Below are 57,671 nucleotides of genomic sequence, written 5' to 3' on the forward strand. Positions count from 1 at the left end.
GCGATCTTCACCTACCGCGACTACGACGACGCTGCCCGGCGCGAGGCCCTGATCCGGACCGCCATCGACTGCTGGGCCGAAGTGGCGGAGCACGCAAAAAGCGCCGGCCTCGCGTTCGTATTCTGGGAGCCCATGTCGATCGGACGCGAGTTCGGCGAGACGATTGCCGCCTGCATGGCGCTGCAGGAGCGGCTCAGTGCCGCCAGAATGGCGGTGCCCATGTGGATGATGGCCGACATCGATCACGGGGATATCACGAGCGCCAACGCCGACGACTACGATCCCTATGCCTGGGCGCGCGCGGTGCCGCGGGTCTCGCCGATCATCCACATCAAGCAGTCGCTGATGGACAAGGGCGGCCACCGACCCTTTACGGCCGAGTACAACGCCCGCGGCCGAATACAGCCGGAGCCGCTCATGAGCGCGCTTCACGCGGGAGGCGGTAAGGATAACGAAATTTGCCTGGAGCTGTCGTTCAAGGAACGCGAGCCGACCGATCGCCAGGTTGTCGCCCAGCTTGCCGAGTCGGTGGCGTTCTGGGCTCCGCATTTCGACACCGGCGTTGCCGATCTGCACATTTGAAGGGACTTGACTGCGATGCACGGCGCAATGACACAGAAACTGATCAACGACGGCGACGCCGCTGTCGACGAGATGCTGGACGGTGTGATGGCCGCGCACGGCGACCTGCTCCGGCGAGACGAGCGTGCGCCGCGCGCCGTCGTGGCGCGCCATGGACCGCGCCCCGGCAAGGTGGCGGTCGTGATAGGCGGCGGGTCGGGGCACGAGCCGACGTTTCTCGGCTTTGTCGGCAAGGGATTGGCCGACGCGGCGGCGGTGGGCAACGTCTTCGCGTCGCCTCCGCCGCAGCCGGCCGTCGATGCGGCGCTGGCCGCGCACGGCGGCGCCGGCGTGCTGTTCCTGTACGGCAACTATGCCGGCGACGTGATGAATTTCGACATGGCCACCGAACTGCTCGGGCTGGAAGGCGTCGAGGCGCGCACGGTGTTGACGACCGACGACATTGCCTCCGCGCCCCGCGCCCGGCGGCAAGAACGGCGCGGCGTTGCAGGCAACGTGTTCATTTTCAAGGCGGCGGGCGCGGCGGCCGACCTGATGATGCCGCTGGCGGAGGTGGAGCGGGTGGCGCGCCGCGCCAACGACCGGACCTTCACCCTGGGCGTGGCGCTCGCCCCCTGTTCGCTGCCGCAGACACGGCGCGCGAACTTCGAGATCGCGGCGGGCGAGATGGAGGTGGGCATGGGCATCCACGGCGAGCCGGGCATGCGCCGGGAGCCGCTGCGTCCGGCCGACGCCGTGGTCGACGAGATCATGGACGCGCTCCTCGCCGAGATGGGCGCGGCGCGCGGCGATCGCGTGGCGGTGCTGGTGAATTCGCTGGGTGCGACGCCGCTCATGGAGCTGTACATCCTCAATCGCCGCGTGGCGCAACGGCTGGCCGAGGCGGGGCTGAGCGTGCATCGCACGCTGGTGGGGCCGCTGTGCACGTCGCTCGAAATGGCCGGGGCGTCGATCACGTTGACGCATCTCGACGAAGAATTGCAGGGTCTGCTCGACCACCCCTGCGCGTGCGCCATGTTCCAGACGGAGGCCGGGCGATGCACACGCTGACGACCGAAGACGTCGCACGGTTGTTCCGGAAGCTGGCCGGAACCATGGAGGCCGCACGGGACGAGCTATGCCGCCTCGACGGCGCGATCGGCGACGCGGACCACGGCATCGCGATGGCGCAGGGCTTTGCCGCCGCGTCCGCGGCGATCGACGCGTTGCCCGCGCAGGCCACGCTCGCCGGGCAATTCAACGCGGCGGCCAAGGGGTTCCTGAATGCGGTCGGCGCCTCGACGGGGCCGCTTTATGCCACCGCGTTCATGCGGGCCGCGAGCGCCGCGGGCGCGCGCACGGCCATGCCGCTGGTCGAAGCGCCGACGCTGATCGTGGCGATGGCCGAAGGCATCCGCGCGCGCGGCAAGGCCGAACCGGGGGAAAAGACGATGGTGGACGTATGGGCGCCGGCCGCATCCGCGGTGCAGCAGGGCATGGCCGGGAATCTGCCGCTGTCCGGACTCATGCAGCGCATGCGCGACGCGGCGGCGGCGGGGGCGGAGTCGACGAGGTCGATGGTGGCGACCAAAGGGCGGGCGTCGCGTCTCGGCTTGCGCAGCGTCGGGCATGTGGATGCAGGCGCGGCCTCCGCCGCGATGGTGCTCCACGTGATCGCCGAAGACTGGTCGATGCGGGCGGATCCGGTTTCTTCATTGGGCCTGCCAGGCATTCAGGAATAGAGGAGTCTTGACTATGAGCACATTCACCCCGCCGATGAAGCGCCGCGCGAGACGCAGCGCCTGGACAGCGGTCGCGGCCGTGCTGGCGCTGATTCTGATTGCGGCGATGGCGCTGAGCACGAAGGTCGTGAAGATCGGGTCCGACTCGGATACGCAGGTCAAGACCTTCGATCCGGCGGCCTACGGCGCGACGCAGTTTCCGAAGACGCAGGCCGCGATCGAGAAGCGCGCAGTCAGTGCTGCGACGCTGGCCGCGGCCATTGCGAGCGACGCGGACGCGGCCGGCAAGCAGTACGGCGTGGCGGGCGGCGGAATCGGCCCCGAAATGTCGGTCAGCTTCACGGGCGTGGCCGGCAAGGACGACGACGGCGTTTATTACGTCAAGGTGCCGGGTTTGCCCGATGCCGTGACCGTCCGGGTGCAGACCGGTCCGGCGATCAACGGCACCGATCTGCGCGACGCCACGGGCACCATCAGTTTCGAGCAGTTCACGAACCAGATCGACTACCAGAACGCGGGATACGCGATCAACGCGGAGATGAAAAAAGAGGTCCTGTCGAAAGTCGACACCAGCAAGTTGACGGGCAAGACCGTTTCGGTCGTCGGCGTATTCCAGTTGATCAATCCGAACGGCTGGCTCGTCACGCCGGTCAAGCTGGAAGTGAAATGATGAGTGCGCTCCCGCTGCAATCCATTCCGGACGACGTGGTGCTGTCGGCGCGCGACATCGTCAAGTCGTACGGCGGCGTGCACGCCCTGAAGGGGGTGAACTTCGACATCCGGCGCGGCAAGGTGACCACCCTGTTCGGCGAGAACGGCGCGGGCAAATCGACGCTGATGAAGATCCTGGCCGGCGTGGAGACGCCGACGTCGGGGCATATCGAACTCGACGGAGAACGCATCGCTTTTTCCTCGGCGAACGACGCGCGCGACCACGGCATCTCGATCATCCACCAGGAGCTGAGCCTCGCGCCCAATCTGAGCGTGCGCGACAACATCTTCATGGGCCGCGAACTGCGCGCCGCCATGGGCGTCAATTTTGCCGAGGAAGCGCGGCAAACGAGGGATCTCATGGTTTCCCTCGACGAGGAGCAGATCGACCCGCTGACCCTCGTTCAGGACCTGCGGCTGGGCCAGCAGCAGGTGGTCGAAATTGCCCGGGCGCTTTCGATCGACTCGCGCATCCTCATCATGGACGAGCCGACTTCGGCGCTGAGCGCTTCCGAGGTGGAAGTGCTGTTCAAGGTGATCCGCGACCTGACGAGCCGCGGCGTGTCGATCGTCTACATCTCGCATCACCTCGAAGAGGCGCTGCAGATCACCGACTACGCCGTGGTGCTGCGCGACGGCAGGATTACCGCGACGGCCGAAGCGAGCGAGATCGATCTGGGCTGGATCGTGCGCAACATGGTGGGCGAGAACTTCGATCTTGGCTCGCCGCCCACGGGCTATGCGTTCGGCGAGGTCGCGCTCGCGATCGAGGACGTGAGCGTTGCCGACCCGTCCGGAGCCGGCATTTCCGTGGTCGATCACCTGTCGCTGCGGGTGCGCGCGGGCGAGATCGTCTGCATTTACGGACTGATGGGGGCGGGGCGCACGGAACTGCTCGAAGCCGTCGCCGGCCGCCATCCGACGACCGGCGGCAAGATCCTGCTCGAAGGCGAGGACCTTGCCTCGCTGAGCATCGCCGGGCGCATTGCGCGGGGCCTCGTGCTGGTGCCGGAGGATCGTCAGCGCGACGGTCTTGTCCAGACCATGACCGTTGGCACCAACCTTTCGCTCGCGAGCATCCGCAGCTTCGTGCGGGGGCTGTTGCTTTCCTCTTTCCGCGAACACGAGCTCGTTGGCCAGTCGATTCGCAACGTGCGCGTCAAGACCTCGGGACCGGGGGCGGTGATCGGCTCCCTCTCGGGCGGCAATCAGCAAAAGGTCGTGATCGGGAAGATGCTGGCCACGCAGCCCAAAGTCATCTTGCTCGACGAGCCCAGCCGCGGCATCGATATCGGCGCGAAGGCCGAAGTCTTCCGCCTGCTTGCCGAGAGCGCCGCGCAGGGTCTCGCCGTGCTGTTTTCCACATCGGAAGTTGCCGAATGCCTGAGCATCGCGCATCGCATTGTCGTCATGCGGCGGGGCCGGATTTCCGCGGAGTTCGGCACCGATGCCACCAAAGACCAGATCATGGCCGCCTCCGGCGAAGCCGTGGCGATCTGATCGTCGAGATGTATGGAGATTTGAACGTGAACGACGCCGCCAAGCCTTCCCATTCAACGACCCACGCGAGCCGCTTCGGCTCCGGATTCGACATCGGCAAGATGCTGCTGGAGGGACGAGCCTTCTTCGCGCTGATCGCGATCGTCATCCTCTTCTCGTCGCTTTCGCCGAACTATTTCTCGCTCGAGAACTTCCTGACGATGGCCTCGCACGTGGCCATCTACGGCATTCTCGCGATCGGCATGCTGCTCGTGATCATCAACGGCGGCATCGATCTGTCGGTGGGTTCGACGCTCGGCTTGTCCGGCGTGGTGGCCGGATTCCTCATGCAGGGCGTGACGCTGAACCTGTTCGGCGCCGTGCTGTATCCGGCGGTCTGGGTGGTCGTGGTGCTGTGCTGCCTGCTCGGCGCGTTCATCGGCCTCGTCAACGGCGTGCTCATCGCGCGGTTCAAGGTGCCGGCTTTCGTCGCCACGCTCGGGGTGATGTACGTCGTGCGTGGCCTGGCACTCCTGATGACCAACGGCCTGACCTACAACAATCTCGGCGGCCGTGCGGACCTGGGCAACACGGGATTCAACTGGCTCGGCTTCGATCGTCTGTTCGGCATTCCCGTTGGCGTGCTGATTCTGGTGGTCATCGCGCTGCTCGGCGGCATCCTCTTGAGCCGCACGCCGTTCGGCCGCTGGCTCTACGCTTCGGGCGGCAACGAGCGCGCCGCCGAGCTTTCCGGTGTGCCGGTGAAGAAAGTGCAGATCAGCGTCTACATGCTCTCGGGCGTCTGCGCGGCCATCGCCGGCTTGATCCTGTCGTCGCAGCTCACTTCCGCCGGTCCGACGGCCGGCACGACCTACGAACTGACGGCCATCGCCGCCGTGGTCATCGGCGGTGCGCGGCTGACGGGCGGCACCGGCAACATTCGCGGCACCCTGCTCGGGGCCTTCGTGATCGGCTTTCTTTCCGACGGCCTCGTCATCATCGGCATCTCCTCGTATTGGCAGACCGTGTTCACCGGGGCCGTCATCGTGCTCGCGGTGCTGCTCAATGCCATTCAGTATCGCCGCCGCGTCAAGCGTCCCGCGCCGACCGGCAGCCAACCCACTTCCGCGTAAGGCGTCGGCAACGCTCGAACTGCGCCGCCGGCTTGCGGGAAGCATGTCAGACCCAGACGCCATCACTAACCGAACAAAGAGACCGACTACCATGATTACCAAAAGACATACCTTGATGCTCCTTGCGCTCGCCGTCGCCATGCCCCTGTTCGCGGGGCAGGCCCAGGCGCAGAACCACGGGCTCATGACCATCATCGTCAACGATCCCGCGAACCCCTACTGGCTGACCGAAGGCAAGGTCGCCGCGGCCGAGGCGCAAAAGCTCGGCTATACCGCGAACGTCGCGGCGTCGAAAGGCGACACCAACACCGAGAGCCAGTTGATCGACACCGCGATCACCAACAAGTCGGTTGCGATCATTCTCGATCCGGCGAATGCCAGCGGGTCCATTGGCGCGGTCAAGAAGGCCGTCGCCGCCAATATCCCCGTCTTCCTCGTCAATGCCGAGATCAACCAGGAGGGCATCGCCAAGGCGCAGCTCGTTTCGAACAACGCGCAAGGTGCGGCACTGGGCGCCCAGCAGTGGGTGAAGGACGTCGGTTCGAAGGGCAACTATGTGGAGCTGCTGGGCGCGCCGTCCGACAACAACGCGGCCACGCGTTCCAATGGCTACCGCTCGGTGCTCAGCCAGTATCCGGACCTGAAGGAAGTCGGATCGCAGGTCGCCAACTGGGATCGCACCCAGGGCTTTAACGCGACGCAGAGCCTGCTGCAGGCGCACCCCGACGTCATGGGCGTGATCAGCGGCAACGACGAGATGGCGCTGGGCGCCATTGCCGCGCTCAAGCAGGCCGGCAAGCTCTCGCAGGTGAAGGTGGGCGGGTTCGACGGCTCGCCGGCCGCGGTTGCCGCGGTGAAGGCCGGCGAGTTGCAGTACACGGTGCTGCAGCCGGTCGCCACGTTTGCCGCCAAGGCCGTGCAGGAGGCCGACCAGTTCCTGAAGACGGGCAAGACGGGCGTGAGCGCCGAAAAGCAGTTGTTCGACTGCATCCTTATCACCAAGGCCAATGCGGGTAAGTTCATCGCGCCGTTCACCCTGGCGAAGTGATGTGACGGCGGGGAGACGCCGGGGCGACCCGGCTCGCTCTCCCTGTCCGATTTGCAGCGGCACGAGTTTGCGCATCCGATTGACGACCTCATCATGACCCACTTCCCTTTCTGGATTGGCACCAGTTGGAAAATGAACAAGACCCTGGCCGAGGCGCGCGCCTTTGCTCAGGGCTTGCTCGACGATACCCCCGACGCGCGCGTGCAGCGCTTCGTGATTCCGCCGTTTACCGCCATCCGCGAAGTCAAGGCGATCCTCGCGCCGACCAGCGTGAAGGTCGGCGCGCAGAACATGCACTGGGCTGATCGCGGCGCCTGGACCGGCGAGATTTCGGCGCCGATGCTGGTGGATTGCGCCATGGACCTGGTCGAACTCGGCCACTCCGAGCGGCGCGAGCATTTCGGCGAGACCGACGACACGGTTGGGCTCAAGGTGGAAGCCGCGGTGCGGCACGGGCTGACTCCGCTGATCTGCATCGGCGAAACCCTGGCCGATCGCGACAGCGGGGCCGCCACCGAAGTGCTGGCTGCCCAGGTGCGCGGCGCGCTGGCGCGATTGAACGCCGACTCTCGCGCGGCGCCGCTGCTGTTTGCCTACGAGCCGGTCTGGGCCATCGGCGAGCGCGGCGTGCCGGCCAGCGCCGCCTATGCCGACGCTCGCCAGGCCGAGATCATCGCGGCGGCGCACGACATGCTCGGCCGGCGCGTGCCATGCCTTTACGGCGGCTCGGTCAACCCCGACAACTGCGCCGGGCTGGCCGCCTGCGCGCATATCGACGGACTGTTCATCGGGCGCTCGGCCTGGGATGTGGCCGGGTACCGGGATATCGTCGCGCGGGTCAGGGCGGTGCTCTGAGGTCGCCGCGCGGTTGCCATCCAAAACTGAAGGAGATCATCGTGAAGCTTGCAATTGCCGGAGACAGCGCGGGGGCCGGGCTCGCCCATGTGCTGGCGGAATATCTCAAGGACCGGTTCGACGTTTCCGAGGTATCGGAAAACGACCAGGGTAATCAGGAGTTCTATGCGGATCTGTCCGACCGCGTGGCGTCGGACGTGGTGCGCGGCGCCTACGACCGGGCCATCCTGATCTGCGGCACGGGAATAGGCGTTTGTATTTCCGCCAACAAGGTGCGCGGGATTCGCGCGGCGTTGTGCCACGACACCTATTCCGCGGAGCGCGCGGCGCTCTCGAACAACGCGCAGATCATCACCATGGGCTCGCGCGTGATCGGGCCCGAAGTGGCCAAGGCCATTGCCGATGCCTTTCTCGCGCAGACCTTCGACGAGAACGGCCGAAGCGCGGGTAACGTGACGGCAATCAACGCGGTCGATTCGAAATACCGCCGATAGACCGCCGATAGGTGTGGGCGGTCGGGGCTCCTTGTCGTGACGGAGCCGATCGCAGCCGCCGAACGGGCGTACCGGAGACACGATGGAGACGTATCTGCTCGGCCTCGATAGCGGGTCGACCGCCACCAAGGCCGTTATCTTCGACACCGCGGGCCGTACCGTGGCGGTGGGGTCGCGGCGTGTGGAGCAGCGGCAGCCGCGTCCTCGCCACGTCGAGCGGGACATGAACGAAACCTGGGCGGCGGCGGGCGCGGCGATTCGCGATGCGCTCGAATCCGGCAAGGTTCCGGCGGATGCCATTGCGGCTGTCGGGGTGACGGGGCACGGCGACGGGCTTTACCTCGTCGACCGCGAGGGAGCGCCGCTCGGCGCTGGAATCCTGTCGCTCGACAGCCGGGCCTCGGAGGTCCGCGATCAATGGCGCGAAACCGGCGTGCTGCAACAGGCGCTGGAGCTCACCGGGCAGCGTCCCTATCCGTATGCCGCCGTCAGCCTGCTCAAATGGATCGAACTCAACGAGCCGCAGCGGTATGCGCAAATCGGGCACGTGTTCTTTTGCAAGGACTGGCTGCGTTTCTGTCTGACCGGCGTGCCGGCGACCGATCCCACCGAAGCCAGTTCCTCCTTCACCGAGGTCCGCACGCAGCGCTACGGTAATGCGGTCCTCCAGCTTTACGGCATGGCGCCCCTCGGCCGCGCGCTGCCGGAAATCGTGCCGTCCGCCGCGCGGGCGGGACGCGTCACCGCGCAGGCCGCGCGGCAGACCGGGCTGAAAGAGGGCACGCCGGTCGCGTGCGGATTGCACGACGTCACGTCGAGCGCCGTGGGGATGGGCATTACGGAGCCGGGCACCGTGTCGATTACGGCGGGGACGTTCAGTATCAACGAGATCCTTTCCGATCGTCCGCAATGGGATGCGCGCTGGTCGTGCCGCAACGGCACGCGTGACGGCCAGTGGATGAACATGTCGATTTCTCCGGCCTCGTCGAGCAATGTCGACTGGTTCCTGCGGGAGTGCTTCGCACTCGAAGCGCAACAGGCGGCGCAACGGGGATGCTCGCTGTTCGACTTGATAGAGGACGAATTGCGGGCCGCATTTGCCGAACCGAGCTCCGTCATGTTTCATCCGTTCCTGTTCGGATCGCCGTTCGAGCAATCCGCAAGCGCCTCATTCTTCGGAATCCGAAGCTGGCATCGTCGCGCCCATCTGGCGCGGGCCGTGCTCGAAGGCACCGTTTTCAATCATCGCTACCACGTCGAAGCACTGACCAGTGCCTTTGCCGCGCAGCGGGCGGGCCTGACGGGAGGCGGGTCGTCAAGCCCCATGCTCGCGCAACTGTTCGCCGACATTCTGGGGATGCGGATCGATATTCCCGAAAGCCAGGAAGCCAGCGCGCTCGGCGCGGCGCTTTGTGCGGGCGTGAGCACGGGGGTGTACGCGTCCTTGCCGCAGGCATGCGCACAAGCCTGCCGGGTCCGGCGGACGCACGAACCGGATCGGGACCGTCACGAACAGTTCAACGAAGCATACGACCTCTACATGCAGCTCATTTCAGGCACGCGCCCGTCATGGCCGGCGCTCGACCGGGCCGCCGTGGCGCACGGTTCGCGAGACGGCCGATGATGCAGCGAACGCGCGAATCCGCTCTGGAGAGGCTGGCACGGCAACCGCGTGTCAGCGTGCTGATCGTCGGCGGTGGAATCAATGGCGCGGGGGTGTTCCGCGACTTGTCGTTGCAGCAGGTCGATTGTCTGCTGATCGACAAGGCGGACTTCGCATCCGGCGCGAGTTCGGCCCCTTCGCGGCTGATTCACGGCGGCCTGAAGTATCTAGAGACGGGAGAATGGCGGCTCGTCGCCGAATCCACGCGGGAGCGCAACCGGCTGCTAAGGAATGCGCCGCACTTCGTGCGGCCTCTGGAAACCGTGCTGCCCATCCATTCGTTCTTTGGCGGCATCGTCCCTTCCGCGCTGCGTTTCTTCGGTATGCAGACGAAGCTGGCCGACCGCGGAGCGATCATTTCGGAGCTTGGCCTGACCCTCTACGATTTCCTCGGACGTCACGAGCGCAGCATGCCGCGGCACCGGCTCGCGCTGAGAGCGCGTTCCCTGCGGGAACTGCCCTCGCTCGATCCCACCATCAAGGCCACCGCCACCTATTTCGACGCCCAGGTGACCCAGGCCGAACGTCTCAACTACGAACTCGTTGCCGACGGCATGATTGCCGGCGACGGCGCGCTCGCGGCGAATTACGTGACGGTCGACCAGGTGAAGGGAGAGACGGTCTGGTTACGCGATGTCGTGTCTGACCGGCGCTTTCCCGTCATGCCGGACGTCGTCATCAATGCCGGCGGCGCCTGGATCGACAGCGTGAACCGGTCGCTCGGCATTCAACGCCGGTACATAGGCGGGACCAAGGGCTCTCATCTGATCGTGGACCAGCCCGAACTTCATGCGCAGCTGCGCGGCCGCATGGTCTATTTCGGTTCGAAGGACGGCCGGATCTGCCTTGTCTATCCGTTCATGGGAAAGCTTCTCGTGGGTTCGACCGATCTGCGCGTGGAAGATCCCGACCAGGTGCGCTGCGAGGACAGCGAGGCCGAGTACATGCTCGGCGTGCTCAGGACCGTGTTTCCCGGCTGCGCGCTGACCGCTTCGAACATCGTGTTCCGCTACAGCGGCGTGCGGCCGTTGCCCTGGTCCGAAGCGGCGGACCCCGGCGAGGTCAGCCGCGATCATGTGGTGCATGTCGATCACCTGCCCGAAACGCGCATTCCCGTGCTCTCGCTGGTCGGCGGGAAATGGACGACCTTCCGGGGATTTGCCGAATCGGTCGCCGACGACACGCTCCGGCGCCTCGGGCGGTCTCGCCGTGTCAGCACCCGCGCGGAGGCGATTGGAGGGGGACGCGGCTTTCCACGCACGGCAGCGGAGCAGGCCGACTGGATAGCAGCCCTTGCCGCGCGCTGCGGAATTTCGGCCGGGCGCGCCGAAACGCTGCTGTCGCGTTACGGCTCGACCGCATCCGAAATTGCGGTTTTTTGCTCGCGAAAGCACGATGGTTCCGACGACAAGCTGCTCACCGGCGCGCCCGGTTACACCGTGCGAGAGATGCGCTACCTATGCCTATACGAAATGGTCGCGCATCTTGCGGATCTGCTCTTTCGTCGCACGACGATCGCACTCGCCGGCCAATTGACGGGTTCCGTACTGGCTGAAACGGCCACGATCGCTGCGGATGCGCTCGGCTGGGATTCGGCACGCGCGCAGCAGGAAATCGAGACGGTTCGCGACATCGCGCAGCACCGCCACGGTATCGCGCTCGGCGACACCGAACTCGCGCAGGGATTGGGCATTTGACCGCCTGAACGGTTTGCTTTGGAGACCGTAGCGGCCTATCCTGGTGGCTTGAGCGGCGCGCAGGCGCCGGCGACCAGGGAGGCGGCGATGAACCGGTTCGCAACGTCATACGGTTCGCGCGGCGGGCGGTTCGCGCATCGGGCGCGGGCCGCCGCACGCCTCGTCTGCCTCGCCATCGGTCTTGCCGTGCAGGCGCAGGTTCCGGCGCTGGCGCAGACCGCATCGGACGCCCAGGCCGCGCGCAAGAACTGGTACAACGACCCGTTCTTTGCGCTTTCGAATGCGGTGAGCGCCTGCCCGTTGCCGCTCGGCCCGCTGACGACCCGGTCCGAAGCCGAAGACGACGCCCATTACCGCGTCGAACGCGGCACGAGTTGCTGGCTGGCCCACACATGCTCGAAGCCGAACTCCTATCTCTACGATGCCGATATTGCAGCAGCCGTGCGGCAGGCGCTCCAGGGCGATGCCTTGCTGGCCGGCACGAGCCTCTGGATCACGGTGCAACGGCGCTTCGTCTATGCGGAGGGCTGCGTGCCTGCCGCGTTCGACCGGGACGCGCTGCAGCGGCGCCTCGAAGCGATCCCCGACGTCGAGCAGGTATTCGTGCGCGTCACCGCCGACCCGCGCGGCACGCCGCCCTACCGGACGCTCGCGCGGCCCGATTGACCGCGATCCTCACAGGCGTCAACGATCCATCCCGTATCCCGCGCAGCGCTCTCGCGGCATGGCACAATCCCATCGTCGAAAAAACCAGAAGGCCCATCGGGGTTCACCATGAAACATCCAGGTTCGTCGTTGCTATCCGATATGCGCAGGCTGTCTCTCGTGACGACTGCCTGTGCGCTCTTCGCCGCACTGTCCGCGTGCAGCAGCAGCACGCCGCTGTTCCTCTCCGACGGCCGCCCGACCATCCAGGTGCAATGCCCGGCCGCCGGCGACCGCGATTCGTGTGCCCAGCAGGCCCGCGCGCGTTGCGGCGGCGCCTACGACACCGTCAATACGTCCAGCGACGGCACCAACTACAACCTCGTCTTCGCCTGCAACGCGAAGTAACGCGAGGTGGCATGAAGTTGCGCGAAGGCCCTAGCCTCTTTCCGCGGACCGCGCCGGAAGATGCAGCAGCAGGTCCGGCTGACGCCGTGTCGCGGTCTTCTGGAATACCGACTGCAACTGCTTGCGCACGGTGTCGTGCTGCACGCCGACACGCGCCGCGATTTCCTTCTGCGTGAGACCTTCCACGAGCAGATGCGCGATGCGGCATTCGGCGGGCGTGAGGTCGAAGGCGGCGGCGAGCACCTGCTCGTCGACGGGCGGCGCGGAGCGCGGGTGATAGAACGTGAGCGCCGCAATGGCGTCGGGTTCGGCGGCGGAGGCGTCGCCGGCCGTCTGTACGTTGTAGAACACATAAAGCACCTCGGGACCGCTCGCCACCGTTGGCGCGAGCGGGGGTGCGCCACGCTCTTCGCGCTCGTCCGCCTCGTCGGCGACGATCCGCATGGCGCGAAACCGCGCAGCCGCGGTCAGCGCGCCACTCCCGCGAGCGCGCAGCCGCGCCTCGCTGATCGCAATGTCCTCTTGCAGCCGTGCCTGGTGAGGCGCCGCGAGCGCCAGCTGGCGCGAGCGCATGCGCACGAGCGAGGTGGCGCGCAACAGCCGCAAGGCGGGTTCGTTGCTGTGAAGGACTTCGCCGTTCGCGTTCACTAGCATTGCGGGCGGCGTCGCGCGGTGCGCGAGCTCGGACGCGTTCAGCACATAACGCTGCGCGCAAAGGCGCGCGACGCGCGTGAGATGCACGGTGAGCCGTTCGAGAAGGGCCCGCGCGCTTGCCGGCAGCGGACCCTGCACCGCATCGCGCCGGCAGGCGGCCATGATGGTCAGCGCCTCGCTGTCGATCAGCTTGCATACCGACACCTGGCGATGGCCGGCCGCCAGTGTAGGCGGCTCGAATACGGGCTGCCCGGCTGCCTGCCGTGTGGTGGCGGTGTCGCTGAAATGCAACCATCGGGCGCTCGGGAACATTCGCAGCCATTCCAGCCGGGCATCGTCGTAATAAAGCGGCTGGATCAGTTCCAGCGGCTCGAATTGTGAAATGTTAAATCCCGAACCGTAAGAAAAGAGTTTCATCTGCCGGTTGAACGCGCAAATGTGCGCCGACGCGGCACCGGTCGCCTTCAGCAATTTTTCGCAAAAATCCTTCCATGCGCCGGAATGGTCGATTGCTTCGTAAATGGCGTGCAACAGGCCGTCATATTGCGATTCGTCGGGTTCCACGGCTTTCTCATTAACTCAAGGCGGACACCGGGCACCCTGCCGGGAAATGCGCCGTGCATATTTTTTCCACAAATGAGGAATATACAGGCGTTATGGCCGCCGTTAATCTTCGGTCCGGTTTGAAGCAAATACGGCATCAGGGTGAGGGAGGCGGCACAAGGCTTCTGTTCGGCAGGCAACGGAACATCGGCGGATTGAACCTTATTCTTGGGCATCGTGAAAATTTTGCCGGCCGCGTTCGACATTATCAAAAGAGCGATAGAGATGGATATTCGGGTTATTGCGGCAAGGTGGCGGTAAAGCAGAAATTTTCACCAATGTGTGCGATGGCTCATTCTGAATAGAGGTCGTTATTACCGGGGGCAGCAGTGAATCACCATCAACTGGAAAAGGATATAGAGCATCTCGAGCGTGTCGTTTCGAGACTTTCCGGCGCAGATCGCATTCCGCTTTCGTATTGGCGTGGGCGCGTTGAAATGGTATCGAGTGCGAATCTTGTTCCGGCACAGGCGTTGCGCGTGAAACGGCTAAGCGAAGCGCTCTGCGCACTCGAGGACCGGGTCCGGGAAAGCGAGCGCGGGGAGACCACCCGATAGCGTGAGCCGCGAGGCTTTTTCAAAAAAAATACGCAATCCGCCACGCTCTGGCTCCAAAACAGTCACAATACGGTTGCCGACTGAACTGGAGACTATTCTTTATGCCGAGCTACAAGCAATTGACCGCCCAACTGGAAAAGCTTCACAAGGAAGTGGCCGCGGCCCGCGAAAAAGAAGTTGCGCAGGCGATTGCCGACATCAAGGCAATGATCGCTGAGTACGAGATCACGCCGGAAGAACTCGGCTTTTCAAGCCGTGGGGCCACGCCGAAGAAAAAGCCCCTGCCGGCCCGCTATATGAATCCGAAAACGGGCGAAACGTGGAGCGGCCGCGGCCGGGCGCCGGGATGGCTGGCCGGCAAGAACCGCGACCGGTTCCTCATCGCGGAGTAAGCGAGAGGAACCAGCCCCGTCGGGCTCCGCAAGCTTCCTTCACGCTTTCCGTCACCGCCCGCCGTGCCGAGCCCCCCGTAAAGGCTCACCCTGCGCGGCGCTCGCATCGGGCGCCGCAGCACGCCGGCGCCAGCGATCACGCCGCTATCCAGCGTACTCCACGGCCCCCGGGTCTTCCCGTAAAATCTCGCCATCTACAGTACGGCGCACGGCATGGCCCGCCTGCCACGAGCATCGTCATGCACGGCATGTTGCCGTGCCGTCCACACGGGCGACTCGAACTTTGCGTCCGCGTGCTGCAATGCCGTGTATCATTCGTCCCCGGCGTCGTTTTGCGCCGGCGTGCGTCCCGAGTTTCGGACCGGTCGTGCGATTTTCCGCGACGCCGCTCGCCGGCCCGCCCGCCGACGCTCTCCGGTCAGCCAACCCGGACGCCCCGGACGGCCGCCCGCGCCGCCGTCCTTGCCGCAACCCGAGGACCTTTGCGGCCCGGTTGCCCGAATTCCATCAGTGATACCCAGCCCGATGTCAGTTGCCGAACTCAAACGCCGCCGCACGTTCGCGGTCATCTCTCACCCGGACGCGGGCAAGACCACGCTCACCGAAAAGCTGCTGCTGTTTTCGGGCGCGATCCAGATTGCCGGTACCGTGAAGGGCAAGAAGAGCGGTCGCTTCGCGACCTCCGACTGGATGGAGATCGAAAAGCAGCGCGGCATTTCGGTCGCGAGTTCGGTCATGCAGTTCGAGTACGGCGACGCGGTGATCAACCTGCTCGACACGCCGGGCCACGAGGACTTCTCGGAAGACACGTACCGCGTGCTCACGGCGGTGGATGCCGCCGTGATGGTGATCGACGGGGCGAACGGCGTGGAAGCGCAAACGCTCAAGCTGCTCGAAGTCTGCCGCAGCCGCAAGACGCCCATTCTTACGTTCATCAACAAGCTCGACCGCGAAGTGCGCGAGCCGCTCGATCTGCTCGACGAAATCGAGCAGCACCTCGGCGTTTCGGCGGTGCCCTTCACCTGGCCCATCGGCATGGGCAAGGAGTTTCAGGGCGTCTACGACATTCAGCGCGACCAGGTGCGTGTGTTCCGCGCGGGCGAGCAATCGCTCGGCGGCGCGGTGGAGACGCTGCAGGGCATCGGCGACGAGGAAGGTGAAAAGCGCTTCGGCTATCACTGGAAGCGCACCAAGGAAGAAGTCGAACTCATTACCGGCGCGACACCCGAATTCGATCGCGACGCGTTCCTGGCCGGCGAGCAGTCGCCGGTGCTGTTCGGGTCGGCGATCAACAACTTCGGCGTGAAGGAAATTCTCGACGCGCTCGTCGATCTGGCGCCGCCGCCGTCCGCGCGTATGGCCGTGCAGCGCCCGGTGGACCCGGAAGAGCCGAAATTCACGGGCGTCGTGTTCAAGGTGCAGGCGAACATGGACCTCGCGCACCGCGACCGCGTGGCGTTCATCCGCGTGTGCTCGGGACGCTTCGAACGCGGCATGCAGCTGAAGGTCACGCGCAACAACAAGACCTTCCGCGCGAACAACGTGGTGAGCTTTCTCTCGCAGCGCCGGGAAACCGTGGCCGAGGCCTACCCCGGCGACATCATCGGCATTCCTAATCATGGCACGCTGAGCCTCGGCGATACGCTCACCGAAGGTGAGGATCTGCAGTTCACCGGCCTGCCGTTTTTCGCACCGGAAATCTTCCAGACCGTCGAAGTGGTGGATCCCATGCGCGCGAAGCAATTGGGCGAAGCGCTCAAGCAGCTCGGCGAGGAAGGCGCGATCCAGGTGTTCCGTCCGCTGCACGGCGGTTCGACGATTCTCGGCGCCGTGGGGCAGCTGCAGTTCGAAGTGGTTTCGCACCGCCTGTCGGCCGAGTACAAGGTGGCCGTGCGCATCATGCCCGCGCGCTATCGCCTCTCGCGCTGGGTGACCTGCGACGACTCCAACGAGCTGCGCCGCTTCACCGATGCTTACGAGGCGCGGATGGCCTACGATGCTTCGAACGCCCCCACCTATCTGGCCTCGCACGTCTCCGAAATCGAGGTCGCGCAGAAGGCCTGGCCGAAGATCGTGTTCAACGAGCTGCGCGAGCACTCCGGGGCGCCGTTCCGCAAGACGAAGTAAGAGCGGGATTTGTCGCAAACCCCTTCGGGGGTTTTCTCGATCGCCGAGGATTCGTTCGGTATGCTTACCGCTGGATCCAGTAGTGAATGGTCGGCCCGCGCTGTTCGACCTTGAGTACGCGGTAGCCGTAGCGTTGGGCGTCCGAGGGGATGCTGTTGATCGACTGCGGGCAGTCGCTGAGCACTTCGAGCACTTCGCCGGGCTGCAGGCCCGGCATGGCTTCCAGCGTTGCGACGACCGGATAGGGGCAAGGTTCGCCGCTCAGGTCGAGCCGGAAATCGGCAGTGGGCGTTTCGTTCGTCATCAGGCGGCTCCCCCGGACTGAGGCTGGTTCGCCGCGCGCGACTGTGCGCGATCGAGAAAAGTTTTTTCCCACCACAGCAGCAGGAAGAAGGCGGCGACGAGACCCGCATAGGTGACGATCAGGCCACCCATAGGCCCGAATGTAGTCAACAGGTTGATCTTCGGGTACTGCAGCGCGAGCACGGGAGCGAGGCGATCCCACTGCGCGGCAAGCAATGTGGCGCCAGCGATATTGCCGATGCCAACCCACCAGTAGTGGACCTGGCCTTCCATCGCGCGGTACATCCAGCCCGTTTCGCAGCCGCCCGCAACCACAATGCCGAAGCCGAACAGCACGCCGCCGAGGATCGCATTCGGTCCCGCCCAGAAGATCTTGGGCGCGATGCCAAGCTGGACGTAGCTGAAGATCCCGATCGTGCTGGCCGCCATGCCCAGCACGATGGCGCGCGCCATGGCTGTGCGGCCGGTGATCCACATGTCGCGGAATGCCGACGTGAAGCAGATTTGCGCGCGTTCGATCAGGACTCCGAATGCGATGCCGAACACCGCCGCGAGACCGAGTTTCTGGGCATTGAATGCAAGGCTGACCGCGGCGGCAAGCGCTGCGCCGAACACGACGATGCCGATGCGGAATTGCCAGGGCGACCGGACAACAGGCCGGGCGCTCGACTGGCCGGCCGTCACGCGCTCGAGCCGCGCATTGGCGCGCAGGAACGGCAACAAGGCCACGCGCGTGCCGAAATACGAGCCGACGATGGTGGACAGCGCAAACAGCCACGCATGCAGCGAGAACTGGGGGATGCCCGTGAAAAACGCGGCCAGATTGCAGCCCATGGCGAGCCGCGCGCCGAATCCGGCAATGGCGCCGCCGACCAGGGCCTGAACGATGCGGCGCTTGCGGCGCGGCAGACGCAGCTTGACGTTGTTGGCCCAGAGGGCGGCAGACAGACTGCCTGCGAACATGCCGAGCACCATGACGCCGTCGATACGGGTCCAGGGTGCGCCGTGCAGGCCGATGACCTTGAAGTAACCCCAGTCCTCGGGATGCAGGCCAAAGGCCTGCAGGATGTGCCCGCCCCAGCGGGTGAACTCGCCGGTGACGGCCCAGAAGGTGCCGGTCACGCCGAAATAGAACGCGGACAGCACGCCCGCGGTAACAATGGCGGGCAATGGCGCCCAGAACCGTACCAGATAGTCCTGCCGGATGCGGGACCACGTCATGCCCATGTCTCCAGAAATGAATGCGGATTGCGCCTCAGCGCAACGCGCTGGCGTGAAAAGCGACGTGTTCGCCAATGAAGCTTGCGATGAAATAGTAGCTGTGATCGTAGCCGGCGCGGAGCTTTAACTGCAGCGGATAACCGGCTGCGTGGCAGGCTGCCTGCAAGAGTTGCGGCTTCAACTGGTTGGCCAGGAACTCGTCGCCTTCGCCCTGATCCACGAGCATCGGCAAGCGTTCGGAGGCGGTGCCGACCAGCGCCGTCGCATCGTACTGCATCCAGGCCGCGCGGTCATTGCCGAGATAGGCGGTGAGCGCCTTTTGCCCCCACGGCACCTGACTCGGCGCAACGATCGGCGAAAACGCGGAGACGCTGCGATAGCGGCCCGGATTGCGCAGCGCCACGACCAGCGCGCCGTGTCCGCCCATGGAGTGCCCGAAGATCGAACGCGCCTCGCTCGCCGGAAACGTCGCCTCGATCAGCGCAGGCAACTCCGCACTCACGTAGTCGTACATCCGGAAATGCCGCGCCCACGGCATTGCCGTTGCGTTGACATAGAAACCCGCGCCCTGGCCGAGGTCGTAAGCCGGATCGTCCGCCACGTCGGCGCCGCGCGGGCTCGTATCGGGCGCGACGAGGATGATGCCGTGTTCCGCCGCGTAACGCTGCGCGCCGGCCTTGACGATGAAGTTCTGCTCCGTGCAGGTCAGGCCCGAAAGCCAGTACAGCACGGGGCACTTCTCGCCCCGCACCGCAGGCTCGGGCAGATAGATGCCGAACTTCATCTCGCAGCCGAGGGCGGAGGAGGCGTGCTTCCAGACTTCCTGGTGCCCGCCGTGGCTGGCGTGTCGCTCGATGCGTTCCATAAGGATCGGGTCCTCGGCTCAGTAGTGAACGACGGTCCGGATCGACTTGCCCTCGTGCATCAGGTCGAAGGCTTCGTTGATGCCCGAGAGCGGCTTCGTGTGGGTGACGAACGGCGCGAGCTGGATCTTGCCGCTCATCGCGTCTTCCACCATGCCCGGCAGCTGCGAGCGGCCCTTGACCCCGCCGAAGGCCGTGCCGAGCCACCGGCGGCCGGTAACGAGCTGGAACGGGCGGGTGGAGATTTCCTGGCCGGCCCCGGCCACGCCGATCACGACCGACTGGCCCCAGCCGCGATGCGCGCATTCTAGCGCCGCCCGCATGACATTGACGTTGCCGATGCACTCGAAGCTGTGGTCCACGCCCCAGCCGGTCATCTCGACGATCACTTGCTGAATGGGCTTTTCGTGATCCTTCGGGTTCACGCAGTCGGTGGCGCCGAAAGCGCGCGCGAGGTCGAACTTGCCGGGATTGGTGTCGATGGCGATGATGCGTCCCGCCTTGGCGAGCTTCGCGCCCTGAATGACGGCGAGGCCGATGCCGCCGAGGCCGAACACGGCCACCGTGTCGCCTTCCTGCACCTTTGCTGTGTTCTTCACCGCGCCGAGGCCCGTGGTCACGCCGCAGCCGAGCAGGCAGACCTGTTCGGGGTTGGCCCGCAGGTCGATCTTCGCGAGCGAGACCTCGGCCACCACGGTGTATTCGCTGAACGTGGAGCAGCCCATGTAGTGGTAGACGGGCTGCCCGTTATAGCTGAAGCGGGTGGTGCCGTCGGGCATCACGCCCTTGCCCTGGGTGGCGCGCACGGCCACGCAGAGGTTGGTTTTGCCGCTCTTGCAAAAGAGGCATTCGCCGCATTCGGCGGTGTAGAGGGGAATGACGTGGTCGCCCGGCTTCACGCTCGTCACGCCTTCGCCCACTTCGACGACGATGCCGGCGCCCTCGTGCCCCAGCACGGCGGGAAAGAGGCCTTCCGGATCGTCGCCCGACAGCGTGAAGGCGTCGGTGTGACATACGCCGGTATGCGTGATCTTGACGAGCACCTCGCCCTTGCGCGGCGGTTCGACGTCGATTTCGACGATTTCCAGGGGTTTGCCGGGTCCGAATGCAACGGCAGCACGTGATTTCATGGCAGTCCTATTGAAATGATGGATCGAAGTGTTGGATCGACAGCGCGACGCGCATGGAGCCCGCCGGCGATTACCGCAAATAGGTTCGAACGAGGGTCACGACATCGTCGATCGATCCGGAAGCGTTTTCCGCCGCCCCGGCGGCCTGCGTGAACTCTTCACGCAGATGGCTTTCGAGCACGCCGGCCATCACCCCGTTGATTGCGCCTCGAATAGCCGCCAGTTGCTGCAGGACGGGCCCGCAGTCGGCGCCTTCTTCGAGCGCGCGCTCGAGCGCGTCCAGCTGCCCGCGAACCTTGCGGACGCGGGTGAGGACGCGTTTCTTTTCTTCGGGGGAATGTGGCATGACGTCGTGGAGTCGGGATACCCGGGGGCAGTATAGGTCAATACTGGTTGGGAGTATACGTGTTGCCGGCGAAGAAACCCATCAAAAACACATCAAGCCGCGAGACGAGGCCGAGCGGGACATCTACCCCGTTGGAGTTCCTCGGGGCGCTGCTGCTTGAATGAGGGCGATGCCTCCGCCCGCTCGCCCAGGCTTGAGCTAAATCCACGCGCCATCCATCCGGTTCGCCTATCCTGACTCCGTGCGGCGGCACGCTCGCTGCCGTCCCAGCCGCTATTCCCGCCGTCATCCCCGCCGTCATTCCGATAATCAGGAGCCTCCGTGACCGTACGCAATCTCGACGCAGTATTCCAGCCCACGTCGATCGCCGTGATCGGCGCCTCGCGCCGCGAGGGCAGCATCGGCGAAATGGTGTGGCGGCGCGTGATCGAAGGCGGCTTCGCCGGGCCGCTCTGGGCCGTCAATCCGCGCCGCACGGGCGACGAGCAGGGCTTCGACGGGCATCCCGTGCTGGCGGACGCAGGCGACCTGCCCGAAGCGCCCACCGTCGCCGTGATCTGCACGCGGCCTTCCACGTGGCCCGCGCTCGTGCATCGCCTGGGCGGCATGGGCACGCGCGCGGCCATTCTGATCGGCGAGGTGCGCACCGACACCGACCGCGCCGATCTGCGCCATGCGCTGGCCGCCGCGCGGCCGCATCTGCTGCGCATCGTCGGGCCCGGCAGCGTGGGCGTGCTCACGCCCGCGCTCAATGCGCAGCTCGGCGCGGCGACCTCGGTGGCGAGGCCCGGCGGCGTCGCGTGGGTCTCGCAGTCGAACGTGCTCACCAACGCCGTGCTGCGCTGGGCCGGCGCACGCGGGCTCGGTTTCTCGCATGTGGTAGCGCTGGGCGACGAAGCCGACGTGGATGCGGGCGACGTGCTCGACTACCTCGCGAGCGACCCCGCCACGCGCGCGATCCTCCTTGAACTCGACACCGTGCGCGCGCCGCGCAAGTTCATGTCCGCGGCGCGCGCGGCGGCGCGCAACAAGCCGGTGCTCGCGCTGCGCAGCGGCCGCGACGATCCGGCCGACGGACTCTACACGGCGGCGTTCCGGCGCGCGGGCATGGTGCGCGTGGACACGCTGGACGACCTGCTCGACGAAATCGAAACGCTGGGTGTGGGGCGCGTTGCCACGAGCGACACGGCCACGCTCATCACGAGCGATCGCGGCGTGGCGACATTGGCGCGCGATGCGTTCAACGAGGCGGGCGACACGCTCGCCGCGTGGACCGACGAGGCGCGCGCGGCGATGGAGAAGGCGTTGCCGAACGTGCGGGCGGCCAATCCGTTCGTGCTGGGCGAAACGGCGAAGCCCGAGCACTTCGCGCTCGCGTTGCAGGCGCTCGGGCCGCATCCGAAGACGGGCACGGTATTCGTCGTGCACGCGCCCACGCACAGCGCGCCGGTCGACGCGGTGGCGCGCACGCTGATCGAGAACCAGCGGGTGGCCTATCGCGGCATGCTGGCGTGTTTTTTCGGCGGCGTGAGCGACGAAACGCGCGATGCGCTGCACGCGCACGGCATTCCGGTGCACACCACGCCGCGGCGCCTCGCGCGCGCGTTCGCGCGTCTTGTCGATTACCGGCTGGGCCGCGAGCTCTTGATGCAGACGCCCGAGGGCACGCCCGCACAGCAGGCCGGTGCGATCGAGGCGGCGCAGGGACAGACGTGTGCCGCGCTGGCCGCGGGCCAAAGCGAGCTCACGGGCGAGGCGGCGGCGAAGCTGCTGGGGCTCTTTGGCCTGCGGACCTGGACGACTGCCGAAGGCGAGGCGGCGAACGTCACGAAGCCGGTGGTGGAAGTCACGGTCGAGTTTCGCGACGACGAGAACTTCGGTCCGGTGTTCTACTTCGTTGCGCCTTCGCCGGACGGCATCTTGCCGCCCATGCGCGTATACGGGCTGCCGCCGCTCAATCCGATGCTGGCGCGCGACATCGTCGCGCAGTCGCCCTATGTGCCGCGCGTGGACCCCGCGCCCGCGCTGGCCGTGCTGATCACGCTGTCGCAGATCGTCTGCGACGTGCGCGCGATTGTCGGCATGCACGTGACCTTGCGCGTGCTGCCCGCCGAAACGCTGATCGACGCGCCGCGTCTCCTGCTGGCGGAGAAGCGCAGCCGCTTCGCGATCATGCCGTACCCGCGCCGGCTGGAGGAAACGGTGGATTGGGGCGGCGAACGTCTCACGATCCGCCCGATCCGCCCCGAGGACGAGGCGCAGCACCGCGCCTTCATCGAGTCGATGACACCGAACGATCTGCGCCTGCGCTTCTTTTCGGCGGTGCGCAGCTTCGATCACTCGCAGCTCGCGCGCATGACGCAGATCGACTACGACCGCGAGATGGCGCTCATCGCGACCGTGGACGACGAGCACGGCAAGCCGCGCACGCTGGGCGTGGTGCGCGCCGTGGCGGACCCGGACAACGAGACGGCCGAGTTCGCGGTAGCGATCATGTCGAACCTGAAGGGCAAGGGGCTCGGGCGCCTCTTGATGGAGCGCGCGATAGCGTATGCGCGCACGCGCGGCACACACTGGCTGGTGGGCGAGGCGCTGCGCGAGAATGCGCCGATGATCGGCCTCGCGCGCGCCTGCGGCTTCACCGTGGCGCCAACCGAAGATCCGGGCGTGGTGGGTTTCCGGATGGCGCTGGATTAAACCGCGGCAGGTTAAGCGTGGCTGGAATCAGGCCGCGATCTTCGCGAGCGCGTCGTCCACCTGGCCGCGCGTGAGCGAGAGTTCTTCGAGCCAGGCCTCGGCGTAGCTGGCGCCGGTTTCCTTTTCGAGGCGCGCAATGGTCGCGGCGCAGCGCGCGGCGTCCTTCGGCGTGGCGATGAAGGTCTTGACCGACTGGCCGCCCTGGAACGCTTCGAAGAGCGGTGCGCGGATTTCTTCCGGCAGCGCGCGCGTCCACTGGTGCGTCTTGCCGTTGAACGTCAGCGAAGGCGGCAGTACGCGCTCCTTCTTCGTGGCCGGAATCAGGCCGTAATTGCGTGCGGCTTCGGCGATCTGCTCCGGCGAGAACAGTTCGTCAGGCGTGATCTCGAACTGCTCGATCGCGGTTTCGACGGTCTTCATCGCGTCCGCGCGGTCGTCGCGCTTCTTCTGCGCGCGCGCGACGATGTCGCGCAGCTCGTCGGCTTCGTCGCTCGTGATCGTGAAGCTGGCCTGCTTCTGCTGAAGCTCGGAAAAACGCTGGAATTCGTGATCGGTCAGAAGTTTCGCCATGAGGTGTGGAGTACGCGGTATGCCGTATTTTGCGGGGCCGCCATTCTAACCGGTTTGGATGCGCGCGTTCCAGTTGGCGCGGCCGCCCGAGCCTCAGCCTTCCTCTTCCCGAAACATCGAAAGCTCCTGCACCGTTGCCCGCAGCATCTGCGTCGCTGCTTCCAGCGAAGGCGCCACATATTCGTCGATGCGCTTGAGGTACGGGCAGGTGAGCGCCGCAATAGCCTGGCCCGCCGGCCCGAGCACCGGAAACGTCACGTCGGTCACGCCGAAGATCTGCTGGCTGTCCGTGCGCGAAAAGCCGGCCTCGCGAATCTGGGCGCAAGCCGTTTCGAGCGCCGCGTGGTCGATCGTCACCTCGCCTTTCACCTTCGTGTGCTCCGCAAGCATGTGCGCGCGCTGCTCCGGCGTTTGCCAGGCGAGGATCGAGCGGCCCGAACTCGTGTCCACGAGCCCCACGCGCGAGCCGAGCCGCACCGCGATGCCCCATGTGCCGGGCCCGTCCACCTGGGCGATCACGAGCAGGTTGCCGCGGTCGTACATCGCGAGGTGACACGACTGCTCGGCGTCGGTGGCGAAGCGCTGCATGAGCGGCAGCGCCTGAACGATCAGCCGCTCCGTGGGCGGATGGCGGTGCGCGAGCGCAAAGAGCTTCAGGCTCAGCGCGTAGCGGTCGCCCGCTTCGGAGCGGATCACGTACTGGCGCGCCACGAGCCGCTCCAGCATCCGGTAGATCTCGCTCGCGTTGCGCCCCAGCGCCTTCGTGATCTCCGCGCGCGTGAGGCCGCCGCGCTGTTCCGCGAGCAGCTCGAGGATGTCGAGCCCCTTGTCCAGCGCGGGCGCGCGGTAGCGGTCCACGTCGTCCTTCTCGTCTTTTTCTTCCCGGTCGTCCGGCCCGCGGTCTTTGCGGGCTTTGTGGTCTTTCTGCTGGATGTCCATCGACGTCCTCTCTTGTCGTCACCCGATTATCCGAGGCGCCATGCACCGGACGGCAGGGGCCCCAGGGAAAGCACCGACCCTTGCTGCGTCGTACATGTCTTGACCTATGATAATCCGTATATGAATAATACGTTCACTGATGAATGACGATACATCAGGGTCGTACTGGAAGGAAAGGGCAGTCGCAAGTGAAGAAGCGCTGGCAGTCCGGTCACTCCAACCGAGTGCGGAGCGGCCAACATGCAGGGTTAACAATGGGATCGCCATATGCGCTGAAGCGCGAGCCGCGATCGACAAAGGAGACAGACATGGCGTTCGCATCCGGGCCCGCGACGGCCCGCCGTTCCACCGAATCCCGCCAGGCCGGCAAGCTGGCGCGTGCCGCCGCGAAGGCGCTCTGCGCCGCGGCCTGCACGGCCGCGCTCGCGGCCGCCGGGGCGGCCCAGGCCGCCGACCTGGGCAAGGTCGGCCTTGGCCTGCCGCTCTTGACCTCGCCCTTCTGGCAGTCGTACGACAATTACCTCTCGACCTACGCGAAAGAGATGGGCATCGACATCCTCGCGCCCGTCAATTCGAACAACGATCCCGCGCAGCAGATCACCGACATGAACAACATGGTGAATCTGGGCGCGAAGGGCATCGTGGTCGGTCCGATCGACTCGGCGGCGATCAGCCGCGCGCTCGACAACGCCGCGCAGAAAGACGTCAAGGTGGTGGCCGTGGACGTGGCGCCCACGCAGGGCAAGGTCGCGATGGTGGTGCGCGCCGACAATCGCGCCTATGGCTCGAAGGCGTGCGAGTACATCGGTCAGCACGTGAAGTCCGGCAAGGTCGTGCAGATCATGGGCGACCTCGCTTCGGTGAACGGCCGCGACCGGTCCGAGGCGTTTCGCGCGTGCCTGAAGCAGTATCCGAATCTCTCGCTGCTGGAGATTCCGGCGGGCTGGAAGGGCGACGTGGCGGCAAGCGCGCTGGATAGCCTGCTCACGGCGAACCCCGACGTGAAGGCGATCTACATGCAGGCCGGCGGCGTGTATCTCTCGCCGACGCTGCAAACGCTGCGCCGCAAGCAGATGCTCTTTCCGGCGGGCGATCCGAAGCACATCGTGATCGTCTCCAACGACGGCATTCCGCAGGAATACGAAGCAATCCGCAAGGGCGAGATCGACGCCACCATTTCGCAGCCGGCGGACCTCTACGCGAAGTACGGCCTGTACTACATCAAGGCCGCGCTGGAGGGCAAGACGTTCAAGCCCGGCAAGACCGACCACGACAGCACGATCGTCCAGCTTTCCACCGGGATCCTGGAAGACGAACTGCCCGCGCCGCTCGTGACGAAGCAGAACGTGGACGACAAGAACCTGTGGGGCAATACCGTCAAGTGAGGGCCCAGATGAGCGATCGAACGAGCGGCCGGATCGAAGGACTGCTACCCGTCGTGGAGGCGGAAGGCGTGACGAAGCGCTACGGCTCCACGGCGGCGCTCGCGGGCGTGAGCCTGCGCGTCATGCCGGGCGAGTCGCACGCGCTGGTGGGCCGCAACGGCGCCGGCAAGTCCACGCTCGTTTCGATCCTCACGGGGCTGCGCAAGCCCGACGAGGGCACGGTGCGCTTCAATGGCGAGACCGCGCCGCCGCTCGCCGACCGCGATGCCTGGCGCGAGCGCGTGGCGTGCGTCTATCAGCATTCCACGATCATCCGCGACCTGAGCGTGGCCGAGAACCTGTTCATCAATCGCCAGCCCGGACGGCGCGGCGTGATCGACTGGCAGGCCATGCGACGCGACGCGCGCGCGCTGCTCGACCATTGGCGCATCGACGTGCGCGAGGATGCGCGGGCGGGCGACCTCACGGTGGAAGCGCGGCAGCTCGTGGAAATCGCGCGGGCGCTTTCGTACGGCGCGCGCTTCATCATTCTCGACGAGCCCACCGCGCAGCTCGACGGTGAGGAGATCAAACGACTTTTTCGCCGCATCGACGAGTTGCAGCGCGAGGGGGTGACGTTCCTCTTTATCTCGCACCATCTGCAGGAGGTGTACGAGATCTGCCAGGCCGTGACGGTGTTGCGCGACGCGCGCCATATCGTCAGCGCGCCGGTGGCGGAGCTGCCGCGCGAACGCCTGATCGAGGCGATGACCGGCGAGCGCGGCGGCCTGAACGTTGCCGATGCCGCTGCACGCGCGCCGCTGCCCGCCGAGGCGCAGGTCGTGCTCGACGTGCGCGATATCGCCGGACACGACTACCGCAACGTGTCGTTCTCGGTGAAGCGCGGCGAGGTGGTCGGCCTCACGGGCGCGACGAGCAGCGGGCGCACGAGTGTGGGCGAAGCGATTGCCGGCCTGAACGCGCAGCGCTCGGGCGAGATTCGCGTGAAGGGCGTGGCCCTCGAACCCGGCGACGTGCCCGCCGCGCTCGCGCAGGGCGTCGCCTGCGTGCCGAAAGACCGGCACCACGAAGGGCTCGTGCTCACGCAGTCCATTGCGGAGAACGCCACGATGACCATCGCGGGCCTGCTTGGCCGCTTCGGCATCGCGCCGCCCGCGAAGAAGCGCGCCATGGGGCAGCGCATGATCGAGGCGCTCGGCATCGTGGCGCAAGGGCCGGAGCATGTCGTTGCCGGGCTCTCGGGCGGCAATCAGCAGAAGGTCGTGATGGCCCGCGCGCTGGCGAGCAATCCGGACGTGCTCGTGCTGATCGACCCCACCGCCGGCGTGGACGTGAAGTCGAAGGAGGCGCTGCTTTCGGTCGTCGATCGCGTGCGCGGAGGCGAAGAGGGCGAGCAAGGCGGTAAGGCCGTGCTGGTGGTGTCGAGCGAACTCGACGATCTGCGCACTTGCGACCGGGTGCTCGTGATGTTTCGAGGCGAGATCGTGGCGGAGTTCCCGGCGGGCTGGCAGGACCACGAAATGATTGCATCAATCGAAGGAGTCAGTCTCCATGAAGCCTAGTGTTTCGACGTCCGCGCTCGCCGCGGGCGATCCCGGCCCAGTTTCAACGGGCCAGCGCGCGCGGCCGCGCATCGAACTCGCGCGCCTGCGCGACTTCGCCTTGCTTCCCGCGCTGCTGCTGCTGATCGTGATCGGCGGCTTCGTGAGCCCGAGCTTTCTCACGAAGGCCAATCTCATCAGCGTGCTCGGCGCTTCGGCCGCGCTCGCGCTCCTCGTGCTTGCCGAATCGCTCATCGTGCTGACCGGCAAGTTCGACCTCTCGCTCGAATCCACCGTGGGCATCGCGCCCGCGGTCGGGGCCATGCTCGTGATGCCGGCTGCGTCGGCGGGCTTCGGCCTGGAATGGCCCGCGTTCGTGGGGCTCGTCGCGATTCTCGCCGTCGGGGCGCTGATCGGCTTCATCAACGGCTTTCTCGTGGTGCGCCTGCGGCTGAACGCGTTCATCGTCACGCTCGCCATGCTGATCGTGCTGCGCGGCATGCTTGTGGGCGCGACCAAGGGCGGCACGCTCTTCGACATGCCGCCTTCGTTCTTCGCGCTCGCCACGACCATCGTGCTGGGCCTGCCGCTTTCGGTGTGGCTCGCCGCCGTGGCGTTCGCCATTGCCGCGTTCATGTTGCGCTATCACCGCGTGGGCCGCGCGCTCTATGCGATCGGCGGCAATCCCGACGCGGCGCGTGCCGCGGGCATTCGCGTCGAGCGCATTACGTGGGGCGTATTCGTGCTGGGCAGCATTCTCGCGGCATTGGGCGGCCTGATCGTCACGGGCTACGTGGGCGCGATCAACGCGAACCAGGGCAACGGCATGATCTTCACCGTGTTCGCGGCGGCCGTGATCGGCGGCATCTCGCTCGACGGCGGCAAGGGCACCATGTTCGGCGCGCTGCTGGGCGTGCTGCTGCTGGGCGTGGTGCAGAACCTGCTCACGCTGGCCCAGGTGCCTTCGTTCTGGGTCCAGGCGATCTACGGCGCGATCATTCTCGGCTCGCTGATGGTGGCGCGGCTGGCGGGCGGCGAAGCGCAGAACTGAACGGACCGGAAAAACGGCAATCGCGGAGAACCCACGTGAAGAGCGGCACCCCCCAAACCGACTTTCGCCTGATCCTGCTCGCGCCCGAGGACAACTGCCTGATCGCGGCGGCGCGGCTGGAAGCGGGCACGGTCGTCGAGATCGAAGGCGAGCGCGTGACGTTCGCGCAGACGATCGAGCTTGGTCACAAGGTCGCGCGGCGCGCGCTCGCGAAGGACGAGAAAGTGCTGCGCTACGGCGCGCTCATCGGCCACGTGACCGGGCCGGTGGCGCGCGGCGAGCATCTGCATACGCACAACCTCGAAAGCGACTATCTGCCGACCTACACGCACGACGCTGGGCACGCGTACGTGCATCACTGATGCTTAAACGCTTTTCGCAGGCAGGATATCCGTCATGAACGACCCCCGCATCACCCCGCCTCTCGAAGGCTGGCTGCGCAGCGACGGCCGCAAGGGCATACGCAACGTCGTCGCGGTGGCTTATCTCGTCGAATGCGCGCACCACGTCGCGCGCGAGATCGTCGCGCAGTTCCGCGAGCCGCTCGACGCGTTCGACGACGGCGCCATGCCGGACGATTCCCCCGTGCATCTGATCGGCTTTCCGGGCTGCTACCCGAACACCTATGCCGAGAAGATGATGGAGCGGCTCACCACGCATCCGAACGTGGGGGCCGTGCTGTTCGTCTCGCTGGGCTGCGAGAGCATGAACAAGCATTATCTCGTCGAGCAGGTGTGGGCAAGCGGCAGGCCCGTAGAAGTCCTGACGATCCAGGAGAAGGGCGGCACGCGCAGCACGATCCAGTACGGCATGGACTGGGTGCGCGAGGCGCGCCGGACGCTGGGTGCGCAGCAGAAGGTGCCGATGGGCGTCGACGAACTGGTGGTCGGCACGATCTGCGGCGGCTCGGACGGCACGAGCGGCATCACGGCGAATCCGGCCGTGGGCCGCGCGTTCGACCGGCTGATCGAGGCGGGCGCGAGCTGCATCTTCGAGGAAACCGGCGAGCTCGTGGGCTGCGAGTACCACATGAAGAACCGCGCGGCGCGGCCCGAGCTCGGCGAGGCCATTGTCGCCTGCGTGGCGAAAGCCGCGCGCTATTACTCGATTCTCGGGCACGGCTCGTTCGCGGTAGGCAACGCGGACGGCGGGCTCACCACCCAGGAAGAGAAGTCGCTGGGCGCTTATGCCAAGAGCGGCGCCTCGCCTATTGTGGGCATCGTCAAGCCCGGCGACGTGCCGCCCACGGGCGGTCTCTATCTGCTCGACGTGGTGCCCGACGGCGAGCCGCGCTTCGGCTTTCCCAACATCAGCGACAACGCCGAGATTGCGGAGCTCATTGCCTGCGGCGCGCACGTGATTCTCTTCACGACGGGGCGCGGCTCCGTGGTCGGCTCGGCGCTGGCGCCCGTCGTCAAGGTGTGCGCGAATCCGCTGACGTATCGCAATCTGGCGGGCGACATGGATGTCGACGCGGGGCGGATTCTCGAAGGCCGCGCGACGCTGGACGAAGTGGGCCGCGAGGTGTTCAACGCGACGATCGCCGTCGCGGCGGGCGTGCCCTCGAAATCCGAGGCGCTCGGGCATCAGGAGTTCATCCTGACTTACAAAACCTTCGAGCCCGTCGGGCCGGCGTGCCTGCCTGCGGGCGCGCGTTTGCCCGCGGTCGGGATCGCGGGGCATTGACGCGCGCTGCGCGCGGCGTAATCTTTGAAGACTGCTTTTTCGGGAGGCACGAGGCATGGCACAGGAACGGCATCCACAGGTGACAGGCAGGCGGCGCATCGGCCGCACGGCACTGGAGGTGAGCGCGCTGAGCCTCGGCACGGCGCCGCTCGGCGGTCTTTACCGCGATCTGACCGAGGAAGAGGCGCAGGACACCGTCGACGCTGCATGGGACGCCGGCCTGCGCTTCTTCGATACGGCGCCGCACTACGGGCACACCAAGGCCGAGCATCGGCTCGGCGCGGCGCTGCGGCGCCGTCCGCGCGGCGAGTTCGTGCTCTCGACGAAGGTGGGCCGCCACTTCGTGCCGCGCACGCATCCTTACGACGGGAGCGAGGGCTGGCAGGATCCGCTGCCCTTCGAAGCCATCTACGACTACACGCGCGACGGGATACTGCGTTCGTTCGAGGACAGCCAGCAGCGGCTCGGCATCGTCGAGATCGACATCCTGCTCGTGCACGACATCGGCCGGTTCACGCACGGCGACCGGAATGCGCACTACTGGCGGCAACTGACCGAGGGCGGAGGCTTTCGCGCGCTCGACGAACTGCGCTCGGCCGGCATGGTGAAGGCGCTGGGCTTCGGCGTGAACGAGCGCGAAGTGATCCTGGAGGCGATGCGCGAATTCGACATCGACTGTGCGCTGCTGGCGGGCCGCTACACGCTGCTCGAACAGGCGCCGCTGGACGACCTGCTGCCGGCGTGTCTCGAACGCGGCGTGAGTCTCCTGCTGGGCGGCGCGTTCAATTCGGGCATCCTTGCGCACGGGCTTTCCGGGGACCGCAAGTTCAACTACGGCGACGCGCCGCCCGAGGTGGTCGAACGCGTGGCGCGGCTCGAGGCCGTGTGCCGCGGCTTCAACGTGCCGCTCGCCGCCGCCGCGTTGCAGTTTCCGTATGCGCATCCCGCTATCGCGACGGTGCTCAACGGCGCGCGCAACCCGGCAGAAGTGCGCGAAAACGCGGCGTCGTTCGAAGTGCCCATTCCTGCCGGCTTGTGGACCGCGCTGCGCGATGAAGGCCTCATCGATCCGCGCGCGCCGCTGCCCGCCTGACGACATGACAACGACGACCGCACAGATCGACGCCCACCAGCACTACTGGGACCCCGCGCGCGGCGATTACGGCTGGCTGACGCCCGATCTGTCCGCGCTCTACCGCAAGTTCGGTCCGGCCGATCTCGCGCCGCTGCGCGTGCGCTGCGGCGTGACGCGCACGGTTGTCGTGCAGGCCGCGCCGACCGTGGACGAAACGCGCTACCTGCTTGCGCTGGCGCGCGACGACGCATCGATTGCGGGCGTGGTGGGCTGGGTGCCGCTCGACGACCCGCAGGCGCCGGCCTTGATCGCCGAGCTTGCGCGCGAGCCGAAATTCCGCGCCGTGCGCCCGATGCTGCAAGACCTGCCCGACGACGAGTGGATCGCCACGGCCGATACGTCGCGCGCCGTCGACGCGCTGATCGCCCACGACGTTGCCTTCGACGCGCTGATCTTCACGCGTCACGCACCCGCGCTCGAAACCTTCCTCGCGCGCCATCCGGCGCTGCGCGTGGTGATCGACCACGGCGCGAAGCCGCCGATCCGTGACGGCGCCGCGGGATGGTCCGCCTGGGCCGATGCCGTTGCGCGGCTCGCGCGCTTTCCGCAGGTGCACTGCAAGGTCTCGGGGCTCGCCACCGAAGCGGTGCCGGGCTGGGACGACGCGACGCTCGAACCTTACGTCGCCCATCTGTTGAGCGCTTTCGGCGCGCAACGTCTCATGTGGGGCAGCGACTGGCCCGTGTTGAACCTGAACGGCGACTACGCGCGCTGGCACGCATGCGCGCAACGTCTGCTGCGCAGCTTGAGCGAAGCGGAGCGCGCGGCAGTGTTCGGCACGAACGCGGCGGCGTTCTATCGCCTGTGAGAACCGCGACGCGAAGCAAGATTCTTCATCCCCTGAATGCGGCGAGGCGCGCAGCGCCCGGCCGCGATTCCAACCGGAGCAGCTGATGGCACAACGACTGGCCGGCAAGACGGCCTTGATTACGGCGGCGGGGCAGGGCATAGGCCTTGCCACCGCCGAACTCTTTGCGCGCGAAGGTGCGCGCGTGATCGCAACCGACATTCGCCCCGAGGCGCTCGCGGGGCTGCCCGTCGAGGCGCGGCGCCTGGACGTGCTCGACCCGAAGGCCATCGCCGCGCTCGTGGGCGAACTGGGCGCCATCGACGTGCTGTTCAACTGCGCGGGCTTCGTGCATGCGGGCTCCGTCCTCGAAGCGAGCGAAGAGGACTGGGACTTCGCGTTCGACCTGAACGTGAAGGCGATGTACCGCATGATCCGCGCGTTCCTGCCCGCGATGCTCGAAGCGGGGCGCGGCTCGATCATCAACATGTCGTCGGCGGCGTCCAGCGTGAAAGGCGTGCCCAACCGCTGTGCTTACGGCGCGTCGAAGGCGGCTGTGATAGGGTTGACGAAGTCGGTCGCCGCCGACTTCGTGACGCGCGGCATTCGCTGCAACGCGATCTGCCCCGGCACCGTGGCCTCGCCTTCGCTCGAAGAGCGCATTGCGATGCAGGCGGGCGCGCAGGGCACGAGCGTCGATGCGGCGCGCGCGGCCTTCGTCGCGCGCCAGCCGATGGGCCGCGTCGGCAAGCCGGAGGAGATTGCCGCGCTGGCGCTCTATCTCGCCTCGGACGAGTCGTCGTTCACGACCGGCCAGGCGCACGTGATCGACGGCGGCTGGGCGAACTGAGCGCACCGCGCCGCGATCGAACCGCAGCCATGTTCCAGAGGAAAGACAGACGATGAAACTGCTTCGCTATGGGCCGAAAGGCCATGAAAAACCGGGCCTGCTCGACGCGGAAGGCCGCATCCGTTCGCTTTCGGGCGCGGTGGCCGACATTGCCGGCGACGTGCTCTCCGACGCGGGTCTGGCGCAACTGCGCTCGATCGACCCGGAAACGCTGCCGATCGTCGAGGGCAATCCGCGCCTCGGGCCCTGTGTGGGCCATATCGGCAAGATGGTGTGCATCGGCCTGAATTATGCCGATCACGCCGCCGAATCCGGCATGCCCGTGCCGCCCGAGCCCGTGGTGTTCAACAAGTGGACGAGCGCCATCGTTGGCCCGAACGACGACATCGACATTCCGCGCGGCTCGAAGAAGACCGACTGGGAAGTGGAACTGGGCGTCGTGATCGGCAAGCACGCGAAGTACGTGGACGAAGCCCACGCGCTCGATTACGTGGCGGGCTATTGCGTCGTCAACGACGTTTCCGAACGCGAATGGCAGATCGAGCGCGCCGGCCAGTGGGACAAGGGCAAGGGCTTCGACACCTTCGGCCCGACGGGCCCCTGGCTCGTCACGCGCGACGAGGTGCCCGATCCGCAGAATCTCGACCTGTGGCTCGAAGTGGACGGCCATCGCTACCAGAACGGCAACACGCGCACGATGATCTTCCCGGTCGCGAAGCTCGTGTCGTATCTGTCGCAATGCATGAGCCTGCAGCCGGGCGACGTGATCTCCACCGGCACGCCGCCGGGCGTCGGCATGGGCATCAAGCCCTCGCCGGTGTTCCTGAAGCCGGGGCAGACGGTGCGCCTTGGCATCCAGGGCCTCGGCGAGCAGATGCAGAAGACGCGCGCCGCCGAGTAAGCGGCTGCGCAGGCCGTGCCCCCTCGTCCCTCGGCCGGCTCAGTCGGTTGACTCCGGCTCGCTGCGCCCCGGGCGCTCCGGGAGCCGGCTCACCGTTCCCTGCGCGAGCGCCACGAGGCGCTCGTCGCCGTTATCCATCACGAACACGCTGCACTGGCAGGTTGCCTGCTGCCGCCCCGCATGCACGACCTTCGCGCGGGCCACGAGCGTACCGTTGAGCGCGGGCCGCAGATAGTTGATCTTGTATTCGCCGGTCACGACGCGCGGGCCGAGCGCCAGCGCCCCCGCGAAAGTCAGCGCGTTGTCGGCGAGGTAGCTGATCACGCCGCCGTGCACGAAGCCATGCTGCTGCCGCAGTTCGTCCCGAACCGTCAGCCGCAGCGTCAGCTCGTCCTCGCCCACATGCATCAGTTCCGTGCCGAGCAGCACGCTGAACGGCTGCGCGTGAAGCGCTCCGCGCGCGCGATCCACCAGATCAGTCATCGTCGGATTCCCCGGGTCCAGGCCCGCATGGTTTCTTAACCACTCTAGGAAGTGCCTCGCTGCGGCGCAAGGTCAATCGGTGCCACGGTGCCCTGAATTGTTGCGGAAAATGCGCGCAATGCCGTCGGAATTGTTTCTGAGTTCATGCGATTTGCATTCTGGGGCAGTTTTTTCGCGGTTTTGGGCTCAAAACAACGTTTGCGCGGCCGTAAACGCAGATTGGGCGTGAGCGACCACATGCTGCGCGCCAGTTTTTTCCCTCAGCCACCCGACCCCAGGTGTTCAAGATGTTCAGCAAGATCAAGGTCGCTTCAGGCCTGTTATGTGTGCTCGTTGCCTTCTGCGTGCTGCAGCTCGTGACGGCAGGACTCGGTTTCTGGGCGCTCACGCGCACCCACGACGACGTGGACAAGCTCTCCCGCGTGGCCCTGCGCCAGACCAACGCGGCCAACGAAATCACCCAGCAGTTGATGGACGCGCGCATCAATCTCTCGCGCGCGGGCACGCGCATGGTGCGCGGCGGCACCGAACCCGCCGACATCGTCGGCCACGCGCGCGAGCAGCTCGCCGCCGCCGACCGGACCTTCGCCGCGCTCGCGAACGTGCCGCCCGTGGACGAGGAGGACCGCGCGCACATCGATACGCTCACGCAGCGCTACCAGGTGTTTCACAAGGCGCTGGGCGAGCTGGCCCAGGACCTCGACGGCAACAATATCCAGGCGTTCCTCGACCAGCCCACGCAGTCTTACCAGGACGCCTACATCGCCGAACTGCACAGCTTCGCGCAATACAGCGCGGCGGCGAGCCGCGATTCGCTCGATTCGATCGATACGCGCATGGCGCTCTTCAAGTCGGTCGGCCTTGCGATCCTCGTCGGCCTGATCGCGCTCGTGGTGGGCGTGCATGCCGGGCTGCGGCGCGGCGTGGTCGCGCCGCTCGAAGAGGCGGGGCGCCATTTCGAGCGCATTGCGCGCGGGCGTCTGGACGAGCGCGTGGTTGCGCGCGGCGACAACGAGATCGGCCGGCTCTTCCGCGGCCTCGCGATGATGCAGGCGAGCCTCGCGCGCACGGTGCACACGGTGCGCGAAGCGGCCGGCTCGATTCACGTGGGCGCGAACGAGATCGCGACCGGCAATGCCGACCTCTCGGCGCGCACGGAGTCGCAGGCCGCCTCGCTCGAAGAGACGGCTGCGAGCATGGAAGAGCTGACCGGCACGGTGCGCAACACGGCCGACAACGCCCGCGAGGCGAGCGTGCTGGCCGACGCGGCGCTGGACGCCACGGCGCGCGGCACGTCGGTGGTGACCGAGGTGGTCGAGCGCATGCAGGGCATTGCCGCGAGCTCGGACAAGATCGCCGAGATCATCGGCGTGATCGACGGCATTGCCTTTCAGACCAATATTCTCGCGCTGAACGCGGCCGTCGAGGCGGCGCGCGCGGGCGAGCAGGGCCGCGGCTTCGCCGTGGTGGCGGGCGAAGTGCGCGGGCTCGCGCAGCGCAGCGCGCAGTCGGCCAAGGAGATCAAGACGCTCATCAGCGAGTCGGTGGCGCAGATTCGCGGCGGCTCGGAACTGGTCGCGCGCGCGGGCGAAGCGATGGAGCAGGTGTCCACGTCGATCTCGCGCGCCACGCAGATGATGACGGGCATCAGCGCCTCGTCGCTCGAACAGAGCGCCGGCATCGAGCAGGTCAACCAGGCCGTCTCGCAGATGGATCAGATGACGCAGCAGAACGCCGCGCTCGTGGAGGAGGCCGCTGCGGCCGCCGCTTCGCTGCACGAGCAGACGCAGCAGCTGGCCAATGCGGTGGCGGCCTTCGAGATCTCGCCGGCCGTCCTCTCGGACGGGCGCGTGCTGGCAACGGCCGGCGCGCTGCGCACCGAGCCCGAAGCGCAGTTGTTGCTGAGCTGATCCGGGCCTGCGTTGCCGCCGCGTTTAGCGCGGCAGCGCGAGGTAGGCCGTGAGCAGGTGATAGGGCGTTGTCGACGGCATGTCGGCGCGCGCCACGTCACCCGTCGCGTCGCGGCACTCCACCCACCCCTGCGGCGTGAGAAAGCGCGCCGCGAAACGCTCGATCTGCGCCGGCAGCGTCGCGCCCACGGCGGCGTCGCCGTGCGTCGCGATCGTAGCCATCGCGCGCAGATACTCCGTCTGCGCCCAGATCCGCTGCGCCGGGTCGATCACCCGCCCGCTCTCGTCGAGCGCCGCCGCCACGGCGCCGCTCGCCGGGTCCACGCCGTGCTGCACGGCGAACGGGAACGCGCGCGCGAGCGCCTCGTCGAGCCCCGACGCGCCCAGCCGTCCCGCGGCACAGGAGGCCAGCCAGAACCATTCGAACTGATGTCCGGGCTCCAGCCGATTGCCGGCTGAGCCCAAGGGCAGCTCGGCGATGCAGCCCGTCGGCGCGTGCACGAAGGTGCGCGCCACCGCCTCGACGAGCCGCGTGATCGCCGTATCGAAGGCGGTGTCGCCGGTCGCCTCGCGCGCGGCGAGCCACGCTTCGGTCAGATGCATCAGCGGATTCTGTATGGGCGTGCCCGTCACGGTCGAGAAAGTGGCGTCGAGCGCCGCGTTCAGGAGCCCTTCGCCGGCGGCGAAACGGTCGACGATCAGCGCGGACGTGCTCTGTGCCAGTTCCAGCGCCGCTTTTACGCCGAAGCGCGCGCCGTAGACCGAGCAGGCGAATACCACGAAGGCGTGCGTGTAGAGGTCCTTGGTGGTGTCGAGCGGCGCGCCCTGCGCATCGACGCTATAGAACCAACCGCCGCGCGCGCTGTCCTGAAAATAGTGTCGCAGCGATTCGAACAGCGCATGGGCGTGCGCCGCGTCGTCGGCCTGGGAGAACACGAACAGCTGGCGGGCGCAGGCCATCGCGCGGTAGCGCGTGACCGGCAGCGGCGCGGCGCCACCGGCGTCTACTGCCTCATAAGGCAGGCGCAGCGCGGCGTTGAAGCCCGGGCCGCGCCACAGCGGCAGGACAATGCGGTCGAAGTGGTCGCGCAGTCCTGCTGCGCCGGTGGGTGCGTTCATGGTCGGGCGTGGCCGGGCGCCGTGGCCCGCAGTAAAAGATCGTCGGCGATTTTACGCCGAGTGGCGGGGGCGCGGCGAGGGCCGACGTTCGCGCGCCGGCGCGATATATAGACAAACAGGGCGATATCCGCCCCTGACCGTCCATACCAATAAGGAGGGTGACAACCATGCTCAGTAATGCGGAACTCATCTCGCGGCTCGTTCTGGCCGCCGCCCTCGGCAGCGTGATCGGCTTCGAGCGCGAACGGCTCTCGTGGGCCGCGGGGCTGCGCACGCACATGCTGGTCAGCGTGGGCTCGGCGCTCATCATGATCGTTTCGGCATTCGGTTTCGCCGACGCCCTCAAGTCCGATCACGTCGTGCTCGATCCCTCGCGGATGGCCGCGCAGGTCGTTTCGGGCATCGGCTTTCTCGGCGCCGGCTCGATCCTGCTGCGCGGCGAGATCGTGCGCGGCCTCACCACCGCCGCGAGCCTGTGGTCGGTCGCGGCCATCGGCCTTGCCGTGGGCGGCGGCCTCTACACGGGGGCCATTGCGGCGACCGTCATCATTCTGATCATCCTGGCCGGCATCAAGCCGCTGGAGCGCCGCTTCATCACCTTCCGGCAGCGCCGGCAACTGACACTGCTCGTCGAGCGCGGCAAGCTCACGTTCCACTCGCTGCACGATGCCCTCGGCACCTCGAGCCCGCGCGTGAAGCAGTTCGTCATGCAGCAGAGCGACGACTCGGCCGAGCTCGACGAGGTGATGATCACGCTGGCCCGGGTTTCTTCGATGGAGTACGAGGCCATCTGCGCGGCGCTGCGCCGGCTGCCGGGCGTGAAGGAATTTCGCGAGGACGACACGCAGGCTTGAGGCCGAGGCGGTTGCGCGGTTGGGCCGAACTGGACCCGAATCTGGCCTGAGTTCGGCCCGGTCGGCGCGCGCGCCCATGCGACAATGCAGCCTCGAATCCTTCATACGAAGACGTCGCGCCGTGGCCGGACCAGCCCGCGCGACGCAGGACGCCTCGATCCTCATGGCAGATATCGCTGACAACGCAGACACCGCATTCCTCGGCGCCGCACGCGCGGCGCCGCGCGACGAGAACACCCTCGATCTTTTCCACGACGACCCGAACCCTGCGCTGACGCAGGCGCCGGGGATCGACGCTCGCCAGAGCGCGTTGAGCGCGGTCGAGCCGCCGGAGGCGGCGAAGGCCGAGGCGGAGCCCGCGTCCGCGTCCGTGCAAGACGGCATGGCGGACGCGGCGGTTCAAGCGCCACCGGTTGCCGCGGCGGCACCGCGTCGGGCCGCGCGGGCAAAAAGGGTAGCGGTGCCGCAGAACCGCCCGGAAGGCGAGGGAGAGGGCGAGGCAAAGGCCGTCGAGGCCGCGGTAGCGCCGGTGGCCGCCAGCGAATCGCCCGGCGACAGCCCTGCGCCTGCCCAGCCCGACGCCGACCGCGCCCGTGTGATGGCTCTGGCCGACACGGTGGCCGCCCTACACGGCGTGATTGCCGACCAACGCCGCGCGACGGCCGATCTGTCGCGCCGGATGAAAGGGATGCTCGCGGGGGTGATCGGCGCGGTGCTGGTGACGGTAGCGGCGGGCATTGCCCAGACCGTCGTGCTCGCGCATCTGGCCTCCGATGCGAGCGCCCAGCAGCAACGCCTCGCGCAGACGATGCAGGACCAGCAGACGGCGCTGGCGGGCGCGCTGGCGCGTCTTGCGGCGCCGCCTGCCGCGCCCGCGTCGGAACCGGCCGCCGCGAGCAGCGTGGCTCGCCCGGCAAGCCCCCGCCACACCCAGCATGCCGCCACGCATGCTCGCCGCGCTCATCCGGCCAGTCACTGAATTCCGGTTGGACTCCCGATAACTGCCGCTGGTGTGTTGCATTGGTGCAACGCACCAATAAGGCATAGCCCTTATGCGACGGGGTGTCGCAGCTTTTTTGCTGCGATGCACTAGCTACGGACTAGGGAAAACCCTATAATGCTCTTGTCCTAGGGAAAACCCTGATCGTCCAACTAACCGGGAGCCGCCATGAGCTTTATCTTCGCACTGGTCCAAAAGGTGAGCGACCTCTTCGCCTCGCCCTATCTGCCGCTGGATTCGGATTATTCGTACGAAGCGCGCCACCGCGAAGCCGAACGCATCCGCCTCGCGCGCTATATGCCTTTCGGCATGCCGCGCGACTAAACCTGCGTGGGTCGGAATAAGGGCTGAAGCCCTCGCTCCGGCCGGCAGCACGAGCGGATCGAGGCGGCGTCGGCCGCCAGCCTCGCCGCATTGAATCTGCTTTGAATCTGTTTCGCCACACAAGGCCGGGTTCCGTCTGGACCCGGCCTTGTTGCATTTGGCTCCCCGCGAGCATGCCGGCGCGCACCCGGAGCAGGCGCTATCCTTGCCGTTTCGGAATCGAGCGACAGGGAGCGACGGGTATGAGCGGCAAGGTGACAGTGGCGGGCGTGGTCGGCACGGGGTTGATGGGCGTCGGGATCGCGACGCAGTGCGCGCTGCACGGGCTTCGGACTCTCGTGTACGACGTCGACCCTGCGCGCCTCGCGGACGTTGCGGCGAAAGCCGGGGCCGCGCTGGACGAACTGATCGACGCCGGCCGCATCGATGCGGCCGCCAAGGCCGCCGCGCTGGCGCGCATCGAGACGACCGGGCGCCTGGACGTGATGGCAGGTGTGCCGTTCGTGTTCGAGGCCGTGCCGGAAGTGCTCGAACTCAAGCACCGGCTCTACGCGCAATTGAGCGCCGTGCTGTCGCCGGACGCGATCCTCGCGAGCAACACCAGCGGCTTCGAGCCCGACGCGCTCGCCGCGCCGCTGCCCGCGCCCGAGCGCTTCGTGATTGCGCACTTCTGGAACCCGCCGCATATGATTCCGCTCGTCGAGGTCGTGCCGGGGCGGGCGACGGCACCCGAGGTCACGGCGCGCACCGCCGCGCTGATGAGCGCGATCGGCATGGAGCCGGTCGTGCTGGCCAAGGCGATCCCGGGCTTCGTCGGCAACCGGCTGCAGTTCGCGGTGCTGCGCGAGGCGCTGAACATCGTGCGTTCGGGCGCGGCGACGCCCGACGTCGTGGACCGCGTGATGAAGGCGTCGCTCGGGCGGCGCTGGGGGATCGTCGGGCCGTTCGAGAGCGCCGACATGGGCGGCCTCGATACCTTCGTCGATATCTCGTCGCATCTGATGCCCGAACTCGCCAAGGACGAAGGCGTGATCGATCTGCTGCGCGAGCAGGTGGAGGCGGGGCGCGTGGGCGTGCGCAGCCGCGCGGGGTTCTACGACTGGGACGACGAGCACTTCGCACGCGTGAAGGCGGCGCGGCGCAAGCTGATCGCGGGCGGCTGACGTTGCGTGGATAGTTTGCGGGCGGGCGCTGCACAAATCGGGCAGCACGGCGGAAAAGCGTGGCGGGTCAAAGGGTTGGGCCGGGTGTGCGCAGCTTATCCACACCCCTATCAACCAAATCTGTGGACAAGCTTGCCCCGGCGTCCCGCCACCTGACTGGCTCCCCGCGTGTCATAGTGCTAACCCATGCGCACCCGCCGCGAGCCGTTCAGGGCCGCGGTCTTCAATCTGCCACTCAGCACCGCCAAGCCCCATGCCGAACACCTACTTCTACGACCCCGCTGTCGGCCACGGCCTCCCGCACGATCCGTTCAAGGCGATCGTCGCGCCGCGTCTGATCGGCTGGATCTCGAGCCGCTCCGCCGACGGCTGCCTGAACCTCGCGCCCTACAGCTTTTTCGGCGCGTTCGCGACATTCCCGCCCATCATCGGTTTCTGCAGCGAGGGCCGCAAGGACAGCATCGGCAACATCGAGGCGACCGGCGAGTTCGTCTGGAATCTCACGTCGAAGCCGCTGGCCGCGCAGATGAACCGCACCTCGGCGCCCGTTGCCGCCGACGTCGACGAATTCGCGCTCGCGGGCCTCACGCCGGTGCCCGGCCGCAACGTGAGCGTGCCGCACGTCGGCGAATCGCCGGCCGCGCTCGAATGCCGGCTGCTGCAGGTGGTGCGCTTTTCCACCCTCGACGGCACGCCGATGGACAACTGGCTCGCGCTCGGCCAGGTGGTGGGCGTGCATATTCGCGAGGAGTGCCTCAAGGACGGCCTGTTCGACACGCACGCCGCGCAGCCGGTCATGCGCGCGGGCTACCGCGCGGACTACGCGCAGATCGGCGAGATGTTCCAGATGGTTCGGCCGACGGCGTAAGCGTCGCGGCCTTCGTCAGGAGAAACGCATATGCAGATTCCAGCGGGATCGGTGGTGGCCCTCAGCTCGGCTTCCGCGACGATGTTTTCGATGGGCATGCTCTTTCTCGGCTACTGGGGGCTGCACGAGCCGTCGCCCTGGAACTTCGGCGAGCGTGTCGTCGTGGTTGTCGCGCTGGCGGGCTTTGCCTGCCTCGGCAGCGTGCCGTTTCTCGCCACCTCGCCCATGGCGACGCCCGACGACGAGTCGCGCATGCGTATGGCGCGCCGCGCCTTCCTGTGCGGCGCGAGCGCGCTCTGGTGCGCGATCGTCCTTTCGCTGATCGTGTGAACGCGTAGGCGCTCCGAAGCGCGGGGCGCCCTTCGCCTGCCGGAGCGCCTGGGGAATTTTGATACGATGCACGCTTTTCCAGCCGATCCCTTGACTGCGTGAAGCGTTACGTGTCGTTCGTCCGCGATCAGTTCGCCCAATGGTCCGCCCGCCTGAAGCCCGCTCTCGCGGCCGGCGCAGCGCGTCTTCAGCCCTTCGCCGCGGCGGCCTGCGCCCGGCTCAAGCCGCTTTTCGCGCGGGCGCTGCATCATCTGCGGCATCCCACGCGGCGTGGCGTCCTCTACGCCATCGCCGCCGTTCCCGCGCTGTTCGTCCTCTATGTGCTGGTGCTGATCCCGTTCACGCCGGGCATCGGCGATATCCGCAAGGCGCGCGTGGACGAGCCCGCGCAGGTGCTCTCCGCGGACGGCAAGCTGCTCGCCGAATTCGAGCCTTCGCACCGCGAGTGGGTGCCGCTCAACGAAATCTCGCCGCACATGGTCGATGCGCTCATCTCGACCGAGGATCACCGCTTCTACGAGCACCACGGCATCGACTTCAAGCGCACGGCCGGCGCGGCGCTGCATACGTTCTCGGGCGATCGCCAGGGCGGCTCGACCATCACGCAGCAGCTCGCGCGCAACCTCTATCCCGACGAGATCGGCCGCGCGCCCACGCTCACGCGCAAGATCAAGGAAGCGATCACGGCGCTCAAGATCGAGGCCGTCTACAGCAAGCCGCAGATCCTCGAAACCTATCTGAACACCGTGCCGTTCCTCTACAACGCGTACGGCATCGAGATGGCGGCGCGCACGTATTTCGGCGTGTCGGCGGACCAGCTCGACATCCTGCAGAGCGCGACGCTCACCGGCATGCTCAAGGGCAACGCCTATTACAACCCGGTGATCAACCCCGAGCGCGCGCTCGCGCGGCGCAACACCGTGCTTGCGCAGATGGTGAAGTACGGCAAGCTCACGCCCGCGCAGTACGCGACGCTTTCGAAGAAGCCGCTGCGCCTGGACTTCGAACGGCAGACCGAGCCGCCCGGCCCCGCGCCGCACTTCGCGCAGCAGTTGCGCCGCTGGCTCATCGCGTGGGCCGACCGCAACGACTACAACATCTACTCGGACGGACTGGTCGTAAGGACAACGATCGATTCGCGACTGCAGACGATGGCGACGGCCGCGCTCACGCAGCACGCGAACCAGTTGCAGGCGATTGCGAACGGCACATGGGGCGGCAAGGGCTGCACGGCGGGTAACGACCTCTTCCGCACCTTCATGCGCGAAACGCCCGACTACAAGAGCGCGCGCGACGCGGGCGCGGACGACGCGGACGCGCTCAAGCAGCTCGCCTCCGACCGCGCGTTCGTGCGCGCGCTGTGCAAAAGCAAGACGGAGGTCGAGGCGGGCTTCCTCGCGATCGACCCGCGCAACGGCCAGATCAAGGCCTGGGTGGGCAGCCGCGATTTCGCCGGCGAGCCCTACGATCACGTCCAGCAGGCGCGGCGCCAGCCGGGTTCGACGTTCAAGCCGTTCGTCTATGGCGCGGCGTTCGCGGCGGGCGCGAAGCCGAGCGATACCTTCGTCGACCAGCCCGTCGAAATCCCGCTCGCGGGCGGCGAAATCTGGCGCCCGGACGACGACGTGCCGCCCAGCGGCAAACCGATGACGCTGCGCGACGGGATCGCGTATTCGCGCAATCGCATCACGGCGCAACTGATGGAGCAGGTGGGGCCGGACAAGGTGGTGCGCCTTGCGCAGGCGATGGGCGTGCGCGACAGCGAACTCGACCCGGTGCCGTCGCTCGCGCTCGGCACGAGCCCGGTCACGCTCAAGGAGATGGTGTCGGCGTACAGCACGATCGCCAACGACGGCGAGTACCTGGAGCCGCGCATGGTCACGAGCATCGAAGACCGCAAGGGCAACGTGCTCGCCGAGTTTGCGAGCGCCTCGCCCGAGCGCGCGTTGTCCGCCTCCGCGGACCGCACGCTGATCGACGTGATGCGCGACGTGGTGAACCACGGCACGGGGGCGAGCATCCGCACGCGCTTCGGCATTCGCGCCGACGTGGCGGGCAAGACCGGCACGACACAGGGCAACACGGACGGCTGGTTCATCCTCATGGACCCGCAGCTCGTGGCGGGGGCGTGGGTAGGGTTCGACGACGGCCGCGTGACGCTCGACGACTACTGGGGGCAGGGCGCGCGCAGCGCCTTGCCGATCGTCGGCGACTTTTTCCAGCGGGCGCTGCGGGCGCGCATCGTCGATCCGCGTGCGCGCTTCGATACCGAGGTGAAGCCGGGCGCTTTTGAAACGTTCCGCGAAACCTTCCGCGAGAAGCTCGACGCGTGGATCGAGAAGCTGTTCGGGGCGAAGCCGAAGGCGGCGGCGCCTGTCGCGCCGGTCAAGCGCGCGCCGCCGCCTGCGCCGCGTGTTGTGCCTGCGCCGGCTTCCGAAGCACCGACGTCCGTGGTGCCGGTTGCGCCGGAGGCGTCGGCGGCATCGGCTTCTGCGGCGGTGCCAACGGCGTCCGGGCCGCGCGAGACCGGTCTGCCGCCTATTCTTGGTCCCGCGAGCACGCCGGCCGCTCCGTCGCCGTTCCCTGCGCAGGAACCGGCACTGGCACCGACGCCGACGCCGGATGACACCGAGCCCCAGAACGGTGGAGCAGGCGCGCAATACACGCCGCCGCTGCAGCAGCAGGGGCCGTGAGCCGCGCGGTGGTTGCGCTCTTCGTTGAAAGCGAAGAGCGCACGCCGAATCGCGGTACGCAGGTCTGCCTGGCTTTCATTTGACATTGCCCGGCAGTCCGGCCTGAACGCCGGCGGGCCGACGCTTCGCATTCCACCGTAGTTATCCCCACTTTTTGTTCAAAAGCGTGTGGACAACCCTTCCCCCACACCGGTAAACCCTTGGTGCACAAGGCTTTTCGGGCGATGCGCGGGAAATGATCCTGCACCCCACGCGCCCTCAAACATCCATTCCCCCACGTTTCCCCACACGTTGCGCTGCGGGGAAACCTTCGTTCACCCATGTGGGGGACGGTCTACCTATTAGACATCTGTCTTGTAAGAACTACAAGCTAACGACGGACCATCTGCCGTTTCGACAAGTCACTTGTCGCACCAATACGCAGACAGCTTACGTGTTGATGCTGCGTTGCACGTGAGCACGCGTGGGGAAAGTCCGTTCCCCACGGCACGATGATGATAGGGCTACAACGCCAGGAAATGACCTAATCAAGAATTACTGCGATGGCTTCGCGACCTCCTCCTTCTGCCATGGAAACAAATCGCCACTCGACGGCTGTGTCACGGGCGGTAGTGTCACAACTGGTGGCAATACAGTTTGGTCGGTGCGCTCACAAGACAGGTCCCACCCAAACCAGATGATTGCGACCAAAAGCGCGGGTGAGATAAAGAACAAGGTCGTTAGGCCAATTCTGAGGATTCCTTTCAGGCGGCGAAAAAGCAGGAACACTATCCAGGTTAGTCCTGACCAGATCGCCAACGCAGTCCAGAAAGCCAACAGAATGGGGCCACCTATACTGCCCATGTCGGCGTGACAGGTAAGTGGAAACAGGGCAAGTATCAGAACAGGCAAGGCAGCATTCCTGATGTTCCTTACTTCCCGCATCACACCGACCTCTCGTAGGCCACAAGGGTCCAGGTTTCCGCCTTGGTATGCAGTCGCCTGCCAAACAGCGCATCCACGATCCTGAACCCACTGCTCCCCAGTACGGAAAGAGGGGGCATGACCTCGCCCTTGCGGACAAAACAGGTTGCCTCCGGAAAGGCGCCAGCAATATGGGGAATAGACCACGTGCCACCCTGCGGGCAAACCTGCCCTGTGCGCGCTTCAGTACCCAGTGGCACCTGTTCGGCCTGTGCGCTTTTGACGGGCGCAAGAGGAAGCCCCGTAGCGGGATCGAGGTTCTTTTCTTTGGCAAGACGCGCGACCAGTTTCTCGTCGGGTTTTTGCGGCGGCTTCGCGGCGTCCTGCTCCTTCTGCCACTCGAACGTGCCGTCCCAGGCGGGTAGTTCAGCGGGCGGCAGCGGCGCAATCTTGTCGATGTCGGGGACCTTGGGGTTGAGGCCGTCGTGGTCGTTCAGAAATTTCCAGATCAGACCGTACCGACGCGAGCGTTCTGGATCTTTAGACTGTCCAACGTAGTACATTTCATCCGAAGGATTCGTATCGAAGCCGTATTTTAGGAACGACGCCGATTGGACATTACCGGCCTGCGCACCCTTCTGGAAAGCCTTAACTGCATCGACATAGAGTTTGCGGTCCATCAGATCAATACCCAAGTAACTGCCGGCCTTCCCATATCCCTGATCGACCGAACATTCCATCATCTGCCGGGAAATATCTGGTGCTCGATCCTTCGGCGAAAGCAGGTCGCCTACGTAATATTGGCCTTCGGGGCTACCGAGGTCCGCTGCCTTGCGGAAATAAATCCGCGCCGCTCTCTCATCCTGCTTCACGCCGTAGCCGAGTTCGAGGTAGTGACCCATGTCGTAATAGCCGCCGGGGATGCTGGCCGCGATTAGCTGCTCGGCAAGGTCGATGGTTTCCGTGGCTGCATGAGGCGATGACGCCTGCCCGGTAGAGACCAGCAGTTGAAGGTTGTGATTCGCCTTGTAATGACCATACGCGGCGGCGATCCGGTAATAGCGCGCTGCGGCATCGAAGTCTTTCGGACCGGGCTTCTTTTCGAGGAACAGGGCGTACTGGAAAAGCGCATCAGCCTGTGGATCGAGTGGTGGAAGATGATCCGCTTCATGGACACAGGTAAAGGTCAGCTTCGCGCGCACGGCGCTCCAGTCGGCTTGAGAAGGCATCGGATTATCCTTGTTCGAACAGGCGCAAAGTGCGAGCGCCAAGCAGATCGCAATGGTGATGCTTTGCTTCATCGTTCAGTCCAGCCGCAAACGGCTTGCGCCGGTCCACATGAAGCCGACAAGTGAAGCGATAGGAGCCAGCCTCCTTTTTTGATAGCTAGCATTCCTATCAATAATATTTTCCCAAGCGATAGCCGCATCATCAGGAACGTCCGATGCGCCGTTTCTCACGCCTCCCGTATGGATCTTCCACAGATGCCTGCGCAGCGGCTGCGTCACGTCCATGCGTTCGCGACAGATGTTCAGTTCGCTGTCCACCGCCATGCTGCGCCGGTTCCCGCACTACGCCCGCTCATCGTAGGACACCAGGCTCCATGGCGCACCGGTACGGTCCGAGCGCATGCCGAGCAACGCATCGAGCAACCGGATCGGTCGGGGGTGGTTGATAGTGAGTCGCGGCATGATTTCACCCTTGCTGAGGTATCGCGTAGCTTCCGGGGTATAGCCTTGCCAGTCCTTCGCACACCACACGCCAGTTTCGGGGCAAACTTCGTCGGTGCGCGCCACCGTGCCCAGTGGCAGGCGGTTGTCCATCACGCTTTTCTGCTTGAGTGGCAGGCCGGTGGCGGGATCGAGATCCTTCGCGCGCGCAAGACGCTCCACCAGCTTCTCGTCGGGCTTCTGCGGCGGCTTCGCGGCGTCCTGTTCCTTCTGCCACTCGAACGTGTCGTCCCAGGCAGGCAGTTCAGCAGGCGGCAGCGGCACGATCTGGTCGATATCCGGCACCTTGGGATTCAAGCCGTCATGGTCGTCCAGAAACTTCCAGATCAGGCCGTACCGGCGCGAGCGCTCTGCATCATTAGTTAGCCCTAGGTAGTACACTTCATCTGAAGGCTTGCTATCGAATCCATGCCGCAAAGCGAAAGCAGATTGTGCATCACCAGCCTGTGCGCCCTTCTGAAATGCCTTAACTGCTTCTGTATAAAGTTTGCGGTCCGTCAGATCAATACCCAGGTAAGTGCCAGCCTTTCCATATCCCTGATTGACCGCACATTCCATCATCTGCCGTGAAATGTCCGGTGCACGATCCTTCGGCGAAAGCAGATCCCCTACGTAATATTGCCCTTCGGGGCTACCGAGGTCAGCGGCCTTGCGGTAATAGATCCACGCTGCGCGCTCATCCTGTTTTACGCCGTAGCCGAGTTCGAGGTAGTGCCCCATGTCGTAATAGCCGCCGGGGATACCCGCCGCGATCAACTGCTCGGCCAGGTCAATCGTTTCCGTGGCCGCATAGGGAGACGATGCCTGCCCGGTGGACACCAGCAGTTGCAGGTTGTGGTTGGCCTTGTAATGACCATAGGCGGCAGCGATCCGGTAATAGCGCGCGGCCGCATCGAAGCCTTTCGGGCCGGGTTTCTTTTCAAGGAACAGGGCGTACTGGAAAAGCGCATCGGCCTGTGGGTCGAGTGCCGGCAGATGGTCCGCTTCATGAACACAGGTGAAGGCCAGCTTCGCGCGCACAGCGCTCCATTCAGCTTCGGTCGGCATCGGATTATCCTTTTGTGAACAGGCGCACAGCGCAAGTGCCACGTAGATTGCAATGGTTGTGCTTCGCTTCATCGCTCAGTCCAGCCGCAAACGGCTCGCGCCAGTCCACATGAAGCCAACAAGCGACGCCAGCGGAGCCTCACCGTTTTTCTGCTTTCCCGCGTTCCGGCTGATGATGTTTTCCCACCCATCGGCAGCGAGTTCAATCGAGTCGGATGCGGCATTTCTGATTCCTTTGGTATGGATCTTCCACAGATGCCTGCGCAGCGGCTGCGTCACGTCCATGCGCTCGCGACAGATGTTCAGTTCGCTGTCCACCGCCATGCTGCGCCGGTTCCCGCACTACGCCCGCTCATCGTAGGACACCAGGCTCCATGGCGCACCGGTACGGTCCGAGCGCATGCCGAGCAACGCATCGAGCAACCGGATCGGTCGGGGGTGGTTGATAGTGAGTCGCGGCATGATTTCACCCTTGCTGAGGTATCGCGTAGCTTCCGGGGTGTAGCCTTGCCAGTCCTTCGCACACCACACGCCAGTTTCGGGGCAAACTTCGTCGGTGCGCGCCACCGTGCCCAGTGGCAGGCGGTTGTCCATCACGCTTTTCTGCTTGAGTGGCAGGCCGGTGGCGGGATCGAGATCCTTCGCGCGCGCAAGACGCTCCACCAGCTTCTCGTCGGGCTTCTGCGGCGGCTTCGCGGCGTCCTGTTCCTTCTGCCACTGGAACGTGCCGTCCCACGCGGGCAGTTCTGCTGGCGGCAGCGGCACGATCTGGTCGATGTCCGGCACCTTAGGATTGAGGTTTTCGTTATCGGTTAGGAACTGCCAGATCAACTCATAGCGCCGCGAACGCTCGGCATCGTCAGGGAGCGCCATGTAGTACAGTTGCGCCGATGGTTGAGGCCCTTTGAAACCATTTTCCAGAAATGACGCAGATTGCGAATCGCCGGCCTCTACCCCCTTCTGAAATGCTTTAATAGCTTCGGCATACTTGCTGTCACCCATCAGATCAACACCCAGCGTGCTTGCAGCCTTACCAAAACCCTGATCCATTGCGCACTGTCTCATCTGCCTCGCAATATCCGGTGCACGGTCCAGCGGCGCAAGTAAGTCGCCCACGTAGGATTGAGCATCAGGATCACCAAGATCGGCAGCCTGCCGGAAATAACGACGTGCCTTGTCTGCGTCCTGCTCGACGCCGTATCCCTCTTCAAGATAGTGGCCCATATCGTAGTACCCGCCCGGTACACCAGCCTTGATTAACTGCAAAGCCAAACCGACAGCTTCACTCGGTGCATCAGGTGAAGACACTAGATCATCGCTAAGAAGGCCCTGGAGATTGTTGTTGGCCTTGTAATGACCATAAGCCGCCGCGATCCGGTAATAACGCGCAATCTCGTCAAAGTCCTTCGGCCCACCCTTCTTCTCCAGATACCGCGCGTACTTGAACAGCTGGTCTGCGGTTGAATCAAGCTGTGGCAAATGATCGACTTCGCGCGTACACGTAAAGGCCAACCTGGCCCGCACAGCATTCATATCAGAAGCAGAAGGCATGGAATTATCCTTTTTCGAACAGGAACACAACAGCAATGCAAGAAGAATGGTCAGCGAAATAGTTTTCATGAACTAGTCCAGACCACTTTTCTTCGCTGACGCGCGCGAAAAGCCGACAATTGACGCAATGGGAGGTATGCCGTTTAGCTGATTGCGCGCGTTTCGTGCAATGATGTCTGACCAAGCGCTGAAAACCTTCTTTGGATCATCCTGCGCTCCCGTTCCTGCGGTATGTATATTCCACAGTTTCCTGCGCAACGGCTGCGTGATGTCCATGCGCTCGTGACAAATGTTCAGTTCGCTGTCCACTTCCATGCTGCGCGTATTGATATTGGCCGACCCGTGCGTCAGAAACACATCGTCAATAATCATGATCTTGCTGTGGATATAAACCGGCATCCACGCGTTGCCCGGAGAATCTGGTGCGACCAGCGTACAGATATGAATTTTCAGGCCGAGGATATCCTTCGGCGTAAGTGGCCCATTGCGCCCCTGCCGGGCGTCATCAAGATTCTTCTGTGCCGCCTTCTGATTTGCCTCGGCATCCGCACCGGAACTCATTCGCGCAAGCGCCAATTCGTTCGCCGCACTCATGACATCATGCTGTTGCTGGATATCCTGGTTTTCCTGCGCCATGCCGGACATGAGATTCGCCTGCCCGAGACTGTCCAGCATCTTGTACGTGCTCACCGTACCGCTGCCCACCCCTTCATCGCTCGAATTCGTGACGACGAACAGATAGAGTGGCCCATGCTTGCCCGGGTCGCGGCCCCATTGAACCTGCTTCGCCGCTGCTTCCTTGATCTTTTCAGCCAGCGGCTCCCAGCGGAAATACTGGTTTTCGATATAAATGAATTTTGCTGCGTTAACTACTGTCTGAAGATACAACGACTTGATATCGCGCTTTCCCTCCTGTGACTGCGTACGCGTGATCTGCGCCATGACAGGAGTACCAAAATCGGGACGTACCTTGAGCTGGGTTGCAAGTGACTTGCGCTTTGCCAGCAGATCGACGTTTGCATTGCGTTTCCACGCGTTACAGAAATTCGCGTTCAGGCACTCCAGAATCGGCCCCGTAACGATACTCGACATGTCCTGGCGCGGAGTCTGCCCGTTGCGCCCGAAGCGGGCATTCATCCGCGCATAGCGATGCGCGTCGTCGTCCCAGTACGCGTCAAGCGTGTTGTGGCCCATGACAAAACCCACCGCTTGTGCAGGGGCCTCGTAGTCGATCAGGACCATCTTCTGGTGATGCGACGGCCCCGCACCGAAACCACCCACGACCGCCGTCTCACTCAGTCCCTTGTCCGCTCGCCGCAGGCTTTCCCGGTACATGATTTCAGCGCGGTCGGTCAACGAAAAGTCCCGGGTCACGAACTCAATATTCGCAAGAGACTGAATACCTGCCAGCGGTCGGGCAGCCGCCGCACGATCAGCAGCGACAATTCGGGCACGAGAGTACCAGGCACGATCGTATTCGCGCTGCGTATCGTTTTCGTTTTGTGTCTTGATGCTTCGAAGCGGGGTATAGCCAGGGTTTTCGTTTTCAAGAAACTGACCGACCGCGAATGTATCCGCCCAGCACAGAATCCGGATCCTGACTCCCTCCTGACCTTTCTTGATCAACAGGTCTCCGATGCAAAGCGAATTTCCACCATCACGCCTGAAATACATTGACGGCTGGAAACCCCAGCAGATGTAATCAATGGTGTGCTTCGCGTTCTCGATAGCATCGTAGAGCGTACCGAACGCTTCCTCGCCATTAACAAGTGGGCGATACGACGCTTCCATCGGAGGATATTCCGTAAGCTGCACGAACCACGGCGTGCAGATCAGCGCCGACGAAGTCTTGTCAAGCGCAACCGGGGTAACAATCGAAGTGGATTTGCTCACGCTCTCATTGCTCCGCTTCGGGGTTGAGCAGTTTGTTGTATCGCTGCCTGTTCAATGCACGGTCTCCCGGGGGATTGATATCGCTGGATGGTTGACTCTCGTGAAAGTGAAAGCCCTGATTGGCGAGATCGCCGTTTGCTTCGTTGCCGCGATATGAACTGGCGACAGGGATCGTATGCTTGACGCCGCTTGCCAGTTCTAGCGTGTACTTCTTCGTCGTCGGGTGGTGATCGACCTGAAGCAGGCCGGTTTCATCGAACACGCCCTGTTTCACCAGCGTACCGCCAGCAAACAGTTGGTAAGGCATGCCTGCGGGAATGGCAGCGCGCGAGGCGGGCGACGCCGCCGCATTCAATGTCAGAGGGGTAGTCGGCAGACCCGAGAGCGCCGGGTGATTCAGGTCCAGCGGCATGTTCAGTGTTGCCTTGCCCTGCTTCTGGATCGTGATGACCTTGAAGAACAGGTCGCCGGGACCGCCCAGCGTAATACTGCCGTCCTTGATCTGGATAAACGCACCGCCACATTCCAGGATGACTTCCTTCCCCGCTGCGATGTTGACCTTGCCGTTGACACTCGCGACCGACACATCCCTGTCAGCGGTGATAGACATCGGGCCAGTCTGCGCCTGGACCTCGACCGGACCCTTCGCGGCGAATATCTTGATCCCCAGCTGCTGTACGAACAGCGACAGCTTTTCACCCGCCGCCACCGTGAAACGCTTCACTACGCTCCAGTCCGCGTTCTTCCCGGCCACCGCCGAGATGTTGCCTTCTGCCGCAAACTGCATGCTCTGGCCCGTCACGAGCGCCGCCGGGGCGGGCGTGCTCATCAGCAGCCCCGGCTTCTTCAGGCCGTCCAGATCGTCCTTCATCTGCTGCTGCGCGTCGGTGTCGGCAGGCTCGGCCTTCGCGGCACTGGCGGACGCGGCCAGCGCCTTCGCGGTCGCCAGCGCACTTTCGAGCTGCGCCATGCTCTCCTGCATGTCGAGCTGCTTGCCGGTGGCAGCGGGCCGGTCATACGTCGTGAGCATCAGCCCCTTGCCCGCGCGCTCCACCCCGTAACCCGAGGTCCTGACCTCGTAGCCTTCCCCCCGGTATTCGAGCTTCTGGTTCACCAGATAGCCGAGATTCAGTTGCGTCTTGCCCGAGTGCTCCGTGGAGAGCTTGATGCCTTCCTGGCCCGCCCAGTCCTCCATGCGCAGCTTGTTGTTGCTCTGCGTGCGGATCGTGTTGCGCGAGAGCCACCGACGGTCGCTGGTGATGAGGTCGCGCGCCTGGCTATGGTGGTGGAAGCCGCTGATCTCAGGCTTGTCCGGGTCCCCATCCCGGAATGTGATCCTGGCCTCGTCGTTGTCCAGCGCGACGAAGTGCATGCCGGTCTGGAGTTTTCCCGCGAACGGTTTCGCCAGGCGCAGCGGTACGCTCTCGCCGCCCCTGGGCCAGGTGCCGAAGTCGGCGTCGAGCCGGACCACGTAATAGCCCGCCGCGTTCAGGTAGCCGTAGGTATATTTGTCCGGGCTGCAGACCCGTGCCGAAAGTGAACCGGCGATTTTTGCCCATTTAGCCGGTTCGAGCTGGAGACGGAAGCGCCGGTCGGCGGGGATCGCCCGGAAGGTGTTCGAATAGGGCTTGTCACGCGCGCCGCTGTGCGTGATCTCGGTGATGACCATGCCCTTCGGCGCATCCGGCAGCACGATATCCGTTTCGAGCACGCTTGCGCATTGCAGGGCGAACACGTTGCCCGTGCCGTCATACACGACCTGCCGCGCCAGCGCCGCTTCGTGACGCAACTGCGCTTCCCACTTCGCGCCTGCCTGGTCCAGGTGGGCAGTCCCGTAGATGTAGGGTTGGCCGTAGGTGGTGGGATCGCCGGGAGCCACGTTGGCCTGGTCCCGGAAGCGCTCCCAGGCGGACTCCGGGTTGTAGTCCGCCACCTGGACAGATTGCGGCACGATCTCCGCGTGCGTGCGGATCGACGTGACGGCTTCCACACCGCCCGATTCCAGACCCGCCGCCTCGCGGTACGGCACGACGATCTGCGGATCGTAGAGGTAGTGATCGATGTCATCGGCGAAGACGATCTGGTCGCCGTACTCCGTCTCGACGATGCAGCACCAGATGCCCGCCTTCTCCATGAGCATGTGCACATAGTCGAAGTCCGTCATCTGGTGCTGGAAGCGCCACAGGTGCACGGGATACTGGCGGCGCAGCCGGAACGACACCAGGTGGTCGGGAATGCCGTGCCGGCGCAGGATCGCCTGGATGATCTGCGGGGTCGTGAGGTGCTGGTACGGCTGGGTGTTCGTGACGGTCTGGAGCCGTCCGAAGCGCGAACTGAGGACCATCACGTACCGGGTGTAGTCCTTCGTCGTCTGCACGGTCGAGAAGCGGCCGATGTAGCCCGAGAACTTTTTCGTACTGCCGTCCTCGGCCACGATGGAGAACACGGCATCGAGGTTGAGATAATCGGCGCGTGCCAGTTGCTGCGGATGGGTCAACTCGATGGCCACTACGTTCGGCTCGCCCAGCCTTTCGGTTGCCGTGAACGATACGACCGAGAGTTCCGCCGCGCTGGCCGTGCCTGGCACCACCAGACGGCATGCCTGACGACCTGTTATTTCCTGCCGCTGTGGATCGAACTCCGCCATTGCGCCTCCCTCGCATGATGGCGGATCGTGCAAAGGCCTCCGCCCGGTTTTCACTTCCCGAAGGGGTGAAAATAGGGCAGTTTCCCCACCGGCGGTCATCCCGAAATTCGAGGCATTGATGCACAACAAGACTGCCTCATACCGGCCTTCAGGCGGCGTGCTTCGCGGGACAGGGTGAGTTTCCCCCACGATATTCCCCACACGACACCTGTGGCATCCGAATGCTCCTGCCATTCGAATGCCGTGTGCCAACATCTAACCTCTTGAATCTAAACAGAACAGATATTTGTTGCCCTTGTGCACTACATACAAAACTTCTCCACAGATTTTCTGGACAGCCCTGTGGAAAACCTGTCCGCATCTTCATCAAGCCCCTGATCCCAAAGCGAATTCGGCTGCGGATCACAAATCGCACCGGCCTTCACCGGCCCGCGCACGTTCTACGCGTCGCCTCGTCCACCCACCTTGAACACCGCAACCAGCTCCGCAAGCGTCGCCGCCCGCTCATGCAGCGCCCCGGCAGCACGCTCGGCCTCGCCCACCAGCACCGCATTCTGCTGCGTCGCCGCGCCGATCTGCGAGACGGCGATGTTTACCTGCTCGATGCCGCCCGACTGCTCGCGCGAGGCCACGCTGATCTCGCCGATGATCGAGCGCACCTCCTCCACGCGCTCAACGATAGTGCGCATGGTCGTGCTCGCGTCGCCCGCGATGCGGTAGCCGGTCTCGACGGTCGCCGCCGATTCCGCGATCAATGCTTCGATCTCCTTAACGGCTGCCGCGCTGCGCTGCGCGAGCGCGCGCACCTCGCTCGCCACCACGGCAAAGCCCCTGCCATGCTCGCCCGCGCGTGCCGCTTCGACGGCCGCGTTCAGCGCGAGGATGTTCGTCTGGAATGCAATGCCTTCAATGACGCCCGTGATGTCGGTGATCTTCTTCGAGGCCTGGCTGATGTCGTCCATCGTCTGCACGACGCGCTCCACCGCGCGGCCGCCGTCGAGCGCCGCATCGGCCGCGCCGCTGACCACGGTGTTCGCGCGCATCGCATGGTCGGCGTTCTGCTGGACCGTCGAGGTGAGTTGCTCCATGCTCGCCGCCGTCTCCTCCAGGCTGCTCGCCTGGCTCGCGATACGCGCCGAGATCTCGCCGCTGCCGGCCGCGATGCGCGAGGTGTCGTCGCGCATTTGCGCCGAGGCGCCGCGTACCTGCGCCACGATTTTCGCGAGGCCCTCGCCGATGCCGTCGATGGCGTGCGTGAGGCGGCCAATCTCGTCGGCACCCGCGTTATCGGCCGTCCCGTTGAGCGTGCCGCCGATGCGCACGCTGAGGTCGCCCGCGGCAAGCTGCCCGGCGGCCACGGCGGCGGCGTCGAGCGGGCGGCTCACGAGACGGCGCGCGAGGAAGATCGAGAGCGCCGCGAACGCCGCGACGAGCACGAAGCCGATTGCGGCGAAGCGGTCGCGCGTGGCCTGCACGCCGGCCATGACTTCATCTTGCGCGGCTACGCCGCCCACGAGCCATTGCCATTGCGGCACGCTCACGAAGGAGACGAGCTTCGCGCGTGCGTCGCGCTCGCCGAGCGTGGCGTCGGCCGAGGTGTACTCGAGCGTGCCTGCGCGCGCGGCGAGCATGGACGACCACGGGCCGTTGGCGTCGTCGTAGTGCTGGCCGGCGGCGGCCGGGTGCACGAGGAAGGTGCCGCGCGCGGGTCCGTTCGAGGCGTCGAGTACGAAGTAGTAGCCGGTGTCGCCGATCTTGAGCTTCGCGATTTCGGCCTTGATCGCGGCGATCTGCGCGCCCACGTCCACGCCCACGAAGAGCGCGCCGATCACGCGGCCGCTCGCATCGGCAATCGGCCGGTATTGCGTCATGTACTGCTTGCCGAACAGGCCGGCGAGGCCCGTATAGCTGCGGCCGGCCATGAGCGGCGCGTAGGCGGGGCCCTTGCGGTCGAGCAGCGTGCCGATGGCGCGCGAGCCGTCCTGCTTCTTGAGCGAGGTGGTGACGCGCACGAAGTCGTCGCCGCTGCGCGCGAACACGGTGGCGATGGCGCCGCTGCGTTCGAGGAACTGGTCGGGAATCGTGAAGTCGAGGTCGAGCACCGCGTCGCCCGCCTTGATGGTCGGCGCGGCGTAGCCGGCGATGTCCACCTTCTGGCTGTCGTCGAGCGACCAGGCGCCGGGCAGGAAGCTCGCGAAGAGCGTCATCGCGCGGTCGACTTCGGCGTCGAGCGCGCCGTCGATGAGAGCGATGCTCGAGGCCACCGAACGGTCTTTTTCGGCGATGCGCGCGCGCACCTGGTCGCTGACCTGGTCGGCGGCGGCGCGCGTGAGCGCCCAGCTGAAGGCGGCGAAGATGGCGGCAACGAGCACGCACGAGACGAGGGCGAGGCGCACGCCGACACTCGTGCGGCGCGGGAGGGACAGGGTCATGGGATCGGTTCCGGGTAACGCTGAAACGAAGATCCGGCGCTAGAAAGCGCCGATCTTCGGCATTACGGCGTGCGGACGCAATCCTTGAGGTCGTCGCGGGAAAAAGGCAAGCGTGTGCGGGTTGATCCCGGGTCAGTCGGTGCCGCGCCAGGCGCGCAGGAGCAACGCGTTCGTGACGACGCTGACGCTGGAGAACGCCATGGCGGCGCCCGCGAGCATCGGGTCGAGCCAGCCCGCGGCCGCGAGCGGTATGCCGATCAGGTTATAGACGAACGCCCAGAACAGGTTCTGCCGGATCTTGCGCCAGGTGCGCCGCGAGATGTCGATAGCCGCCGCAACGAGCAGCGGGTCGCCGCGCATCAGCGTGATGCCGGATGCATGCATGGCGACGTCGGTGCCGGTGGCCATGGCAATGCCGATGTCGGCGGCGGCAAGGGCAGGAGCGTCGTTGATGCCGTCGCCGGCCATCGCGACGATGCCGGCCGAGCGGATCTTGAGGTCGCGGATCGTGGCGGCCTTGTCGTCGGGCAGCACCTGTGCGTGGACTTCT

Annotated in this window: 54 protein-coding genes (2 of these 54 cut by a window edge); 35 read left to right on the plus strand and 19 right to left on the minus strand. The window is 65.6% G+C overall.

The features are described from left to right. The 13 genes from BAC01S_RS22150 to BAC01S_RS22210 form a co-directional block, all read left to right on the plus strand. Positions 1-582, plus strand: the 3' portion of a protein-coding gene (locus tag BAC01S_RS22150; protein WP_027796723.1) for a sugar phosphate isomerase/epimerase family protein. Its footprint begins 351 nt before the window's first position; the window shows 582 of its 933 coding nt (coding positions 352-933); its start codon lies beyond the left edge, outside the window; it ends in the stop codon at positions 580-582. A 27-nt stretch (positions 583-609) separates the two neighbouring features. Further along, positions 610-1,632, plus strand: a complete 1,023-nt coding sequence (locus BAC01S_RS22155) for a dihydroxyacetone kinase subunit DhaK (RefSeq protein ID WP_043203236.1) — start codon at positions 610-612, stop codon at positions 1,630-1,632. After that, positions 1,620-2,303 (plus strand): dihydroxyacetone kinase subunit DhaL, encoded by a 684-nt coding sequence (dhaL, locus tag BAC01S_RS32235; RefSeq protein ID WP_043203239.1) that lies wholly within the window; start codon positions 1,620-1,622, stop codon positions 2,301-2,303. Before BAC01S_RS22155 ends, dhaL begins: the two co-directional genes overlap by 13 nt. 13 nt (positions 2,304-2,316) lie before the next feature. Next, the gene (locus BAC01S_RS22165; RefSeq protein WP_027796725.1) at positions 2,317-2,973 is read left to right on the plus strand and encodes a DUF2291 family protein; all 657 of its coding nucleotides are present in this window, start codon (positions 2,317-2,319) and stop codon (positions 2,971-2,973) included. Further along, positions 2,970-4,514: a sugar ABC transporter ATP-binding protein gene (locus tag BAC01S_RS22170; protein ID WP_027796726.1), complete on the plus strand. Its 1,545-nt coding sequence runs from the start codon at positions 2,970-2,972 to the stop codon at positions 4,512-4,514. The genes BAC01S_RS22165 and BAC01S_RS22170 overlap by 4 nt, the downstream gene beginning before the upstream one ends. Before the next feature lie 26 nt (positions 4,515-4,540). Next, positions 4,541-5,626: an ABC transporter permease gene (locus BAC01S_RS22175; protein ID WP_027796727.1), complete on the plus strand. Its 1,086-nt coding sequence runs from the start codon at positions 4,541-4,543 to the stop codon at positions 5,624-5,626. Between the two features lie 91 nt (positions 5,627-5,717). Beyond that, positions 5,718-6,674, plus strand: coding sequence for a D-ribose ABC transporter substrate-binding protein (locus BAC01S_RS22180; RefSeq protein ID WP_043203241.1), 957 nt, complete (start codon positions 5,718-5,720; stop codon positions 6,672-6,674). Positions 6,675-6,767: 93 nt separating this feature from the next. Then, positions 6,768-7,529, plus strand: a complete 762-nt coding sequence (locus BAC01S_RS22185; RefSeq protein ID WP_027796729.1) for a triose-phosphate isomerase — start codon at positions 6,768-6,770, stop codon at positions 7,527-7,529. Positions 7,530-7,570: 41 nt separating this feature from the next. Beyond that, positions 7,571-8,023: a D-erythrulose-4-phosphate isomerase gene (derI, locus tag BAC01S_RS22190; protein WP_027796730.1), complete on the plus strand. Its 453-nt coding sequence runs from the start codon at positions 7,571-7,573 to the stop codon at positions 8,021-8,023. A gap of 82 nt (positions 8,024-8,105) precedes the next feature. Then, complete coding sequence (locus BAC01S_RS22195; protein WP_027796731.1) at positions 8,106-9,647, plus strand: FGGY-family carbohydrate kinase; 1,542 nt, start codon at positions 8,106-8,108, stop codon at positions 9,645-9,647. Further along, entirely contained in the window at positions 9,644-11,383 is a 1,740-nt protein-coding gene (locus BAC01S_RS22200) for a glycerol-3-phosphate dehydrogenase/oxidase (protein ID WP_027796732.1), read from the plus strand. Before BAC01S_RS22195 ends, BAC01S_RS22200 begins: the two co-directional genes overlap by 4 nt. Before the next feature lie 87 nt (positions 11,384-11,470). Beyond that, positions 11,471-12,049 (plus strand): BON domain-containing protein, encoded by a 579-nt coding sequence (locus BAC01S_RS22205; protein WP_156954501.1) that lies wholly within the window; start codon positions 11,471-11,473, stop codon positions 12,047-12,049. A gap of 159 nt (positions 12,050-12,208) precedes the next feature. Further along, the gene (locus tag BAC01S_RS22210; RefSeq protein WP_156954506.1) at positions 12,209-12,436 is read left to right on the plus strand and encodes a YgdI/YgdR family lipoprotein; all 228 of its coding nucleotides are present in this window, start codon (positions 12,209-12,211) and stop codon (positions 12,434-12,436) included. A 30-nt stretch (positions 12,437-12,466) separates the two neighbouring features. Here BAC01S_RS22210 and BAC01S_RS22215 read toward each other — a convergent pair whose 3' ends face one another. Then, positions 12,467-13,654, minus strand: coding sequence for a helix-turn-helix transcriptional regulator (locus BAC01S_RS22215; RefSeq protein WP_027796735.1), 1,188 nt, complete (start codon positions 13,652-13,654; stop codon positions 12,467-12,469). 53 nt (positions 13,655-13,707) lie between these two features. Between BAC01S_RS22215 and BAC01S_RS34795 the strand changes: the two genes are divergently transcribed. The 4 genes from BAC01S_RS34795 (at position 13,708) to BAC01S_RS22225 (ending at position 16,769) form a co-directional block, all read left to right on the plus strand. Beyond that, positions 13,708-13,998, plus strand: a complete 291-nt coding sequence (locus BAC01S_RS34795) for a hypothetical protein (RefSeq protein ID WP_156954502.1) — start codon at positions 13,708-13,710, stop codon at positions 13,996-13,998. Positions 13,999-14,022: 24 nt separating this feature from the next. Further along, positions 14,023-14,250: a hypothetical protein gene (locus BAC01S_RS35675; RefSeq protein ID WP_084168773.1), complete on the plus strand. Its 228-nt coding sequence runs from the start codon at positions 14,023-14,025 to the stop codon at positions 14,248-14,250. Between the two features lie 101 nt (positions 14,251-14,351). Next, positions 14,352-14,642 carry an H-NS histone family protein gene (locus BAC01S_RS22220; RefSeq protein ID WP_027796736.1) on the plus strand — a complete coding sequence of 97 codons (291 nt, stop codon included), beginning with the start codon at positions 14,352-14,354 and terminating at the stop codon, positions 14,640-14,642. Between the two features lie 525 nt (positions 14,643-15,167). After that, positions 15,168-16,769 (plus strand): peptide chain release factor 3, encoded by a 1,602-nt coding sequence (locus BAC01S_RS22225; RefSeq protein ID WP_027796737.1) that lies wholly within the window; start codon positions 15,168-15,170, stop codon positions 16,767-16,769. A gap of 64 nt (positions 16,770-16,833) precedes the next feature. Here the strand turns inward: BAC01S_RS22225 and yedF are convergent, their stop codons facing one another. From yedF to frmR, 5 genes are all read right to left on the minus strand, one after another. Beyond that, the gene (gene yedF, locus BAC01S_RS22230) at positions 16,834-17,073 is read right to left on the minus strand and encodes a sulfurtransferase-like selenium metabolism protein YedF (RefSeq protein WP_027796738.1); all 240 of its coding nucleotides are present in this window, start codon (positions 17,071-17,073) and stop codon (positions 16,834-16,836) included. After that, entirely contained in the window at positions 17,073-18,293 is a 1,221-nt protein-coding gene (gene yedE, locus BAC01S_RS22235; protein WP_027796739.1) for a selenium metabolism membrane protein YedE/FdhT, read from the minus strand. The genes yedF and yedE overlap by 1 nt, the downstream gene beginning before the upstream one ends. Before the next feature lie 34 nt (positions 18,294-18,327). Further along, on the minus strand, positions 18,328-19,158 hold the full coding sequence (gene fghA, locus BAC01S_RS22240; RefSeq protein WP_027796740.1) for an S-formylglutathione hydrolase: 831 nt from the start codon (positions 19,156-19,158) through the stop codon (positions 18,328-18,330). 18 nt (positions 19,159-19,176) lie between these two features. Then, positions 19,177-20,286, minus strand: a complete 1,110-nt coding sequence (locus tag BAC01S_RS22245) for an S-(hydroxymethyl)glutathione dehydrogenase/class III alcohol dehydrogenase (protein WP_027796741.1) — start codon at positions 20,284-20,286, stop codon at positions 19,177-19,179. A gap of 70 nt (positions 20,287-20,356) precedes the next feature. Then, complete coding sequence (gene frmR / locus BAC01S_RS22250; protein ID WP_027796742.1) at positions 20,357-20,632, minus strand: formaldehyde-responsive transcriptional repressor FrmR; 276 nt, start codon at positions 20,630-20,632, stop codon at positions 20,357-20,359. Positions 20,633-20,953: 321 nt separating this feature from the next. On the opposite strand from frmR, the gene BAC01S_RS22255 reads away from it, so the two are divergent. Then, complete coding sequence (locus BAC01S_RS22255) at positions 20,954-23,329, plus strand: bifunctional acetate--CoA ligase family protein/GNAT family N-acetyltransferase (RefSeq protein ID WP_027796743.1); 2,376 nt, start codon at positions 20,954-20,956, stop codon at positions 23,327-23,329. Between the two features lie 27 nt (positions 23,330-23,356). On the opposite strand, the gene BAC01S_RS22260 is transcribed toward BAC01S_RS22255, so the two are convergent. Then, positions 23,357-23,899, minus strand: a complete 543-nt coding sequence (locus BAC01S_RS22260) for a hypothetical protein (RefSeq protein WP_027796744.1) — start codon at positions 23,897-23,899, stop codon at positions 23,357-23,359. Between the two features lie 93 nt (positions 23,900-23,992). Next, positions 23,993-24,838, minus strand: a complete 846-nt coding sequence (locus tag BAC01S_RS22265; protein WP_043203246.1) for an IclR family transcriptional regulator — start codon at positions 24,836-24,838, stop codon at positions 23,993-23,995. Between the two features lie 308 nt (positions 24,839-25,146). Between BAC01S_RS22265 and BAC01S_RS22270 the strand changes: the two genes are divergently transcribed. From BAC01S_RS22270 to BAC01S_RS22310, 9 genes are all read left to right on the plus strand, one after another. Continuing rightward, on the plus strand, positions 25,147-26,223 hold the full coding sequence (locus BAC01S_RS22270; protein ID WP_027796746.1) for a sugar ABC transporter substrate-binding protein: 1,077 nt from the start codon (positions 25,147-25,149) through the stop codon (positions 26,221-26,223). Positions 26,224-26,231: 8 nt separating this feature from the next. Then, positions 26,232-27,785 (plus strand): sugar ABC transporter ATP-binding protein, encoded by a 1,554-nt coding sequence (locus BAC01S_RS22275; RefSeq protein WP_043203250.1) that lies wholly within the window; start codon positions 26,232-26,234, stop codon positions 27,783-27,785. Then, positions 27,775-28,815, plus strand: coding sequence for an ABC transporter permease (locus BAC01S_RS22280; protein WP_027796748.1), 1,041 nt, complete (start codon positions 27,775-27,777; stop codon positions 28,813-28,815). Before BAC01S_RS22275 ends, BAC01S_RS22280 begins: the two co-directional genes overlap by 11 nt. Before the next feature lie 35 nt (positions 28,816-28,850). Continuing rightward, the gene (locus BAC01S_RS22285) at positions 28,851-29,177 is read left to right on the plus strand and encodes a UxaA family hydrolase (protein WP_027796749.1); all 327 of its coding nucleotides are present in this window, start codon (positions 28,851-28,853) and stop codon (positions 29,175-29,177) included. 34 nt (positions 29,178-29,211) lie between these two features. Continuing rightward, on the plus strand, positions 29,212-30,501 hold the full coding sequence (locus BAC01S_RS22290) for a UxaA family hydrolase (protein WP_174442456.1): 1,290 nt from the start codon (positions 29,212-29,214) through the stop codon (positions 30,499-30,501). A gap of 55 nt (positions 30,502-30,556) precedes the next feature. Further along, on the plus strand, positions 30,557-31,594 hold the full coding sequence (locus tag BAC01S_RS22295; protein WP_027796751.1) for an aldo/keto reductase: 1,038 nt from the start codon (positions 30,557-30,559) through the stop codon (positions 31,592-31,594). Positions 31,595-31,598: 4 nt separating this feature from the next. Next, on the plus strand, positions 31,599-32,444 hold the full coding sequence (locus BAC01S_RS22300) for an amidohydrolase family protein (RefSeq protein ID WP_027796752.1): 846 nt from the start codon (positions 31,599-31,601) through the stop codon (positions 32,442-32,444). Positions 32,445-32,529: 85 nt separating this feature from the next. Beyond that, complete coding sequence (locus BAC01S_RS22305) at positions 32,530-33,273, plus strand: SDR family oxidoreductase (protein ID WP_027796753.1); 744 nt, start codon at positions 32,530-32,532, stop codon at positions 33,271-33,273. Between the two features lie 52 nt (positions 33,274-33,325). After that, positions 33,326-34,174, plus strand: a complete 849-nt coding sequence (locus tag BAC01S_RS22310) for an ureidoglycolate lyase (RefSeq protein ID WP_027796754.1) — start codon at positions 33,326-33,328, stop codon at positions 34,172-34,174. 39 nt (positions 34,175-34,213) lie between these two features. Here the strand turns inward: BAC01S_RS22310 and BAC01S_RS22315 are convergent, their stop codons facing one another. After that, positions 34,214-34,657 (minus strand): PaaI family thioesterase, encoded by a 444-nt coding sequence (locus BAC01S_RS22315; protein ID WP_027796755.1) that lies wholly within the window; start codon positions 34,655-34,657, stop codon positions 34,214-34,216. Positions 34,658-34,944: 287 nt separating this feature from the next. On the opposite strand from BAC01S_RS22315, the gene BAC01S_RS32240 reads away from it, so the two are divergent. Continuing rightward, entirely contained in the window at positions 34,945-36,567 is a 1,623-nt protein-coding gene (locus BAC01S_RS32240; protein WP_043203293.1) for a methyl-accepting chemotaxis protein, read from the plus strand. Positions 36,568-36,591: 24 nt separating this feature from the next. On the opposite strand, the gene BAC01S_RS22325 is transcribed toward BAC01S_RS32240, so the two are convergent. Continuing rightward, entirely contained in the window at positions 36,592-37,686 is a 1,095-nt protein-coding gene (locus BAC01S_RS22325; RefSeq protein ID WP_027796756.1) for an AGE family epimerase/isomerase, read from the minus strand. Positions 37,687-37,853: 167 nt separating this feature from the next. Between BAC01S_RS22325 and BAC01S_RS22330 the strand changes: the two genes are divergently transcribed. The 7 genes from BAC01S_RS22330 to BAC01S_RS32245 all read left to right on the plus strand — a co-directional run bounded on the left by BAC01S_RS22330 (position 37,854) and on the right by BAC01S_RS32245 (position 44,918). Continuing rightward, complete coding sequence (locus BAC01S_RS22330; RefSeq protein ID WP_027796757.1) at positions 37,854-38,540, plus strand: MgtC/SapB family protein; 687 nt, start codon at positions 37,854-37,856, stop codon at positions 38,538-38,540. Positions 38,541-38,703: 163 nt separating this feature from the next. After that, a complete protein-coding gene (locus BAC01S_RS22335; RefSeq protein WP_027796758.1) occupies positions 38,704-39,519 on the plus strand; it encodes a hypothetical protein in 816 nt (271 codons plus the stop codon). A 189-nt stretch (positions 39,520-39,708) separates the two neighbouring features. Beyond that, positions 39,709-39,864: a hypothetical protein gene (locus tag BAC01S_RS35175; protein WP_169740147.1), complete on the plus strand. Its 156-nt coding sequence runs from the start codon at positions 39,709-39,711 to the stop codon at positions 39,862-39,864. Positions 39,865-40,106: 242 nt separating this feature from the next. Beyond that, entirely contained in the window at positions 40,107-41,027 is a 921-nt protein-coding gene (locus tag BAC01S_RS22345) for a 3-hydroxyacyl-CoA dehydrogenase family protein (RefSeq protein ID WP_027796759.1), read from the plus strand. Between the two features lie 253 nt (positions 41,028-41,280). Next, positions 41,281-41,895: a flavin reductase family protein gene (locus tag BAC01S_RS22350; protein ID WP_027796760.1), complete on the plus strand. Its 615-nt coding sequence runs from the start codon at positions 41,281-41,283 to the stop codon at positions 41,893-41,895. Positions 41,896-41,925: 30 nt separating this feature from the next. After that, positions 41,926-42,225 carry a hypothetical protein gene (locus tag BAC01S_RS22355; RefSeq protein WP_027796761.1) on the plus strand — a complete coding sequence of 100 codons (300 nt, stop codon included), beginning with the start codon at positions 41,926-41,928 and terminating at the stop codon, positions 42,223-42,225. Positions 42,226-42,377: 152 nt separating this feature from the next. Continuing rightward, positions 42,378-44,918, plus strand: a complete 2,541-nt coding sequence (locus BAC01S_RS32245) for a penicillin-binding protein 1A (protein ID WP_156954507.1) — start codon at positions 42,378-42,380, stop codon at positions 44,916-44,918. Positions 44,919-45,841: 923 nt separating this feature from the next. Here BAC01S_RS32245 and BAC01S_RS22375 read toward each other — a convergent pair. From BAC01S_RS22375 to BAC01S_RS22415, 9 genes are all read right to left on the minus strand, one after another. Then, positions 45,842-47,122 (minus strand): SEL1-like repeat protein, encoded by a 1,281-nt coding sequence (locus BAC01S_RS22375; protein WP_027796763.1) that lies wholly within the window; start codon positions 47,120-47,122, stop codon positions 45,842-45,844. 3 nt (positions 47,123-47,125) lie between these two features. After that, positions 47,126-47,374 carry a hypothetical protein gene (locus BAC01S_RS22380; RefSeq protein ID WP_027796764.1) on the minus strand — a complete coding sequence of 83 codons (249 nt, stop codon included), beginning with the start codon at positions 47,372-47,374 and terminating at the stop codon, positions 47,126-47,128. An 18-nt stretch (positions 47,375-47,392) separates the two neighbouring features. Then, positions 47,393-48,670, minus strand: coding sequence for an SEL1-like repeat protein (locus BAC01S_RS22385; RefSeq protein ID WP_245616651.1), 1,278 nt, complete (start codon positions 48,668-48,670; stop codon positions 47,393-47,395). A 3-nt stretch (positions 48,671-48,673) separates the two neighbouring features. Continuing rightward, positions 48,674-48,922, minus strand: coding sequence for a hypothetical protein (locus tag BAC01S_RS22390; protein WP_027796766.1), 249 nt, complete (start codon positions 48,920-48,922; stop codon positions 48,674-48,676). A gap of 18 nt (positions 48,923-48,940) precedes the next feature. Further along, positions 48,941-50,218 carry an SEL1-like repeat protein gene (locus tag BAC01S_RS22395; protein WP_245616652.1) on the minus strand — a complete coding sequence of 426 codons (1,278 nt, stop codon included), beginning with the start codon at positions 50,216-50,218 and terminating at the stop codon, positions 48,941-48,943. Between the two features lie 3 nt (positions 50,219-50,221). Further along, positions 50,222-52,042 carry a phospholipase D-like domain-containing protein gene (locus BAC01S_RS22400; protein WP_027796768.1) on the minus strand — a complete coding sequence of 607 codons (1,821 nt, stop codon included), beginning with the start codon at positions 52,040-52,042 and terminating at the stop codon, positions 50,222-50,224. A gap of 4 nt (positions 52,043-52,046) precedes the next feature. Further along, positions 52,047-54,689, minus strand: a complete 2,643-nt coding sequence (locus BAC01S_RS22405) for a type VI secretion system Vgr family protein (RefSeq protein ID WP_027796769.1) — start codon at positions 54,687-54,689, stop codon at positions 52,047-52,049. A 440-nt stretch (positions 54,690-55,129) separates the two neighbouring features. Continuing rightward, complete coding sequence (locus tag BAC01S_RS22410; RefSeq protein WP_027796770.1) at positions 55,130-57,121, minus strand: methyl-accepting chemotaxis protein; 1,992 nt, start codon at positions 57,119-57,121, stop codon at positions 55,130-55,132. Positions 57,122-57,253: 132 nt separating this feature from the next. Next, positions 57,254-57,671, minus strand: the end of a protein-coding gene (locus BAC01S_RS22415; RefSeq protein ID WP_043203266.1) for a heavy metal translocating P-type ATPase. It continues 1,877 nt past the right edge of the window; the window shows 418 of its 2,295 coding nt (coding positions 1,878-2,295); its start codon lies beyond the right edge, outside the window; its stop codon occupies positions 57,254-57,256.

The organism is Paraburkholderia acidipaludis NBRC 101816 (assembly GCF_000684975.1).
GTDB lineage: Bacteria > Pseudomonadota > Gammaproteobacteria > Burkholderiales > Burkholderiaceae > Paraburkholderia > Paraburkholderia acidipaludis.

Coding starts and splice junctions, on each gene's coding strand:
- BAC01S_RS22155 (WP_043203236.1), top strand. CDS start 610: ATGACACAGAAACTGATCAACGACGGCGACGCCGCTGTCGACGAGATG.
- dhaL (WP_043203239.1), top strand. CDS start 1,620: ATGCACACGCTGACGACCGAAGACGTCGCACGGTTGTTCCGGAAGCTG.
- BAC01S_RS22165 (WP_027796725.1), top strand. CDS start 2,317: ATGAGCACATTCACCCCGCCGATGAAGCGCCGCGCGAGACGCAGCGCC.
- BAC01S_RS22170 (WP_027796726.1), top strand. CDS start 2,970: ATGATGAGTGCGCTCCCGCTGCAATCCATTCCGGACGACGTGGTGCTG.
- BAC01S_RS22180 (WP_043203241.1), top strand. CDS start 5,718: ATGATTACCAAAAGACATACCTTGATGCTCCTTGCGCTCGCCGTCGCC.
- BAC01S_RS22185 (WP_027796729.1), top strand. CDS start 6,768: ATGACCCACTTCCCTTTCTGGATTGGCACCAGTTGGAAAATGAACAAG.
- BAC01S_RS22195 (WP_027796731.1), top strand. CDS start 8,106: ATGGAGACGTATCTGCTCGGCCTCGATAGCGGGTCGACCGCCACCAAG.
- BAC01S_RS22200 (WP_027796732.1), top strand. CDS start 9,644: ATGATGCAGCGAACGCGCGAATCCGCTCTGGAGAGGCTGGCACGGCAA.
- BAC01S_RS22205 (WP_156954501.1), top strand. CDS start 11,471: ATGAACCGGTTCGCAACGTCATACGGTTCGCGCGGCGGGCGGTTCGCG.
- BAC01S_RS22220 (WP_027796736.1), top strand. CDS start 14,352: ATGCCGAGCTACAAGCAATTGACCGCCCAACTGGAAAAGCTTCACAAG.
- BAC01S_RS22225 (WP_027796737.1), top strand. CDS start 15,168: ATGTCAGTTGCCGAACTCAAACGCCGCCGCACGTTCGCGGTCATCTCT.
- yedF (WP_027796738.1), bottom strand. CDS start 17,073: ATGACGAACGAAACGCCCACTGCCGATTTCCGGCTCGACCTGAGCGGC.
- yedE (WP_027796739.1), bottom strand. CDS start 18,293: ATGACGTGGTCCCGCATCCGGCAGGACTATCTGGTACGGTTCTGGGCG.
- fghA (WP_027796740.1), bottom strand. CDS start 19,158: ATGGAACGCATCGAGCGACACGCCAGCCACGGCGGGCACCAGGAAGTC.
- BAC01S_RS22245 (WP_027796741.1), bottom strand. CDS start 20,286: ATGAAATCACGTGCTGCCGTTGCATTCGGACCCGGCAAACCCCTGGAA.
- frmR (WP_027796742.1), bottom strand. CDS start 20,632: ATGCCACATTCCCCCGAAGAAAAGAAACGCGTCCTCACCCGCGTCCGC.
- BAC01S_RS22260 (WP_027796744.1), bottom strand. CDS start 23,899: ATGGCGAAACTTCTGACCGATCACGAATTCCAGCGTTTTTCCGAGCTT.
- BAC01S_RS22265 (WP_043203246.1), bottom strand. CDS start 24,838: ATGGACATCCAGCAGAAAGACCACAAAGCCCGCAAAGACCGCGGGCCG.
- BAC01S_RS22270 (WP_027796746.1), top strand. CDS start 25,147: ATGGCGTTCGCATCCGGGCCCGCGACGGCCCGCCGTTCCACCGAATCC.
- BAC01S_RS22275 (WP_043203250.1), top strand. CDS start 26,232: ATGAGCGATCGAACGAGCGGCCGGATCGAAGGACTGCTACCCGTCGTG.
- BAC01S_RS22280 (WP_027796748.1), top strand. CDS start 27,775: ATGAAGCCTAGTGTTTCGACGTCCGCGCTCGCCGCGGGCGATCCCGGC.
- BAC01S_RS22290 (WP_174442456.1), top strand. CDS start 29,212: ATGAACGACCCCCGCATCACCCCGCCTCTCGAAGGCTGGCTGCGCAGC.
- BAC01S_RS22295 (WP_027796751.1), top strand. CDS start 30,557: ATGGCACAGGAACGGCATCCACAGGTGACAGGCAGGCGGCGCATCGGC.
- BAC01S_RS22300 (WP_027796752.1), top strand. CDS start 31,599: ATGACAACGACGACCGCACAGATCGACGCCCACCAGCACTACTGGGAC.
- BAC01S_RS22305 (WP_027796753.1), top strand. CDS start 32,530: ATGGCACAACGACTGGCCGGCAAGACGGCCTTGATTACGGCGGCGGGG.
- BAC01S_RS22310 (WP_027796754.1), top strand. CDS start 33,326: ATGAAACTGCTTCGCTATGGGCCGAAAGGCCATGAAAAACCGGGCCTG.
- BAC01S_RS22315 (WP_027796755.1), bottom strand. CDS start 34,657: ATGACTGATCTGGTGGATCGCGCGCGCGGAGCGCTTCACGCGCAGCCG.
- BAC01S_RS32240 (WP_043203293.1), top strand. CDS start 34,945: ATGTTCAGCAAGATCAAGGTCGCTTCAGGCCTGTTATGTGTGCTCGTT.
- BAC01S_RS22325 (WP_027796756.1), bottom strand. CDS start 37,686: ATGAACGCACCCACCGGCGCAGCAGGACTGCGCGACCACTTCGACCGC.
- BAC01S_RS22330 (WP_027796757.1), top strand. CDS start 37,854: ATGCTCAGTAATGCGGAACTCATCTCGCGGCTCGTTCTGGCCGCCGCC.
- BAC01S_RS22335 (WP_027796758.1), top strand. CDS start 38,704: ATGGCAGATATCGCTGACAACGCAGACACCGCATTCCTCGGCGCCGCA.
- BAC01S_RS35175 (WP_169740147.1), top strand. CDS start 39,709: ATGAGCTTTATCTTCGCACTGGTCCAAAAGGTGAGCGACCTCTTCGCC.
- BAC01S_RS22345 (WP_027796759.1), top strand. CDS start 40,107: ATGAGCGGCAAGGTGACAGTGGCGGGCGTGGTCGGCACGGGGTTGATG.
- BAC01S_RS22350 (WP_027796760.1), top strand. CDS start 41,281: ATGCCGAACACCTACTTCTACGACCCCGCTGTCGGCCACGGCCTCCCG.
- BAC01S_RS22355 (WP_027796761.1), top strand. CDS start 41,926: ATGCAGATTCCAGCGGGATCGGTGGTGGCCCTCAGCTCGGCTTCCGCG.
- BAC01S_RS22375 (WP_027796763.1), bottom strand. CDS start 47,122: ATGAAGCAAAGCATCACCATTGCGATCTGCTTGGCGCTCGCACTTTGC.
- BAC01S_RS22380 (WP_027796764.1), bottom strand. CDS start 47,374: ATGGCGGTGGACAGCGAACTGAACATCTGTCGCGAACGCATGGACGTG.
- BAC01S_RS22385 (WP_245616651.1), bottom strand. CDS start 48,670: ATGAAGCGAAGCACAACCATTGCAATCTACGTGGCACTTGCGCTGTGC.
- BAC01S_RS22390 (WP_027796766.1), bottom strand. CDS start 48,922: ATGGCGGTGGACAGCGAACTGAACATCTGTCGCGAGCGCATGGACGTG.
- BAC01S_RS22395 (WP_245616652.1), bottom strand. CDS start 50,218: ATGAAAACTATTTCGCTGACCATTCTTCTTGCATTGCTGTTGTGTTCC.
- BAC01S_RS22405 (WP_027796769.1), bottom strand. CDS start 54,689: ATGGCGGAGTTCGATCCACAGCGGCAGGAAATAACAGGTCGTCAGGCA.
- BAC01S_RS22410 (WP_027796770.1), bottom strand. CDS start 57,121: ATGACCCTGTCCCTCCCGCGCCGCACGAGTGTCGGCGTGCGCCTCGCC.